Origin of the sequence: Nocardia sp. CWNU-33 (assembly GCF_046764895.1) — a bacterium.
Taxonomy (GTDB): domain Bacteria; phylum Actinomycetota; class Actinomycetes; order Mycobacteriales; family Mycobacteriaceae; genus Nocardia.
Genome location: NZ_JBKOQN010000007.1, coordinates 1 through 57192, shown reverse-complemented (window position 1 = coordinate 57192; position 57192 = coordinate 1). Strand labels below are relative to the sequence as shown.

Annotated in this window: 50 protein-coding genes and 1 pseudogene; 25 read left to right on the top strand and 26 right to left on the bottom strand. The window is 65.3% G+C overall.

All coding sequences use genetic code 11. The annotated features are described in order from the left end of the window. From ACLMAL_RS11475 to ACLMAL_RS11465, 3 genes and pseudogenes are all read right to left on the bottom strand, one after another. Window positions 1-1018, bottom strand: a pseudogene (locus ACLMAL_RS11475) (hypothetical protein); the annotation flags it as partial. Further along, window positions 1015-1305, bottom strand: coding sequence for a hypothetical protein (locus tag ACLMAL_RS11470; protein ID WP_411999042.1), 291 nt, complete (start codon window positions 1303-1305; stop codon window positions 1015-1017). The pseudogene ACLMAL_RS11475 and the gene ACLMAL_RS11470, both read right to left, overlap by 4 nt. Next, window positions 1302-2012 (bottom strand): hypothetical protein, encoded by a 711-nt coding sequence (locus tag ACLMAL_RS11465; RefSeq protein WP_411999041.1) that lies wholly within the window; start codon window positions 2010-2012, stop codon window positions 1302-1304. The genes ACLMAL_RS11470 and ACLMAL_RS11465 overlap by 4 nt, the downstream gene beginning before the upstream one ends. Window positions 2013-2112: 100 nt before the next feature. On the opposite strand from ACLMAL_RS11465, the gene ACLMAL_RS11460 reads away from it, so the two are divergent. From ACLMAL_RS11460 to ACLMAL_RS11440, 5 genes are all read left to right on the top strand, one after another. Continuing rightward, window positions 2113-2553 (top strand): hypothetical protein, encoded by a 441-nt coding sequence (locus tag ACLMAL_RS11460; RefSeq protein WP_411999040.1) that lies wholly within the window; start codon window positions 2113-2115, stop codon window positions 2551-2553. Between the two features lie 149 nt (window positions 2554-2702). Then, the gene (locus tag ACLMAL_RS11455) at window positions 2703-3134 is read left to right on the top strand and encodes a hypothetical protein (protein WP_411999039.1); all 432 of its coding nucleotides are present in this window, start codon (window positions 2703-2705) and stop codon (window positions 3132-3134) included. 475 nt (window positions 3135-3609) lie between these two features. Further along, window positions 3610-4263, top strand: coding sequence for a hypothetical protein (locus ACLMAL_RS11450; RefSeq protein ID WP_411999038.1), 654 nt, complete (start codon window positions 3610-3612; stop codon window positions 4261-4263). Continuing rightward, window positions 4260-5243, top strand: a complete 984-nt coding sequence (locus tag ACLMAL_RS11445; protein WP_411999037.1) for a nucleotidyl transferase AbiEii/AbiGii toxin family protein — start codon at window positions 4260-4262, stop codon at window positions 5241-5243. Before ACLMAL_RS11450 ends, ACLMAL_RS11445 begins: the two co-directional genes overlap by 4 nt. Window positions 5244-5252: 9 nt before the next feature. After that, window positions 5253-5522, top strand: a complete 270-nt coding sequence (locus ACLMAL_RS11440) for a DUF2277 domain-containing protein (protein WP_328399491.1) — start codon at window positions 5253-5255, stop codon at window positions 5520-5522. 26 nt (window positions 5523-5548) lie between these two features. On the opposite strand, the gene ACLMAL_RS11435 is transcribed toward ACLMAL_RS11440, so the two are convergent. Continuing rightward, window positions 5549-5941 (bottom strand): RskA family anti-sigma factor, encoded by a 393-nt coding sequence (locus ACLMAL_RS11435; RefSeq protein WP_411999036.1) that lies wholly within the window; start codon window positions 5939-5941, stop codon window positions 5549-5551. Window positions 5942-6316: 375 nt separating this feature from the next. On the opposite strand from ACLMAL_RS11435, the gene ACLMAL_RS11430 reads away from it, so the two are divergent. From ACLMAL_RS11430 to ACLMAL_RS11415, 4 genes are all read left to right on the top strand, one after another. Further along, on the top strand, window positions 6317-7138 hold the full coding sequence (locus ACLMAL_RS11430) for an alpha/beta fold hydrolase (RefSeq protein WP_411999035.1): 822 nt from the start codon (window positions 6317-6319) through the stop codon (window positions 7136-7138). 80 nt (window positions 7139-7218) lie between these two features. After that, the gene (locus ACLMAL_RS11425) at window positions 7219-8991 is read left to right on the top strand and encodes a non-ribosomal peptide synthetase (RefSeq protein WP_411999034.1); all 1773 of its coding nucleotides are present in this window, start codon (window positions 7219-7221) and stop codon (window positions 8989-8991) included. Further along, window positions 8988-10208: a cytochrome P450 gene (locus tag ACLMAL_RS11420; protein WP_411999033.1), complete on the top strand. Its 1221-nt coding sequence runs from the start codon at window positions 8988-8990 to the stop codon at window positions 10206-10208. The genes ACLMAL_RS11425 and ACLMAL_RS11420 overlap by 4 nt, the downstream gene beginning before the upstream one ends. A 23-nt stretch (window positions 10209-10231) precedes the next feature. After that, window positions 10232-11383, top strand: coding sequence for an aminotransferase class I/II-fold pyridoxal phosphate-dependent enzyme (locus tag ACLMAL_RS11415; RefSeq protein ID WP_411999032.1), 1152 nt, complete (start codon window positions 10232-10234; stop codon window positions 11381-11383). Window positions 11384-11399: 16 nt separating this feature from the next. Here ACLMAL_RS11415 and ACLMAL_RS11410 read toward each other — a convergent pair whose 3' ends face one another. Further along, the gene (locus tag ACLMAL_RS11410; protein ID WP_411999031.1) at window positions 11400-12941 is read right to left on the bottom strand and encodes a flavin-containing monooxygenase; all 1542 of its coding nucleotides are present in this window, start codon (window positions 12939-12941) and stop codon (window positions 11400-11402) included. Between the two features lie 416 nt (window positions 12942-13357). Between ACLMAL_RS11410 and gndA the strand changes: the two genes are divergently transcribed. The 3 genes from gndA (at window position 13358) to ACLMAL_RS11395 (ending at window position 16950) form a co-directional block, all read left to right on the top strand. Next, the gene (gene gndA / locus ACLMAL_RS11405; protein ID WP_328399477.1) at window positions 13358-14803 is read left to right on the top strand and encodes an NADP-dependent phosphogluconate dehydrogenase; all 1446 of its coding nucleotides are present in this window, start codon (window positions 13358-13360) and stop codon (window positions 14801-14803) included. Between the two features lie 229 nt (window positions 14804-15032). Next, entirely contained in the window at window positions 15033-16346 is a 1314-nt protein-coding gene (locus ACLMAL_RS11400) for a hypothetical protein (protein ID WP_411999030.1), read from the top strand. A gap of 217 nt (window positions 16347-16563) precedes the next feature. After that, entirely contained in the window at window positions 16564-16950 is a 387-nt protein-coding gene (locus tag ACLMAL_RS11395; RefSeq protein ID WP_411999029.1) for a helix-turn-helix domain-containing protein, read from the top strand. 46 nt (window positions 16951-16996) lie between these two features. Here ACLMAL_RS11395 and ACLMAL_RS11390 read toward each other — a convergent pair whose 3' ends face one another. Both ACLMAL_RS11390 and ACLMAL_RS11385 read right to left on the bottom strand, forming a co-directional pair. Continuing rightward, on the bottom strand, window positions 16997-17590 hold the full coding sequence (locus ACLMAL_RS11390; RefSeq protein ID WP_328399471.1) for a ClpP family protease: 594 nt from the start codon (window positions 17588-17590) through the stop codon (window positions 16997-16999). Then, complete coding sequence (locus ACLMAL_RS11385; protein WP_411999028.1) at window positions 17587-18195, bottom strand: ClpP family protease; 609 nt, start codon at window positions 18193-18195, stop codon at window positions 17587-17589. Before ACLMAL_RS11385 ends, ACLMAL_RS11390 begins: the two co-directional genes overlap by 4 nt. A gap of 250 nt (window positions 18196-18445) precedes the next feature. Between ACLMAL_RS11385 and ACLMAL_RS11380 the strand changes: the two genes are divergently transcribed. The 4 genes from ACLMAL_RS11380 (at window position 18446) to ACLMAL_RS11365 (ending at window position 23688) form a co-directional block, all read left to right on the top strand. Further along, window positions 18446-19447: an NAD(P)/FAD-dependent oxidoreductase gene (locus ACLMAL_RS11380; RefSeq protein ID WP_411999027.1), complete on the top strand. Its 1002-nt coding sequence runs from the start codon at window positions 18446-18448 to the stop codon at window positions 19445-19447. Then, window positions 19447-20664 carry an MFS transporter gene (locus ACLMAL_RS11375; RefSeq protein WP_411999026.1) on the top strand — a complete coding sequence of 406 codons (1218 nt, stop codon included), beginning with the start codon at window positions 19447-19449 and terminating at the stop codon, window positions 20662-20664. Before ACLMAL_RS11380 ends, ACLMAL_RS11375 begins: the two co-directional genes overlap by 1 nt. Before the next feature lie 589 nt (window positions 20665-21253). Continuing rightward, complete coding sequence (locus ACLMAL_RS11370; protein ID WP_411999025.1) at window positions 21254-22627, top strand: FAD-binding oxidoreductase; 1374 nt, start codon at window positions 21254-21256, stop codon at window positions 22625-22627. After that, window positions 22624-23688: a sulfite oxidase gene (locus ACLMAL_RS11365; protein WP_411999024.1), complete on the top strand. Its 1065-nt coding sequence runs from the start codon at window positions 22624-22626 to the stop codon at window positions 23686-23688. The genes ACLMAL_RS11370 and ACLMAL_RS11365 overlap by 4 nt, the downstream gene beginning before the upstream one ends. On the opposite strand, the gene ACLMAL_RS11360 is transcribed toward ACLMAL_RS11365, so the two are convergent. Continuing rightward, a complete protein-coding gene (locus tag ACLMAL_RS11360; RefSeq protein ID WP_411999023.1) occupies window positions 23675-23872 on the bottom strand; it encodes a hypothetical protein in 198 nt (65 codons plus the stop codon). The genes ACLMAL_RS11365 and ACLMAL_RS11360 overlap by 14 nt on opposite strands. A 79-nt stretch (window positions 23873-23951) precedes the next feature. On the opposite strand from ACLMAL_RS11360, the gene ACLMAL_RS11355 reads away from it, so the two are divergent. Beyond that, a complete protein-coding gene (locus ACLMAL_RS11355) occupies window positions 23952-24671 on the top strand; it encodes a DsbA family oxidoreductase (RefSeq protein WP_411999022.1) in 720 nt (239 codons plus the stop codon). Window positions 24672-24745: 74 nt separating this feature from the next. Here ACLMAL_RS11355 and ACLMAL_RS11350 read toward each other — a convergent pair whose 3' ends face one another. Further along, entirely contained in the window at window positions 24746-25390 is a 645-nt protein-coding gene (locus ACLMAL_RS11350; protein WP_411999021.1) for a class I SAM-dependent methyltransferase, read from the bottom strand. A gap of 259 nt (window positions 25391-25649) precedes the next feature. Here ACLMAL_RS11350 and ACLMAL_RS11345 point away from each other — a divergent pair, with 259 nt between their 5' ends. Next, a complete protein-coding gene (locus ACLMAL_RS11345; protein WP_411999020.1) occupies window positions 25650-26960 on the top strand; it encodes a class I SAM-dependent methyltransferase in 1311 nt (436 codons plus the stop codon). 298 nt (window positions 26961-27258) lie between these two features. Here ACLMAL_RS11345 and ACLMAL_RS11340 read toward each other — a convergent pair whose 3' ends face one another. The 9 genes from ACLMAL_RS11340 to ACLMAL_RS11300 all read right to left on the bottom strand — a co-directional run bounded on the left by ACLMAL_RS11340 (window position 27259) and on the right by ACLMAL_RS11300 (window position 38103). Beyond that, window positions 27259-28515, bottom strand: a complete 1257-nt coding sequence (locus ACLMAL_RS11340; RefSeq protein WP_411999019.1) for a cytochrome P450 — start codon at window positions 28513-28515, stop codon at window positions 27259-27261. Window positions 28516-28599: 84 nt separating this feature from the next. Continuing rightward, a complete protein-coding gene (locus ACLMAL_RS11335) occupies window positions 28600-29892 on the bottom strand; it encodes a dihydrolipoamide acetyltransferase family protein (RefSeq protein WP_411999018.1) in 1293 nt (430 codons plus the stop codon). An 18-nt stretch (window positions 29893-29910) separates the two neighbouring features. Continuing rightward, a complete protein-coding gene (locus tag ACLMAL_RS11330) occupies window positions 29911-30894 on the bottom strand; it encodes an alpha-ketoacid dehydrogenase subunit beta (RefSeq protein ID WP_328412947.1) in 984 nt (327 codons plus the stop codon). A gap of 41 nt (window positions 30895-30935) precedes the next feature. Further along, window positions 30936-31982, bottom strand: coding sequence for a pyruvate dehydrogenase (acetyl-transferring) E1 component subunit alpha (gene pdhA / locus ACLMAL_RS11325; protein ID WP_411999017.1), 1047 nt, complete (start codon window positions 31980-31982; stop codon window positions 30936-30938). An 11-nt stretch (window positions 31983-31993) separates the two neighbouring features. Then, the gene (lpdA, locus tag ACLMAL_RS11320) at window positions 31994-33442 is read right to left on the bottom strand and encodes a dihydrolipoyl dehydrogenase (RefSeq protein WP_411999016.1); all 1449 of its coding nucleotides are present in this window, start codon (window positions 33440-33442) and stop codon (window positions 31994-31996) included. 177 nt (window positions 33443-33619) lie between these two features. Further along, entirely contained in the window at window positions 33620-34795 is a 1176-nt protein-coding gene (locus ACLMAL_RS11315; RefSeq protein WP_411999015.1) for a PucR family transcriptional regulator, read from the bottom strand. A 41-nt stretch (window positions 34796-34836) separates the two neighbouring features. Beyond that, on the bottom strand, window positions 34837-35463 hold the full coding sequence (locus ACLMAL_RS11310) for a biliverdin-producing heme oxygenase (RefSeq protein WP_411999239.1): 627 nt from the start codon (window positions 35461-35463) through the stop codon (window positions 34837-34839). 15 nt (window positions 35464-35478) lie between these two features. After that, complete coding sequence (locus ACLMAL_RS11305) at window positions 35479-36621, bottom strand: polyprenyl synthetase family protein (protein WP_411999014.1); 1143 nt, start codon at window positions 36619-36621, stop codon at window positions 35479-35481. Window positions 36622-36795: 174 nt separating this feature from the next. After that, window positions 36796-38103 carry a cytochrome P450 gene (locus ACLMAL_RS11300; RefSeq protein ID WP_411999013.1) on the bottom strand — a complete coding sequence of 436 codons (1308 nt, stop codon included), beginning with the start codon at window positions 38101-38103 and terminating at the stop codon, window positions 36796-36798. Window positions 38104-38319: 216 nt separating this feature from the next. On the opposite strand from ACLMAL_RS11300, the gene ACLMAL_RS11295 reads away from it, so the two are divergent. Then, entirely contained in the window at window positions 38320-38541 is a 222-nt protein-coding gene (locus ACLMAL_RS11295) for a hypothetical protein (RefSeq protein ID WP_328399440.1), read from the top strand. A 410-nt stretch (window positions 38542-38951) separates the two neighbouring features. On the opposite strand, the gene ACLMAL_RS11290 is transcribed toward ACLMAL_RS11295, so the two are convergent. The 5 genes from ACLMAL_RS11290 to ACLMAL_RS11270 all read right to left on the bottom strand — a co-directional run bounded on the left by ACLMAL_RS11290 (window position 38952) and on the right by ACLMAL_RS11270 (window position 47545). After that, a complete protein-coding gene (locus ACLMAL_RS11290) occupies window positions 38952-43346 on the bottom strand; it encodes a type I polyketide synthase (protein ID WP_411999012.1) in 4395 nt (1464 codons plus the stop codon). After that, window positions 43343-43609 carry an acyl carrier protein gene (locus ACLMAL_RS11285; RefSeq protein ID WP_411999011.1) on the bottom strand — a complete coding sequence of 89 codons (267 nt, stop codon included), beginning with the start codon at window positions 43607-43609 and terminating at the stop codon, window positions 43343-43345. Before ACLMAL_RS11285 ends, ACLMAL_RS11290 begins: the two co-directional genes overlap by 4 nt. Before the next feature lie 28 nt (window positions 43610-43637). After that, complete coding sequence (locus tag ACLMAL_RS11280) at window positions 43638-45263, bottom strand: fatty acyl-AMP ligase (protein WP_411999010.1); 1626 nt, start codon at window positions 45261-45263, stop codon at window positions 43638-43640. A gap of 415 nt (window positions 45264-45678) precedes the next feature. Beyond that, complete coding sequence (locus tag ACLMAL_RS11275; RefSeq protein WP_411999009.1) at window positions 45679-46350, bottom strand: hypothetical protein; 672 nt, start codon at window positions 46348-46350, stop codon at window positions 45679-45681. Window positions 46351-46621: 271 nt separating this feature from the next. Next, entirely contained in the window at window positions 46622-47545 is a 924-nt protein-coding gene (locus ACLMAL_RS11270) for a DMT family transporter (RefSeq protein ID WP_411999008.1), read from the bottom strand. 286 nt (window positions 47546-47831) lie between these two features. On the opposite strand from ACLMAL_RS11270, the gene ACLMAL_RS11265 reads away from it, so the two are divergent. Continuing rightward, window positions 47832-47987 carry a hypothetical protein gene (locus ACLMAL_RS11265; protein ID WP_411999007.1) on the top strand — a complete coding sequence of 52 codons (156 nt, stop codon included), beginning with the start codon at window positions 47832-47834 and terminating at the stop codon, window positions 47985-47987. Between the two features lie 43 nt (window positions 47988-48030). Here ACLMAL_RS11265 and ACLMAL_RS11260 read toward each other — a convergent pair whose 3' ends face one another. After that, window positions 48031-48672, bottom strand: coding sequence for a DedA family protein (locus ACLMAL_RS11260; RefSeq protein WP_411999006.1), 642 nt, complete (start codon window positions 48670-48672; stop codon window positions 48031-48033). Between the two features lie 89 nt (window positions 48673-48761). Between ACLMAL_RS11260 and ACLMAL_RS11255 the strand changes: the two genes are divergently transcribed. Together ACLMAL_RS11255 and ACLMAL_RS11250 are read left to right on the top strand one after the other, a co-directional pair. Continuing rightward, on the top strand, window positions 48762-49610 hold the full coding sequence (locus tag ACLMAL_RS11255; RefSeq protein WP_411999005.1) for an enoyl-CoA hydratase/isomerase family protein: 849 nt from the start codon (window positions 48762-48764) through the stop codon (window positions 49608-49610). Beyond that, complete coding sequence (locus ACLMAL_RS11250; protein WP_411999004.1) at window positions 49607-50233, top strand: TetR family transcriptional regulator; 627 nt, start codon at window positions 49607-49609, stop codon at window positions 50231-50233. Before ACLMAL_RS11255 ends, ACLMAL_RS11250 begins: the two co-directional genes overlap by 4 nt. Here ACLMAL_RS11250 and ACLMAL_RS11245 read toward each other — a convergent pair. Next, on the bottom strand, window positions 50230-52077 hold the full coding sequence (locus tag ACLMAL_RS11245; RefSeq protein WP_411999003.1) for a lipase family protein: 1848 nt from the start codon (window positions 52075-52077) through the stop codon (window positions 50230-50232). The genes ACLMAL_RS11250 and ACLMAL_RS11245 overlap by 4 nt on opposite strands. Before the next feature lie 287 nt (window positions 52078-52364). Between ACLMAL_RS11245 and ACLMAL_RS11240 the strand changes: the two genes are divergently transcribed. After that, entirely contained in the window at window positions 52365-52988 is a 624-nt protein-coding gene (locus ACLMAL_RS11240) for a sigma-70 family RNA polymerase sigma factor (protein ID WP_328399414.1), read from the top strand. A gap of 1241 nt (window positions 52989-54229) precedes the next feature. On the opposite strand, the gene ACLMAL_RS11235 is transcribed toward ACLMAL_RS11240, so the two are convergent. Beyond that, a complete protein-coding gene (locus tag ACLMAL_RS11235; protein ID WP_411999002.1) occupies window positions 54230-54886 on the bottom strand; it encodes a vancomycin high temperature exclusion protein in 657 nt (218 codons plus the stop codon). 162 nt (window positions 54887-55048) lie between these two features. Here ACLMAL_RS11235 and ACLMAL_RS11230 point away from each other — a divergent pair, with 162 nt between their 5' ends. Together ACLMAL_RS11230 and ACLMAL_RS11225 are read left to right on the top strand one after the other, a co-directional pair. After that, the gene (locus tag ACLMAL_RS11230; RefSeq protein ID WP_411999001.1) at window positions 55049-56890 is read left to right on the top strand and encodes a hypothetical protein; all 1842 of its coding nucleotides are present in this window, start codon (window positions 55049-55051) and stop codon (window positions 56888-56890) included. 14 nt (window positions 56891-56904) lie between these two features. After that, complete coding sequence (locus tag ACLMAL_RS11225) at window positions 56905-57078, top strand: hypothetical protein (RefSeq protein ID WP_411999000.1); 174 nt, start codon at window positions 56905-56907, stop codon at window positions 57076-57078. The last annotated feature ends 114 nt before the right edge of the window (window positions 57079-57192 follow it).

Below are 57192 nucleotides of genomic sequence, written 5' to 3'. Positions count from 1 at the left end.
CAGCACCCGGAGCACCCGGAGCAGCCGGAGCAGCCGGAGCAGCCGGAGCACCCTGAGCACGAGGCGGCATCGGGCGTACGAAGACCACGGCGGACCCGACGAAGCCGCCGGCGAAGCCCATGATCATCGCTTGTTTGAATTCGGCGCCGGTCGGGGTGTGACCGGTTACCGGGATTTGGGTGAGGGCGCCGGCGACACCGCCGGCGAGACCGCCTACGCCACCGATGAGCAAGCCTCGCGCGACGTGGTTGCCGAATCGTAGAGCCGTGGATGCCGTGTTCTTGCCGATTGTATCGAAAAATTGGTTGATTTTGGGTGCGAAACGCGAGCTGACACGTACGCCCACAAAACCCGCGACACCGCCGATGATGGCGGCGTCACGTACCATGTCGACCTTGATTTCTTCGCGGTGATGTAGAACATATTTCTGCCAAGCCTGCGCACCGAAGTTGCTTGTAGCAGCGGCACCGGCGCCGAATACTGCTCCAGCCGCAGAAACCTTCGCCAGCGGTATCCCTTTGCGCGTGACCATCGCGGCCTCACCTGCCGCCTTGACCCTGCTGAAGAATGTCTTGCTGCCCGCGCGTATGGTCGCGTCCGCACCTGCTTTTTGCTCGGCGGCCGCTAATAGGCCAGGCCCCGCAAGCATGAAATCTACGGTTAATTGCGCGAGCAGCGTGAGCCCGGTGGAAATCACCAGCAACTTTTGGAATTCGGCGTCGTAGGCCTTCTGGCGGCATTGTGCGGCCAAATTTCTGCAGTAGTCGCGCTGGCTGTAAAGATCGCCGTCGAGCTGCCAGCCTCGGTCTCCTTTCACCTCGCCGGTGATGCCGTCGATACAGGCCTGCTCATCTTTCGTCGCTTTTGTATGTTGCCTCGCAAGCGCGTTGCAGGTTTCGGCGGCGTCATCATAAGCGCGACTGAGTCGAAGCATCGCGTCCTCGTCGCACTCCGGGAAGTGTCCCGCGCAACTCTCGACCAACCAATCGGGAAACACCGCTGGCATCTCCAGTGTCATGCCGACCCGCCCGGCGCCGGAAGCTCGTTCTCGGTGGCGTTCGGTTCATCCACCGGATCTGCTCCTGCAGCGGAGGCAGCAACTTCCTCGGCAAATGCCTGCCGCGCCGCTGCGACCAGCGTGTGTGTGACGTGCGGCTGAGCGAGGGCGATCGCGATCAATGACTTGTCGGTATCCGGTCCGAATCCCACATGTGCCCGCAACGACCCCCCTGCGACCGCCGCAGCAAGTTCGACCTCGAATATGTGGTGCAGCCCCTCGACGGCCCGGCCGCCGCCGAGTCTCACGACCGTTCCGCCAGCGTTGTCCGCGCGGTCTCGACAAGCAACCGGTGCAAGACTTTCGCGGGTTGCCCGGCAGCCGGCCCGTTCACCTGGACCTCGGCGAAGGCGTCGGCCATTGCCATACCGGGGTCGAAGCGGCCGCTATGGAATCCATATCCGCTGATCTGAGCTCGCCATTGCCGATAGTCGGCCCGCAGCCCTGCCTCGAATCCGTTTCCGCTGTCATCGCCGTGAGTTCGCACATATTCGGCGATCAGCACCTTCTGCGCCACCCGGCGTGCCCGAAAGCCGCCCGCAACATCTAGTGCGTGACCGAGCTCGCGAGCAATAGTCGAATAGACCGGACGCTTATCAGATCCGGGCGCAAGATCTCCCGATCGTGTTGCGGCACGGATGAATTCGGCGAACTTGTCCGGATTTCCCGCGACTGCCGTATCGAGAACGATGCGGCGGGTGTACAGTGCGGGACCAGTGTCGCCCGCGACCCAGTCCCATTCGAAAAGTGTGGGATGGTCTGGGCATTCGGCTATCGCGAACTGACGCAGGTCGATGTACGGGTACCGGGCCAACACATCATCCAGTACCGCGGCGATTTCGCGGACCGTGTGCTCATCGACACCGGGGGCGTCGAATCCGAGCAATTCCACATCATGCCGCTCGGCCAACTCGCGTGCGATGCGGGCATTCGCCTCCGCATCTATGTTCTCCACAACCCATGGGTTGCGCACTCCGGGTTTTTTCTCGGCGCCACGAGATTTCCTCCTCGGTTTCGCCGCGAGCCTGGCACCATTCTGTTTGGGGATGTTGGGTGTGGATATTCTCGGAGGAGCGTCGCTGGTCGCGGCGACTCGCGGCGGCGCGCTGTTGGGCGCGGACACCCGTGGCGGGGTGCTGTTGGGCGCAGCGGGATTCGCCGAGGAAGCCCCCGACTGCGGGCCGGTTCCGACTGCGCTCCGCGACCACGGAGTATTGGCTTGTCCACGATCGGCTGCCCGACTGTTGCTCTTCGCCGCCTCGGTGCTCGACCTAGCCGCAGCGGACGGTCCGGAACCCGAGGCTGCGCCCGCCGGAGGCGTTCCCATCGCGGGGTTGGACGAACCCGCACCCGACCCGTCCGCTAGCGGCCGGGCGGTGTCACCGGGTGAACCACCATCGAATCCCCCGGGAGCGCCGCTGCCCGCCGGGGGGTTCCAACTGCCTACCGCGGCAGGTGAATTAGACCCACCCGCAGCTTCGGTGGCGCCCGGCTGATACGAGTCGGCGGAGCTTCCCGAGCTAGGGTTCGACCCGAGCGATGTCGGTGCAGACTCCGACGCGGTCACCTGCGGAATGCCCGGATACTGCACACCACCGGTTGCGGGCCATCCCATGCCATCCCCAGGTAGGACTTCCCCAGCATCATGGACCAGGCGCCCGGCCTCCTGATCTTGCTGTTCGAAGTGGTCGGCGAGCCCGAGGGCCAGCTTTCCTTCTTCGCGCAGGTTTCTGACCACCTTCGCCATCCCCGCCATGGCCGCCTCCGCGTCCGGCAAATATGTCTGCTCGAACATGCGGCCGGGAGCGTCGGTCCCCCAGGCTTTGCCCTCGCGAGCGATGGCCGCCTCGAGCCGCTCGAGAGCCTCCTGCGCCTCGAAGCCGATGCGCTCGAATTCCGACGCCACCGCTTGAAGCCCGTCCCGATCGATTCTCAGCGACTGCGCCACCCGGGCCTCCTCCACTCCTCACCTTCACCAATTCTCGCGCCCGGCCATGCCAATTCCCAGGAATGGGAAAGATGTTTAGTCGATGGCCGACCGACCCGGCTTTACGCCGTCTATGCAGTGACCGAATGAGACCGACATCCGCTCGGGTGGTCCGCCTGTCGTAACCAGCCGACGGGGCCAGCTCCGATGCGGCAACGCGGCGAATCCGACCCGAAATCTGTGTACCGAACCGACCTCCGGTCCACAATGATCATCGGCTCCGAACTGCCGCCCATGAGCACTCACCCCGACAGCCGCCTCGGCCTACCTCACCTGAGACCGACGCGCCGCACACCGCCGCGGGCGTCGGACTCATCGTCGCGGGCGCAGCCATCGGTTGCGCGATCGGCATCTTCATCGGAAATCCGGCGCTTCCCTGCCGGGGCGATCATCGGCTGCGCCGCCGGCGCTGCCATCGCCTCCGCACATGAAATAGCAACTGAGCGAACAGAATTGATGCACCGACCCCGAGCTGTGGCGGTCAAGGTGGCCACCGAGCTCGAGTACGCGATGGCGACGGTCCTGACAGCTGGGCACCCCGGCACGATTTTGCTACCGTGACGCGATGGATGTCGAACATACGTTCGCCGGGGATTTCGAGTCGCACCTGACTGTCCTGCTCGCCGCAGCGGAGGAATCCCGGCTGATCGATTGGGCCGCAGCCAACGGGATGCGCTACACGCGCATCGAGCTCGATCGTGGCGCGGTAGCCGATCAGCCGATGCTCACGTTCACCCGTTCCGGGGTAATCGACGAGCTGGCTCAGGCGGTGCGCGAATACTCGAAAGCATTACAGGCGGTTGGTTTTCCGGTGACGCGCGCCAAAATCGAGGCGAGCCCGTTCAACGAGGGCGTGCCGCAGACGACAGGCGAGGCCGCCGCCCTGCCCGCAGGCTGCTATTTCGAGCACCACATCAAACTCATCCTGCACGACGAGACCGACCTGTCCCGCGTGCGCGAACTCGCCGAACCCCATGCCGCACATCTCTCACGCAACGCCCGCCGAGCCGTGGACAACGGGCGCCACGAACGGTTCGTGACCCAGCGCTGCCGAGACATCGGCCTGCCGGAGGCAGGCCGGCGGCTCCAGATCCTGCTCGAAGTCCTGCGAGCCGCCGGATTTCCGGCCATCGAGGTGGAACGCGAGTTCGTCGTCTACGACGACCATCCGGACCTTGACGCGGGCTGGATCATCGAACCTGCCGCAGCAGCGCGATGACTCCGGACGAAGCCCACCGCATCGCGCTGGACCACATGCTGGCGCTGATCGCCGGTTCGGGGGTCGGTGCCGGGCTAGTGCTGCGCGGCAGTATGACGCTGCAGGCATGGGTGGGCGAGCTGGCGCGGCCACCAGGGGATTTGGACTGGATCGTGCCCAAACCGGCCGAAACCACCTTTCCGGATCCGCTGCATCCATTCCCCTACGTCGATGACATCGCGGCGGTGCAGCAGTGGCCGGAAGCCACGGATGGGGCCGCGCGGTACCGGATGTGGGCAGACGAAGAGTTCGCAACGTTCGGGTTCCGCCCGATGCTGCCCCCGGAAGGCTTGCGCTGGATGCGATCCGAGGAATTCACACCGATCTCGCTGTACGACGCAGTGGTCGAGGCGATACGCGACGAACCGCATACGGCAGGCGGCGTGTGGCTCAGCGCATACGGCGTAGACCCGGATGAGCAATGGACCTACGACTACAAAGTCAGCTACGACACTCCCGGCGAGCGACTCACTGTGCCGTGGTACACCGACGACCCCAAAGTGTCGGGCAAGATACAGCTGGACTTCGCCTCGGACGAAACGCTGCCCGACGCACCGGTCTGGACGGCCGTCCCGCGCGCCGACGGCGGCCCACCGACACCGGTCGTCACGGCAAGCCGGGAACTGTCACTGGCATGGAAGCTGTTGTGGCTGCACCTCGACGCGACCGATACCGGGCAGGCCGCAGGCAAGGATCTCTACGACGCCGTGCTCCTCGCCGAATCCCCACAGACTCACCTGACACCCCGACTTCTGCGCAAAGTGCTGGGTACGCACCGCCACGGATTCGGCCCCGATGCGATCCGCCACTGGCAGGTGGACTGGACGGAATTCCGGCGCGGGCACCCCCAAGTTCACGGCGAGATGGACCACTGGCTGGACCGACTGGCCCGAGCCCTGCCGATCCCGCACGGACGGGAACCCCTGGAGGCTGACGGCTAACCTCGAAGCATGTGCCGAAACATCACCGGTCTTCGTGGGCTGGAGCCCGCGGCGACGCCCGAGGAAATACATGCGGCGGCCCTGCAGTACGTCCGCAAGGTCGGCGGCTTGTCCAGCATCTCCGCATCGACCCGCCCTGCGGTCGATGCCGCCGTCGCCGATATAGCGGCGGCCACCACTCGATTGCTCGACCAGCTGCCGGACCGCAAGGTTCCGCCTAAAAGCCTGCCGCCATTGCGACGCCCGGAAGTACAGGCCCGGCTGCACGCACACGACTGAACCGCTGTCATTGCGACGAGCTCCCGCTACGCTGCGCGCCGGCGGCGCCTCCCGATGAGCACCGCGACACCCACTCCGACGATCAAGCCGCCCACCGCGGCCGACCGCCGCAGTCGCTGCGACCGCCGCCTGCCGAACAACTCGGCCCGACGCCTCGCGATCTCCGCGGTCTGCTTCGCGACCGCGCGCAATACGCGCACCGCCAGCTCGGGCGGCGGTGTCGACTCGTCCAGAATTGTGATAACGGCAAGCGTCTCGTGGATAGCGCGTACCGAGGTTGCGAACGCCGCTGCCGTCACCGCATCGGCGTTGGCAACACGTTGTTCGATATACCGTCGCCCAGGCTCGTCGACCGCATCCAACGCATAGGGATAGGCAAGATCGAGCAGGTCTTCGACAGGCTGCTCGGTATCGGTCATCGGAGCTCACTTCCGGTCAGACAAGTCTGGCCCCGGTTCGGTCCATTGCGGATACGGCACCCGTCATGCTGCGTCGCTGCCTGCATATAAGGGCTTCGGCGCGTCGGCAACGTCGGATGGGTCTGCGAACAGCACCGACCAGTCCGTGACCGATCAGCCGAGGTCGATGCGCACCATCGGACTGCCGGTGGCCGCGCCGATCCACCTGCCAGGTCCACCGTAAGTGCGGGGCTCGACGAGTTCTTGGACCGATCACCCCTCCCATCATTGGGAAGCAGCGGCCGTAGAAGCACGGCCACGCTTGCTATTTTCGGCCCGGAAGTCGGGCTCGACGCGGCTCGCCGAGCCCGCAGACCAGGTGGTATTCACAAGCTCATGTCGATAGCGATCGTCAATGGAATCCGATTGAGCCACCACGTGGTCGGCGAGGGGCCATTGGTCCTGCTGATCATGGGAAGCGGCAGTCCTGGTCGAGTGTGGCGGACCTACCAGGTGCCCGCCCTGGTAGCGGCCGGATTCCGGGTGGCGACGGTGGACAACCGAGGGATCGCTCCGTCCGAGGAGAGCGCAGACGGCATCACCCTCGGCGATATGGTGGCCGATTCGGCCGCGTTGATCGAATACTTGGGTGCGCCTGCGCATGTCGTGGGCACCTCACTCGGGGCACTCGTAGTGCAAAACCTGGCGCTCGAACACCCCGAACTGGTCGATCACGCGGTCATGATGGCGACCGCGGGTCGCCCACATCCGATGCTGCTCGCACTCAATGCCGGCGAGGCGGCGCTCCACGATCAGGACGTTCGATTGCCCCCCCAGTACGCGGCGGCGATCAAGGCGACCCTCAATCTGTCACCCCGCACGCTCGAAGATCCGGCAGCAGCCGAGCACTGGCTCGACATGTTCGAATTCTCTGCCTCGGCGACAACAGCGCCCGGGGTGCGTGCGCAACTCGACATCGACTACTCCCGCAATCGACTCCACGACTACACCCGAATCACCACGCCCAGCTTGATCATCGGCTTCACCGACGATCAACTTGCGCCGCCGATGTACTGCCGGGAAGTTGCCGCCGCGATACCCGGCGCCCGTTATGCCGAAATCGATCGATGCGGCCATCTCGGATACCTCGAGCGTCCCGAGGAAGTCAATCGCGTGGTGATCGACTTCCTGTCCAGCCGGGGTAACAAAGATCACTGAGTGTTTGTAAACTCAAGGCTATTCCCATTGTTGGTGGTGCCGTAACGCGTCGGACCGGTCGGTCGCTTACAGTCACGACCGTGCAAACACCTGATGAGGTGCCGCTCCAACCACCGAATCGGTCCTGGTTGCAACGGTTAGACGAACAAACTTTCGGTGTCGCGCACGAGGTTGCGCTGATAGGTAGCCAGTTAACGCTGACCTACCGGGATCTGGATCATTGGGTCGGTCGAATCTGCCGGGAATTGACCGAAGCCGGTGTTGCCGAGTCGGATTCGGTCGCCGTGGTGGTGCCACAGCGACGCAATCCCTACACGACCGCGGCAATGTTGGCGATCTGGCGTCTCGGCGCGGTGTATGTACCACTCGCCGCCGATCACCCCCCGGAACGAACGCGATCCATGCTCGCAGCGTGCGCGATTCGATTCGCCCTGCTGGAGCCGGGAAATCCACCGCCGACGCTACCCGAAGAGATTGTCACAGTGACGATCCCGTCGCCCGACACCGTGGATGCCGCCGGACAGGATCCATCGACCTACCCGGCCATCGACCCGGACGACCTCGCGTACGTCATCTTCACCTCTGGCTCCTCGGGCGCACCGAAGGGCGTAGCAGTGCCGCATCGAGGCATCGCGGCCATGGCGGACGCTACCGCGGCAGCACTCGAACTCCGGCCCGGCGCACGCATGCTGCAATTCGCCCCGGCTTCCTTCGATGCCTCGATCGCGGAAATCACCTCGACACTGGGCGCGGGAGCGACGGCAGTGTTCGCCGCACATGATGCGCTGACCGACGGTGTCGGCATCGCCGAAGTCATTGTCGCGCATCGCATCAGCCACGCGATCATGGTGCCTTCCGTGCTCGCGGCGATACCGGAGCACAAGATGCCGCCCGGCTTGCGACTCATCATCGCGGGCGAGGCGGCGAACTCGGCCGTGGTCGAGGAGTGGACCGTCCGGCACCATCTCATCAATTCCTACGGGCCCACCGAAACCACCGTGTGTGCCACCATCAGCGATCCGCTGGTCGGTGCGGCACTACCCATCCCGATCGGCCGCGCCATCGAGGGCACTACCTTGCGGATCGTCGGTGACGACGGCACGGACACAGAGCCGGGTGCCGCGGGCGAGCTCTGGATCGGCGGACTCGGAGTCGCACACGGATATCTGGGATTGCCACAGGAGACCGCGGCGGCGTTCATCGACGACCTGGTGACCGGCCGAAGGTTCTATCGGTCGGGCGATCTCGTCCGGCAGCTCCCCGATGGCCAGCTCGAATTCCTCGGACGCATGGACCGACGCATCAAGTTGCGCGGTCGGCGCATCGAGCCCGGTGAAATCGAAACCATCGCACTGCGGTGCCCCGGTGTGCGCCAAGCGGCCGTGGTGTCGACCGACACGCAGCTGGTCTGCTGCATCGTGGTCGACGATGCGATCGGTGCGAGCGAGGTCAAGGGTTTCCTCACCGAACACCTCCCCGGCTATCTACTGCCCGATCGCGTCGAGATCCGCCCCGAATTGCCGCGCACACCGCACGGAAAGACCGACTACGCCGCTGTGACGGAATCGGTCCGCCAAACCGGCCCGCACCGCACTGCGCCGGAGACGATGACACCGGCGGAACGGGTGCTGTGCGAACTGTTCGCGGAAACGTTGAGCCTGCCCGAGTTCCATCCCGCGGACAGCTTCTTCGATCTCGGCGGTGAATCAATGGAAGCCGCCAAGCTCACCCGACGGATCCGGACAGTCCTCGGCGTGCACATGACGATGCGGATGCTGCTCGATGCCCCGTCGCCCGCGCAACTGGCTGCGCTGCTGTCGATTTCGGAATCGGAGTTGGTGATCGGGAGATGACCGGAGCAGTCCGGTCGACGAGCCCGGATGACACGCACGTCTGGGATCTCACCGAACCGACGACACATTTGCGCGCCGACATGTCGGAATTCTGGCGCGACCGACGTCGCCGGCATCCGATCTTCTGGCACGAGGGTGCATCCGGCCACCCCGGATTCTGGGTGGTCTGCGGCTACGACCCGGCGGTGACCGTATACCGCGACAGCAAGCGATTCACCTCGCAACGGGGCAACGTCCTGCTCACCCTGCTGGCGGGTCGGGACAACGCGGCGGGCGCCATGCTGGCAGTGACCGACCCACCCCGGCACACCCGCCTGCGTCGGCTGATGACAGCGGCGCTGACACGAGATGCGGTGCGCGCGTTGGCACCCCGCATTCAGGAACGCACCAGGCGATTGCTGGCCGAATGGTCGGGTTCGGGCACTTTCGATTTCGCGGAGGAGATCGCCTCTCGGATCCCGATCTGGACCATCTGCGACCTACTCGGCATTCCGGACAGTGATCACGACCTGCTGGTGTCGTTGACCAAGCAGGCCCTGAGCTCCGAAGACGCCACGCAGTCGAATGTCTCGGCCTTGGCCGCGCGCCAGGAGATACTGCTGTGCCTGCTCGACCATGTGGAGGACCAGCGCCGGCACCCGGCCGAAGGCCTGATCACCGCGCTGATCGGCGAGGAATTCGAGGACGCGCCACTGTCGGACGAGCAGATCGTCACCAATTGCTACAGCATCATTCTGGGCGGCGACGAGACCAGCCGGTTGACCATGATCAACGCGGTACACGCCTTCGCCGAGGATGCGCGCCTATGGGACCGCTTCGAGGCAGCGGGCGATCTCGGCACGGCGGTCGAAGAGGTCATCCGATGCTTCGCTCCCACCATGCATTTCGGACGTGTCGCGAACATCGACGTAGAAATACACGGCACGCACATCACGGCGGGAGAAATCGTCACGATGTGGAATGTCTCCGCGAACCGGGACGAGACTCGATTCTCCGACCCTGATGCGGTGCAGTTCGATCGAAAGCCCAATCCCCATCTGGCATTCGGGTACGGTCCGCACTTCTGCGTCGGTGCGCATCTGGCCCGCTTGGAGCTTGCGATCGTGCTGGACGAGATGCGGCGCACGGCCCGAACCATCATCCCCACCGGCAGACCACGACCGCTGTATTCGAACTTTCTGCACGGCTATGCCACCTTGCCGATCGAGCTCGTATAGCTCTCCCCCATCAGGCGGTACACATGAATCTCTCGAACTCCGACCGGTACCGGATCGGCCACTCCCCTCGACCGGCGCAGGAATCGTGCGCGCCGCTGGACGCCTTCATTGCCGAGATGCGGGCCGAAGCGCCCTACATCGTGGGGTTCCCCGCCAATCTCGACTTCGGCTTCAGCAGGTTCGCCGGACTGCTCGACATCTTCGCCACCAATGTCGGCGACCCGGACAGCGAGGACAAAGCGCGCGTCGGCGTAAAGGACATGGAGCTGGCCGTCGTCGACTTCGTCGCCCGGCTCGCCAATGGAGATCCGAGCCGGACTTACGGATACGTAACCGGCGGCGGCACCGAGGCCAATCAGTTCGGCCTCGACCGCGGGTGTGATCTGCTACCGGAAGCCAGAATCTATTGCAGTCGGGCAACCCACTATTCGGTCCGTAAGAGCGCCAAACTGATGCGCAAGGAATTGGTCGTCGTCGACTGTGACGAGCAGGGCCGGATCGACATCGACGCGCTGGCCCGCGCGTGCGCCGCAGACACCGGCCGCGGCGCCGTCGTCGTCGCGAACATCGGCACCACCATGACGGGCGCGATCGACGACGTGGACGCCATCATCACGGCGGCATCGGCGGCGGGCCGGGTGTATGTGCACCTGGATGCGGCACTGAGCGGGCTCATCCTGCCGTTCACCCCGGAGCGGGCGTCGTGGGGTTTCGTGCGCGAGGAAGTCGGCAGCGTCACGGTGTGCATGCACAAGGCGCTCGGCATGCCGATGCCGAGCGCACTCGCGCTGTGCCGGTCCGAACTGGTCAGCTCGGAAGTGGCAGGCGAGTACATCGGCGCGACCGATGCCACCCTTGCCGGATGTCGCAGCGGGCTGGCTGTCGCACTGATCTGGCAGTCATTGGCCGCACAGGGGATGGCAGGGCTGGAGCTGACCGCACAGACCTCCCTCGAGATGGCCGAGCGGGCTGTCGAGAAACTCGCCGACGCCGGGCTGCGTCCTTCCCGAAATCCCCTGTCGATCATGGTCACTTTCGACCGGCCCGCCGAATGGATCTGTCGGAAATACCATTTGGCCACCGTCGGCGACCGCGCTCGCATCGTCACCGTGTCCCATGTGCGCAAGCAGGTGATCGACGAGCTGTGCCACGATGTCGCGACCGATGGTCGATAGCCACCGACCGTCCTGGTCACGATGCCGTCGGTGTGGCCTCGTCGTGGGTCGGGGGGTGCTGGCGGATCGGTAGTGGCGTCACCGTCGCATCGAGGTTCGTTGCGACAGCTACGAATGCCTCCGCGGGGTGGTGGTGCAGCATGCGTGCGAAGGTTCGTGCCGAGGCCGGCCATGGGTTGGTGACGCGCCCGTTCTCGTGCTTGTACCAACTCCTGCCGGTCGCGGGCCACACGGTTTTGGCGATGGCCTGTGCCAGCCATTGCCGGTACTGCTGCATCGCGTCGCCGCTCACCTCGATCGCCGGGGCGCCGATTGCGTCGCGCCACCGCAGACAGGCCATGATGTAGGCGATCTGGTGTTCCTTCATGCCGGGGTTGCTGCCCGCCGGATTGAACGAGTTCGGTCCGGCGATGAGGAATGCGTTGGGGTATCCGGACACGGCCAACCCCAGAAACGCCTCCGCCCCATCCGACCATTGCTCGTGCAGGAGTCGACCGCCCCGTCCGCGGACCGTCATCGGCGTCAGGAACTCCGGCGCCCGAAAACCGGTGGCCCACACGATGACATCCGCGCGCCGATGCGTGCCGTCGCCGGTTTCGATCCCGTTCCGGGTGACGCGCGCGATGGGATCGGTGACCAGCTCGACATTCTCCCGGCCCAGGGTGGAATAGAACCAACTGTCGAAAACGATCCGCTTGCTGCCGATCGGATAGCCGGGAGTGAGGGCCGCGCGTAGTGCCGGATCACTGACGTGTCGTCGCAAGTGGGTGCGTGCCACCCATTGGGCCGGCCGGGCGGACCAGCCGCGGTGCATGATCGGGGCCAACGCGATGTCGGCGCCGTAGTACAGGGCCCGCCGGTAGAGCCGGTGAGCGCCCGGCGTCCGCAACACCCAGCGGCTGATCGAGCCGAACTCGGCCGACGGTTTCGGCAACACCCAGTGCGGAGTGCGCTGATACACGGTCACCGTGCGGGCATCGGCCGCGATCTTCGGCAGCAGTTGCGCGGCGCTGGATCCGGTGCCGACCACCGCCACATCCCGGCCGCGCAGGTCCTGGCAATGATCCCAGTGCGCCGAGTGGAAGGCTGCGCCGGTGAAGTCCGCGCGGCCCGGGATGTCGGGGATATAGCGGCGATGCAACTGGCCTACGGCGAAGACGAGGAGGTCGGCCACGATGCGCTGTCCGGTCCCGGTGGTCAATTCCCACCGAGCGATGTCCTCGCGATAGGACGCTTCGGCGACGGTGGTGTGCAGGCGCAGGTGCGGCAGCAGGTCGTAGTTGTCGGCCACTCCGCGAAGATAAGCCAGGATCTCTTCTTGGCCCGGGTACCGCGTCCTCGCGCTGCGGTACGGCGCGAACGAGAACGAGTACAGGTGCGACGGAATGTCGCACGAGCAGCCGGGATAGGTGTTCTCCCGCCACACCCCGCCGACATCGCCGCCCTTCTCCAGTATCGCGAAGCTGTCGATTCCCGCCTGCTTCAGCGCGACCCCCATGCCGAGTCCGCCGAACCCACCGCCGACGATCACCACCTTCAGATCCAGATGCTCGTCCATGACGTTCCTCGATTCTACGGCCGCACCGGTGGACATCACTTGCGTCAGCAAACTATCCGCTGCAGCGTTGACAACAGGTTACTGGTTATGAAATCGAAAACCAGTAACAGTTCGGCAGTGTGTTGTCTCATAGGTGTGAGCGGGTAGTGGCCGCGCTGGTACATTGCACGAACTAAGCCTGACAAGAGATAGCTACAGATCTACTACTCCACCTACGAACGTAGATAATCAGGTACAGCACACATACAGCTACCAGTCAGGAGAATCGACTCCGGCGCGACCACCTGGAATAAGCCCGACCCATCGACTCGGCGGGTGTGTTCGTCATCGAGGCGACCGAAGGGGTAGAAAGGTCGAGGCCGAACAGCTTCGCGCGGTCACGCACATTGCACCTGTCGAACGAAGAGAGCGGATTCATGGCGACCTCTACAGCGCGCGCACAGATCGGGGTTACCGGCCTGGCAGTCATGGGCAGCAACATCGCCCGAAACTTCGCCAAGCACGGCTATACAGTGGCGCTGCACAACCGCAGCGTAGCCAAGACCGACGCCCTGCTCGAGGCGCACGGCGACGACGGCGACTTCGTGCGCACCGAGACCATCGAGGAATTCGTCGCGGCGCTGGAGAAGCCGCGCCGGGTGCTGATCATGGTCAAGGCGGGCGATCCGACGGACGCCGTCATCGAGGAGCTCGCGGCGGCCATGGAGCCGGGCGACATCATCATCGACGGCGGCAATGCGCTCTACACCGACACCATTCGCCGTGAAGCGGCCATGAAGGAACGTGGACTGAACTTCGTCGGCGCGGGCATCTCCGGCGGCGAAGAGGGCGCGCTCAACGGTCCCTCGATCATGCCCGGCGGCCCGAAGGAGTCCTACGACTCGCTCGGCCCGCTGCTGGAATCGATTGCGGCGCAGGTCGACGGCACGCCCTGCTGCACCCACATCGGGCCCGACGGCTCGGGGCACTTCGTCAAGATGGTCCACAACGGCATTGAGTACGCCGACATGCAGCTGATCGGCGAGGCCTACCACCTGTTCCGCGATGCGCTCGGCTTCGGCGCCAAGCAGATCGCCGAGGTGTTCACCCAATGGAACTCCGGCGATCTGGAGAGCTATCTCGTCGAGATCACCGCCGAGGTGCTCGAACAGGTCGACGCGAAGACGGGCAAGCCGCTGGTCGATGTCATCGTCGACGCCGCCGAGCAGAAGGGCACCGGCCGCTGGACGGTGAAGGCTGCGCTCGATCTCGGGATTCCGGTGACCGGTATCGCTGAAGCGGTGTTCGCGCGGGCGCTGTCCGGGTCCAGGGCCCAGCGCAAAGCCGCGGTCGGCCTCGCCTCCGGCAAGCTGGCCGATAAGCCGACCGACGTAGCGCAATTCACCGAAGACATCCGGCAGGCGCTCTATGCGTCGAAGGTCGTCGCCTATGCGCAGGGCTTCGATCAGATCGCCGCAGGCAGTGTGGAATACAACTGGGACCTGCACCCCGGCGACCTGGCCACGATCTGGCGTGGCGGCTGCATCATCCGGGCCCGCTTCCTGAACCGGATCAAGGAGGCCTACGACGAGAACCCCGCCCTGCCGAGCCTGATCCTCGCTCCGTACTTCCGCGAAGCGATCGAAACGGCCATCGACAGCTGGCGGCGCGTGGTCTCCACCGCAACCCTGCTCGGCATTCCGGTGCCTGCATTCGCCTCGTCGCTGTCGTACTACGACGCCCTGCGGGCCGAGCGTCTCCCGGCCGCACTCACCCAGGGCCAGCGCGACTTCTTCGGTGCACACACCTACGAGCGCATCGACGCCGAAGGCAAGTTCCACACCCTCTGGAGCGGTGACCGCAGCGAAGTCTCGGCCGACTGACACCAAGCCGATATCGACAGCCACGACCGGCGTGCGGTAGCCGCCCACGCCGGTCATGCTGCGGCGCAAGACTTCAGCCGAGAGCGTCGGCACCTGCCTCGCGTCGAACCAGCCGGCTGCTGCGGATCCCAGCCTTGGCAAGCCCGACGGTTGCTCAGCTCGCGCCGAGGCTGTAGAAAACGGTGCGGCGCGCGGGATCTCGTGTTGCCTTGCCTAGCGGAGTGGTGATGTGAGCTTCTGGATCGACGTACCTGCCGAGACCGATGAAGAGCGGGTGGCGGCCTGGCGGCGGCAGCTCGCGCCGTTGGTTGCAGATGTGTTCGCCACCTATTCGGCTGGGTTCTTCGCCGACTACTCGCCGGAGTCGTTGGCCGAATTGGAACAGTTCGTCCTTGCGGCACTACCGGATCCGGCCATCATGAAGGAACCCTCTGCCCTACCCGTCGTCAAGGCCGCCGTCGGGTACCTCGGCGAGACGCTATTGCGAGCAGGTGGCGGCGAGTGGCTCTGGGGGCAGGGAAAATACGCGGGCATGCCGTGTGTCGCGCTCGAAGCGGACGCTGCGCAGCTGGCTCCCATGGAATACGTCACCAAAGCCGTCCGCGTTCGCGACGGCAACCAGTTCACCCGGCTGTGGTCGCGCGTCGAGGCCGGGCATGGCGCCGACTCCGCAGATCTGCTGCTCACGTTGGTCGAGACGATCGTGCAGAACCACGGCTATTCCTACACAATCGAATCCGACGAATTGCTGTTGTCGGGAAACGGGGCGTCCGACTCGGTGCTGCCGTTGGACAATCTGCGCCGCAAGGTCGCCGCGGAGCCGCAGGACCAGTGGCCCGCCTTGGTGGCGGATCATCTGAGCACGATGTTCGCCGAGCTGGACGTCACGGCGACGGACCCGCTCGACCTGGACGACTTCGAACGGATACGGCCACTACTGCGGGCACGGATGTACCCGGAGGATATGGCGGACGTCGGTATCCCGGTCGTGACACGAACCCTTGCTCCTGGACTCGCGCAGCGGGTGGTGATCGATCAGGTCAATACGATCGTCGCGGTCACCTATGACCGCCTGTCCCACTGGCAGATTCCGGAACAGGACCTGTTCGAGCTCGCGGAGGACAATACCCACGACGACGGACTTCTCACAGTCGAAGATCTCGAAGACGAAGACGGCGAGCGGATCTTCGGCCTCTATGGCTCAGGCGACTATGCCAGCGCACATGTGCGCTGGCTCGGCGCGTATCCAGTGGTCGGACACTGGGGTGCGGCATTCGTGGTCCCGTGCGAGGGCACGGTCTTTATTCACCCGCTCAATGGCACGGACGCCTATGTCACCGTGGGCACGCTGGCGAAAATGGCGATGGTGACGCACGCCGAGCGGCCTTCCCCCGTGAGCCCGTCGGTCTATTGGTGGAACGACGGCATCATCGAACTCGCTGCCGAGGTTCGCGAGTCCGGTGACGAGCTCGAACTGCACGTCTCGGCGGAATTTCAGGAAGTGATGGAGCAGATCGCCGAATATGCCGACGGCCCGGGCTGATACGTAGCCGAACGATGTCATCGCCCCAGCCTGCTCAATTCCCGGCCGAGGTGGATCAGCCGAGCTGGATGGATCGGCGGGGCCTCGGCACCGTGGCCGACCGATTGACCTGACCCGACAGCGGTCGCGGCAGTGGGCCGAACATCGTCGACAGAGTTCGTACGCCCAGAGCGTAATAACTAGGCACACTGGGCCGAGGTGGCCTTACGCTCTGACTATGACCGAGCATCCGAGACTGCACTCGATCCCCGGTGGACGCGACGAGCAGCGTCGACAACCGGAGCAGCAGTCCGAACGGGAGCCGCTGTGGCGTGAAGTGCTCGGACAACAGTTACGCACGCTTCGACAGGACCAGCGCGACACCATCGCCGAAACGGCAGGACGTGCCGGCGTCTCACCGCAATACCTGTCCGAGGTGGAGCGTGGTCGCAAGGAACCCTCGAGCGAGATGATCGCCGCGCTGGCCGGGGCTCTCGGCACCACCCTCGGGGGACTGACCGAGCAGGTGGCCGACGAACTGCGCGCTCATCGCCGGCTCACCCTTCTCCCCCGGTCCACACCGCGGTCGGGCACCGGGCCGACAATGCTGGCGCTCGCGGCCTAGCCACTCCTGATCATCTGGTGTCGCAGGGCAATTCAGCGCCGCCGAGTCAGGAGCGCGCTTCCAGCAGGCGGTCGACGAGACCGTAGTCGACGGCGGCCTGCGCGGTGAAAACTCGATCGCGGTCCGTGTCGTGCCGCAGCCGTTCCGGCGGCTGTCCGGTGTGCTTGGACAGGATGGACTCGATCTCCGCGCGCATCCGCACGAGCTCGTCGGCCTGCAATATCAGGTCGGGAATCGCACCCTGTCCGCGTGAGGCGGGCTGGTGTAATACCACTCGGGCATGCGGAAGCATGGCGCGGCGGCCGGGCGCCCCGCCCGCCAGCAACACCGCACCGACGGCGATGGCCTGACCGACGCAGGTGGTCTGCACCGGTGCGCCGATGTGCTGCATGGTGTCGTACACCGCGAGCATCGCAGACAGGTCGCCGCCCTCGCAGTTGATGTACAGGTTGATCTCCTGCTCAGGTGCCTCCGAATCCAGATGCAGCAGCTGTGCGATCAGCGCATTCGCCACACCCGAGTCGATCGGCGTGCCGAGGTAGACGATCCGCTCGGCGAGCAGGTGCGAGTAGATGTCGGTGATCCGCTCACCGCCGCGCGGATGCTGCGCGATGACATTGGGAATCGTGTAGCTGGTCATGCCGAAATTCCGATCCGCTGGCGTTGGGGCACGATCTGCCCGAACGAGTCGACAATGTGGTCGATGAAGCCGTACTCCTTGGCCTGTGTCGCGGTGAACCAGCGGTCGTGCAGCGAATCCTCGTAGATCCGATCGAAGGGCTGCCCGGTGTCCTCGGCGATGATGCCGAGCACGGTGTCCACCGTGTACCGCAGGTCTTCGGCCTGGACCTCGACGTCGACCGCGCTGCCACCGATGCCGGCCGAGCCCTGATGCATGAGCACCCTGGCGCGCGGCAAGGCGAAACGACGCCCTCTGCTGCCGGAGGACAACAGGAATTGCCCTGCACTGCATGCCAATCCGAGTGCGAGCGTGGACACCTCGCACGGCACGAGCCGCATGACGTCACGGATCGCGAGCATCGTGGGCACCGAGCCGCCGGGAGAATGAATCCACAGCGAAATACCTGCCTCCGGGTCCTCCGCGGCGAGCGTGAGCAGCTGCGTCATCAGCAACGTCCCGTTGTCATCGTCGAGCGGACCGTCGAGCACGAGTATGCGGCGGCTGAGCAGTTGCTCGCGAGCTCGCCAGCTGAACATTCGAGTGTTGTTGTCGTCGTGAGCCATACGTCCACCGTGCCGCACCGACAGCCCGAAAAGCGGCTCGCGCTGCCGTGAGCAGATCTGCCCACAGCAGCGACGACGAGCTCGCCCCGCGGAGCAATCTGCTCGATCACGGCATCGACACTCGGTTGCTCTTCCATGAGATCCAGTCAATCAATGTGTCCCGGATTTCGATCAATGTGTCCCGGATTCAGCAACAGTTTTTGTTGGTTTCGGGTGGCATCCCTGATGCTCCGGTTCGGAGGTGATCCGAATGGACGCAACAACGGATACAACGAACAACTCAGTGTCAGAGGTGTTTTGGGACACAATCATTATCGGTGATGGGGCTGCTGGGCTATCAGCCGGCGTCGTACTCGCGAGAGCACAGTTCGCGACCTTGGTCGTTGATGGTGGTCCGCCCCGGAACGCATCTGCCGACCACATGCACGGGTACCTGACACGCGATGGCATGTCGCCGAGCGAGTACATCACGGCGGGAAAAGCCGAGTTCACGGCGTACGGCGGGTCGCTCGTGCGGGCTTCAGTGGTCGACGCGCAGCGCAAGCAGGACGGCACGCTCGAGATGCGGCCGGCCGACGGGGACGCATTGCGGGCTCGGTCGGTGCTGGTCGCAACCGGGATGACCGACGATCTCCCTGACATCCCGGGGCTATCCGAGCGATGGGCATCCGAGGTGCACCACTGCCCGCACTGCCACGGCTACGAAGTGCGGGGCAAGACGATCGTCGTGATCGGCAGCACTATGGCGACGGTATCGACGCATCTGGCAGCACTGATGCGCCGCTACAGCTCATCGGTAACGTTCTGCCTCAACGGCATAGAACTCAGCGATGCGCAGCGGCAGCGCCTCACGGCATACGGCGTGCGGTTGATCGACGGATGGGTAACCCAGGTCGTGACAAGTACCGGCACCGCGACCCGAAACCTCGTCGGGATCGAACTCGACAACGGCGAAATCGTCCCGTGCGAAGCCATCTTCGTCGCTCCTCGCCCAAAACCGCATGACGCGATCTTGACCGCACTAGGCGTGGCCCCGGACCCGGTCAGTGGATTTCTTGCCGTCGACGCCCAGGGTGCCACCGAGATCCCCGGGGTCTGGGCAGCCGGGAACGTGGTCAACCCCCGAGCCCAGGTCATCGCCGCCGCTGGCGCGGGCTCGACTGCCGCCATCAGCATGACCGGTTGGCTGTTGGAACAAGACCTGTCCGCTGCGGTCGCTCGAGACGGGCTCGAAGTTGGGGGTGTTTGCTGATGGCCACCACCGTAGAGTCGTCCCGGACCAGTCGCTCCGACAGGCTGCCTGCCGGGGTGTATCTGCTGGGTTTCAGCCTGTTCGCGATGGGCAGTGCTGAATTCCTGATGGCTGGAGTCCTGCCCGCGGTCGCCACCGATCTCGACGTCGCGCTCTCCTCAGCCGGAATGCTCATCACCGCGTTCGCGTTAGGCGTTGTCTTCGGCGGGCCGCTTTTCGCCGTGTTCAGCCTCCGCTGGCCACGTCGCACCGCCCTGGTTGCCACCCAGGTGGTCTTTGCCGTCAGCATCATCGTCGGCCTGCTGGGCAACTACCAAGTCATGCTGCTCTCCAGGGTCGTTTCCGGACTCGCCTACGCCGGCTTCTTCGCTGTGGCGTCGGTGACCGCGATCAGCTTGGTAACCCCGGACCGCAACGCTCGCGCGTCCGGCGTCGTGGTCAGCGGCCTCAGCGTAGCCATGGTCGCCGGTGGTCCCGCCGGGACGCTGCTCAGCCACTTCACCGAATGGCGCGGAGGATTCTGGGCCGTCGTGGTCCTGACCCTCGCTGGAGCCATTGCCTGCGTAGTCGGACTCCCCGCCGGCACATCGGCCACCGACCCGGCCACCGGGTCGAGCCTGTCGCGGGAACTCGCCACGATGCGGAACCCATCGCTGTGGGGCGTATACGGGATCACCATCCTGACCACCGCGGCGCACATGATCTCGTTCAACTATCTCGCGGCCATGCTCGCCGACATCACTGGTATCCCTGAGGTCTGGATCCCGGCCATCCTGACGCTCTTTGGGGTGGGCGCCTTCATCGGTCTTTCCATCGGTGGCAGGATCTCCGATCAGCGCCCTCACTTCGCACTGATCACCGGCGCGGTCGGCGTTGTGATTCTGTCGGTCGTCATGGTTGTCGTGATCGAGCAGATCTGGGCAGTGGCGCCTGCGGTGTTCCTGACAGGTATCGCCGCATTCGTGCTCAACCCCGCCCTCTACGGGCGCGTATTCGCCATCGCGGCCGATGCCCCCACCATCGCGGGCGCCACAACCGTGTCGGCTTTCCAGCTGGGCATCAGCATCACACCCGTGCTAGCCGCCGCGACACTCACACACGGTGCCGCTCTCACCTCGGTGTACTTGATCGGAACCGCTCTCGCCGCAGCCGCTGTCCCGCTCATCCTCCTTGACCGAGCACGACAGGCACGATCAACGGCAACGGGCAACAGCTGACATCACCCACCGCCTGAACAACCAACTGTCCAGCGCGTGACAAGGTCGCCACAGCCGGTTGGGACTCGATAGGAGACAGCAGTGACGCACCGCAAACGCCCCGCTCGGTATTGAAGGCCGCCGACGCCTGGTCCAGCGATGCAAGACCCGACCGATCGCCCACGTCGTCGCAGAGATAGAAACTCCTGTACGTGTGCATCGAAACCTTGCGTAGGTGAATTGCCCGAACGGGCTGCATGAAATACAACTAGGCCCCAGCTGGACACAGATGAGCTGGGGCCTAGCCTTGTCGCGGTCATCTGCCCACAGCAGGCGTCGGCACATCGAACGCAAGAGGAAGCGGGCTTTCAACTCCTCGCGCCGCTCGAGTCCTATACTTAGCTACCTCCGTCACTATCGATGGACGCAAACGCGGGTCGGGAGATCGGCGAGATTCTTATTCGATAAATGCAACCAGCGGCGAGACCCCGGAACGCAGACGAGCGCTTCGACCTTTCACCGAATTCCGAATCGCGACAAGCGATTTCGGCCGAATTTTCGAGCAGTGCCGAAGCTTACGCGCCATTCGCCGCACGATAGGGGAATATCGATGGGCACGACATTGCAAGAATTGCGCGAACTGGTGCGCGCACCTGTCATTACCGCCGACGATCCGGGTTACCACGAGGCACGCACGGTCCACAATGGAATGTTCGATCGCCGTCCGCTGGTCATCATCCGACCGGAGCAAGTCGCCGACGTCGTCGCGGCAGTGAACTTCGCGCGCGACGCAGGACATGATCTCTCGATCAAGGGCGGCGGGCACAGCGCGCCCGGATTCGGTACCAACGACGGCGGCGTCGTCATCGACTTGTCACTGATGCGCTGGGTGCACGTCGACCCGAGGTTTCGCACCGCACGAGCCGGGGCCGGGGCAACCTGGGGCGACTTCAATTACGCGACACACACCTATGGGCTCGCGACGACCGGCGGGATCGTGTCGACCACCGGCATTGCCGGGCTCACCCTCGGTGGTGGTATCGGATATCTTTCCCGCGCATACGGATTGACGATCGACAACTTGCTGTCGGCCGATGTGGTCACGGCCGACGGGCAGGCACTGACCGCGAGCCCGACCGAGAACGAAGACCTCTTCTGGGCGCTGCGCGGCGGCGGTGGCAACTTCGGCGTCGTCACGTCGTTCGAGTACCGGCTACACCCCGTCGACGAGGTCTACGTCGGCCTGTTCTTCTACGAACTCGAGCAAGCAGGGGCACTGCTGCGCTTTTTCCGAGACTTCATCCCCGTCGCGTCCGAAGCCTACGGCGCATTTCCCGCCTTCCAGATCGCTCCGCCGCTGGAGTTCATCCCCGCCGACCGGCACGGCGACACGCTCTGCGCCGCGATCGTGCATTGGGCCGGACCGCTCGACAAGGGTGAAGAAGCGATGCAGCCGTTCCGAGACCTGGCGCCCAGAGTCGGCGAAATGGTCGGGCCGATGCCCTATCCAGCCCTGAACACCGCGTTCGACGCGATCTTCCCCAAGGGCATCCGCAGCTACTGGAAAGGCAGCTTCGTCACCGAATTGACCGACGCTGCCATCGAACAACACCTGATCTACGGCCCGAAAGTGCCCGAGGTGAGCGCGACGATGCATATGTACCCGATCAACGGCGCCTGCCACCGAGTCGCGGCAGCGGACAGCGCATTCCCCTATCGCAACGCGACGTTCGCGACCGTGATTCTGGCCTCCTGGCAAGATCCCGCCGACGACGCAGAGCGCATTCAATGGGTTCGCGATTACTACAACGCGACCGCACCACACTCCGAGCCCGGCGGCTACATCAATTTCATGGACGACGACGACCGGTCCCGCGTACCCGAGAATTACGGCGGGAATTACCAACGGCTTACCGAGGCCAAACGAACCTATGACCCGCACAACCTGTTCCACCTCAATCAGAACATCGGCCCGGGCACATGACCGAGCTCATCTCGCGTGCAGAGGGCGTGCGGTTCGACGAGCTCGCCCTTGCCACGCGCAACCATGGCATGCCGCTGGAAGGCATGCGCTACGACATCACGCCGATCGGCCTGCACTACTTGCTGATTCATTTCGATATACCCGAGGTCGACGCATCGACCTGGCGGTTGCGCGTCACCGGAAGCATCGAGCGAGAACTCGACCTGTCTGTCGAAGACATCAGATCCCGGCCCGCGACGACGACGACGGTCACCCTGGAATGCGCCGGCAATGGACGCACCGCGATGGACCCGCGCAACGTCAGCCAGCCCTGCGGACTGGAGGCGATCGGCACCGCATCGTGGACGGGCACACCGCTGAGCGGCGTCCTCGACGAATGTGGTGTGCGAGACGGGGCGGTCGAGGTGGTCTTCACCGGCGCCGATCGCGGTTTCCAGGACAACGTCGAGCACAACTACCAGCGCTCGCTCGGCATCGGCGAATGCGGTCGACCCGAAACGCTGCTCGCGTACGAGATGAACGGCGCGGCGTTGCCGCCGCAGCACGGCTTTCCGCTGCGGCTGCTCGTGCCCGGGTGGTATGGCATGACGAGCGTCAAATGGCTGCGAGAGATAGAGGTCGTCGACCAGCCGTTCACCGGGTTCCAGCAAACGTCGGCCTACCGCTATCAACAGCACAATCACGATCCCGGGGAGCCCGTATCTCGAATTAGAGTGCGTGCGTTGATGATTCCACCAGGAATTCCGGACTTCCAGACCCGGCGGCGCACGGTCGAAGCGAGCGCCGTCACGATTCGCGGTCGTGCGTGGTGCGGCACGGCCCCCGTGGCAGGCGTCGAGGTCGGCATCGATGGCGTGTGGCAGGAAGCTCTACTGGGTCCCGCGCCCGCCGAATTCGCCTGGCGCGGGTGGAGTTACGTGTGGGACGCCAGCCCTGGTGAGTATCTGCTGAGCTGCCGCGCCACCGATGCCGATGGCGGTATCCAGCCGACCGCATCGGTGTGGAACCTCCAGGGCATGGGAAACAATCTGATTCAGAGCGTCGCCGTCACGGTCCGCTGATCAGCGGCAAGAAAGCAGCAGCTTCTTCCGCGCCTTGCCCATCGCCTTTCGCGCGATACCTCGACGACGTGCATCCGGCGCGGGCGTTGCGGAATGCCAGGGGGTCTTCTACGAAGGCGGTGATCGACTCGGTGTCGGCGATGTCACCGACGACGTAGACGACCACCCGCGGCGCACCGATCACGGCCGCGTCACGGATGGCGGGAACAGATGCGGTCGCCGAGATGTTGCCAGATGGTGGCCGGGGGCGACGACGAGAGAGGATGACCGTGCAGGTCGAGATCTGGACCGATATCAACTGCCCCTTCTGCTACCTGGGGAAAGCGCGCTTCGAGCGGGCGTTGTCGGAGTTCGCGCACCACGACGACGTCGAGGTGGTGCATCGTTCGTTCGAATTGGATCCGACGCTGTCGGCCGACGAATCAGGTCCGGTGATCGCGAAGATCGCGCGCAAATACGGGATCAGCGAGGCGCAAGCGGCGGCCAATGAACGCGGCATCGGCGCCCAGGCCGCCGAGCTCGGTCTGCCGTACCTGACCGAGGGGCGCGACTACGGCAGCTCCTTCGATATGCACCGGCTGTTGCACCACGCGCTGGCGCAGAGCAAGCAGGACGAGCTGCTCGACGCCCTCTACCGCGCGAACTTCGCGGAGCAGCAGTCCTTGTTCGGCGACCACCAGCGGTTGGCCGAGATCGCAATCGGCGCCGGCCTCGACGAAACGGGCGTCCGCGCGGTGCTCGCCGACCCCGATGCCTACGCCGACGCGGTGCGCGCCGACGAACAGGAGGCAGCGCAGCTCGGCGCCACCGGTGTCCCCTTCTTCGTCATCGACCGGAAGTACGGCGTCTCCGGCGCCCAGCCATCCACGGTGTTCGCCCAAGCTCTCGATCAGGCATGGGGCGATCGTGAACCCCTCGTGCAGATGGCCGGCGGTGCGGACGTCTGTGGTCCCGATGGATGCGAGCTGCCCGCTCACGATTGAACTGCGCGACAGCCGAATCCGGATCGCGACGCAACAGCGCACCCGGGCGGCTTCCACCGCGGAATAGTTCGCCGCTAGCCGGCCGGGGGCTTGCGCCAGACCAAAATATAGCGCCAGAAGAGCAAGCGGCGGACGTCTGCGCCGGGCAGGACCGCAGTCGCCTCGTCGCGGACTTCGCGCGTCGTCAGGGACGGGTCGAGCACGACGGGCATCTCCCCATGCGTGGGTTCTCGTGCGTACCAATCGCCTCCGCTCGTGGCCCTGGCCGTAGCAAATACCGCGGCGAATACTCGCTGCGCGGCGAATGCGGCGAGCTCGATGGGGAGTTCGCGGGGCAGGTCGGTCCTGGGCAGTGCGATCGCGGCGAGCACCCCGCCGGGGCGCAGCGCTGCCGCCATACGGGGCAACGCTTCCGCAAGCGGCATGTGGTGCAGCGCGGCCACCGAGAAGACCGCGTCGTAACGCCCTTCGGGGACGATGTCATCGCGCAGGAAGTCGGCGCGCACACATGTGACATTGTCGGGCACCGTGCGTTCGGCCGCCGCGATCATCTCCAGCGAGCGGTCGAGCGCATCGACGTGGTGCACTCGGGCAGCGAGCGCAGTGGCGAAAGCGCCTGCGCCGCAACCCACATCCAGCACATCCGCACACGGCGTCGGGAGGTGACGAAGCAAGGCCCGGTGGTAGTACGCGTTGTGGTCCCAGGCGAATCGGCTCACCCCGGCAAGCCTAGTGTGCGTGCGAGCCGGCCTCCAGGCCGATCAGGACACCGCGCGGCGGAAACACGTTCTCGGCGACGAATGGCGATGCACCCCCCGCTACTGCGTGCCGTTCCGGTCGTCGACATTCCGCTGGGCGGCGGCGGTCGCCGCTGCTCGGCACCACCTGTGTAGTTGCGTCCATGAATTGACATATCTGTGCGGCTCTTCTGCCGAGTCGGTGTTCACCTGAGCGGACTGCGCGGGCCATAGTGTTCATATGGGCCACCAGGCAACAGTCGCCGACGTGTTTCGACCTTTGCTGCGCGCCGCACTCGGGCCCCGACCGGCGATCGGGTTCGAGTTCTGGGACGGAAGCACAATCCATCCCGCGGGCGAGTATCCGGGCACGATGCGCGTGCGATCCAAGGACGCGCTCAGCCACCTGGTGTGGGCGCCGGGCGAACTCGGTCTCGGCCGCGCTTTCGTCTCCGGCACCGTCGATCTCGACGGCGACCTTTTCAAGATCCTTCGATCACTGCAGTCGACGGCGCCCCGCGACGCCCGCCTCGGTCTCGACGCCGCGTGGAAAGCGATCGGCGCGGCGCGGCAACTCGGCGCGCTCGGTCGACCGCCGCAACCGCCCCCCGAGGAGGCACGACCGCGGCGCGGGAAACTGCACACCACACACCGCGATGCGGCGGCGATCAGCCATCACTACGACGTCGGCAATGACTTCTACCGGTTGGTGCTCGGGCCGAGCATGACCTACTCCTGCGCACGGTTCGCCGCAGCAGGCGACGACGGTCGCGGCGGCGCGGATGCTGCGCTGTCGCTCGAAGATGCCCAGCGCGCCAAGCACGACTTGATCTGCCGCAAACTCGGTCTGGCCGAGCAGCGGGGGATGCGGCTGCTCGATGTCGGCTGCGGCTGGGGCTCCATGGCGATGCACGCAGCCTCGATGTACGGCGCGCAGGTGGTCGGTGTCACGATCAGCAAGGCGCAGGCCGATCTCGCGCGCGAGCGCGTCGCCGAGGCGGGAATGTCCGCGAGCGTCGAGATCAGACTCGCCGACTATCGCGAACTCCGTGGCGAGACATTCGATGCCATCTCCTCGATCGGCATGTTCGAGCACGTCGGAACCGAGCGCGCCGCGGCGTACTTCGACACCCTGCGCACCTTGCTTCGTCCTGAAGGACGGCTGCTCAACCACGCGATCTCCTCGGCCGGCGGGTCCACCATGCGTAGCCGCTCCTTCATCGGACGCTACGTCTTCCCGGACGGCGAACTCCTCGATGTCGGCGAGGTCGTGCTGGCCATGGAGCGCGCGGGCTTCGAAGTGCGCGATGTGGAGTCGCTGCGCGAGCACTATGCGCTGACCCTGCGCGCCTGGGTGGCCAATCTGGAAGAGGCTTGGGATCAGGCGGTTTCACTGGTCGGCGAGGGCCGCGCACGGGTGTGGCGGCTCTACATGGCGGCCTCGGCCCTCGGCTTCGAGGACGGCGGCCTCGGCATCCATCAGGTGCTCGCCGTCGTGCCCGATGCACAAGGACATGCCGGTATGCCTGCGACCCGACGCGCCTGGGGCTGACCCCACCGCTCGAGGCGATCGTCCGACCGATCGGTGATTCGGGTCCGAACCGATCGAGGTGGATGCCGCAGTCGGCAATGCCTGCGCTCCCGCGCCGGACATCACCGCCGAGCGCAGGGTGGCCGGTGGGGCATCCTTCCTCCAGTAGGCCCAATTCCGGATGGGCGCGGTCGCGGTATCGATCAACCGTGCCACTTCTGCACCCCACGCGCTCATCCCTCCCCCAGTACGGCCGCTCCCGCCGCTTCGGGTGATTCGACGCTCGGCAGACCGAACCACCACCTGTCGCGGTGGCGCGCTACACCTCCGGTAGCGGCGGTGCCGGCGGGAAGACGACCGGTAGCGCGGTCAATGCCCGGTGGAACGGGCCAGGGCGCCAGGTCAAGTCGGACAGCGATCCGGCTAGTCGGATCTCTGGCAACGCGTCGAGGAGTTGGTCGATGGCGTCCTGGGCGATCATGTAGGCCATCGAGCTGGCGGGACACACGTGCGGACCTGCGCCCCACGCTAGGTGAGACCGGTTGCCGGAGTGCTGGTCGACGCTGATCTCGGGATCGTTGTTGCAGGCGGCCATGCTGATGACGACCGGTTGATGGGCAGGCAGCCAGATGTCGTCGATCAGGATCGGTTGTCGCGGAAAGCTGATACAGAAGTTCGCCATCGGCGGATCGGTGAACAGCACTTCATCGAGGGCGTCCCTGGTCGAGAGGCTACCGCCGAGCACTTCGCTGCCGAATCGCTCGTCGGTGAGGATCAGCAGCAGGGTGTTGACGATCAGATTCTGCTGCGGTTCGATGCCCGCGCCGTAGAGCGTGGCCAACTGGTGCACCATCTCTGTATCGCTCAGACCGGAAGAGTGCTGCACCATCCGCGTGGTGACATCGTCGCCGGGTTCGGCGCGTTTGAGCTGCGTGAGCTCCAGCAGCGCACCGACGAGCATCTTGTTGCCACGGTCCGCGTCGACACCTTCGAAGATTGCCGCCATACCGGTCGCGGCCTGCTGTGCGATCTCGGCCGGACAGCCGAGCATGGCGTTGAGGACCGCGAAGGCGAGTGGAAACGCATACCCGCGAACCAGATCCGCGGACCCCGCCGTACAGAACGAATTGATCAGCGGGGTCGCGATCTGGGCCACGGTGTCGTGCAGCCAGTAGGGATCGACCTTGTCCAGACCCGCGGTGTTGGTTTGCCGATAGCGGATGTGCTCGTTGCCGGCATTCCGCAAGGCGTTCGGCCGCCACTGCATCATCGGCAACACCGGGCAGCCGGTGGGAATGTCCTGCTGCCAGATGCGCGGGTCGGCCGGGAAATGGTCCTCGTCGTTGAAGATCCGAAGCGCCGTGTAGTACCCGACTACCAGGGTGGCGGGCACACCCGGCGCCAAATCCACCGGCACCAAAGACCCATATCTCTTCCGCATCTCGCGATAAGCGCCATGCGGGTCTGCCGCGAACTCCGGCGAATACAGCGACGCCCGTGGGCCATCGGTATCGATCGGCGAACCGAGCTGCGCGCGACCAGAGGGGCCGGGCGCGGAGGACGGGGGCATTGTCATCGGAGGAACTCCAGGCGGTTGAACAACAAAGCCCAGTGAGCCTAGGCAGCTACCGACGGGTATGCACCCGGAATCATTCCCCGTTCAGGTAACGATGCGGAGTGGATGTTCGAGTAGACCTTTCAGTTGCTGGAGGAAGGTGGCGGCCGTGGCGCCGTCGACCGCGCGATGGTCGGCCGACAGTGTTACTCGCAGAATCTTGCGACCGACGACCTGACCGTCGAGCATTTGCACCTCGTCCGCGGCGGCGCCGACGGCAAGGATGGCCGCTTGGGGTGGGTTGATCACGGCGGTGAATTGTTCGATGCCGAACATGCCGAGGTTGGAGATCGTGAAAGTGCCGCCGCTCATTTCGTCCGCGCGCAGCTTGCGGGCGCGGGCTCGTTCTGCCTTGTCCCGGCTCTCTGCGGCGATCTCGGAGATGCTCTTGCGGTCGGCATCCCGGATGACGGGCACGACAAGCCCGGCCGGGATCGCGACGGCCACCCCGATATGAACGCCGTTGTGCCGCAGCAGCTTGTCCCCCGCGTAGGAGACGTTCACCGACGAGTCGGCACGCAGTGTCGCGGCCACTGCCTTGACGATCAGGTCGTTGACACTGACCTTTCCGGCGCCGGCGATCCGCAGTGTCTCGTTGATGTCGGCGCGGAAGGCCAGCAGGTCGGTGACGTCGATGGCGCTGGTCAGGTAGATGTGCGGCGCCTGTTGCATGCTCTCGGTGAGGCGTTTGGCCGACACCTGCTGGACGGTGGTGAGCGACACTTCCTCGAAATCGTCGTATCCGGCCGGAATCGCTTGTGCAGGAGACGATTCGCTTGCAATCACACCCGCGGCCGCGACAGCCGTCGCCGCGGTGCCGGCGGACACAGCGATACGCTGCGCGGCGGAATCCACATCCTGTCGAGTGATCCGACCGGCGGGGCCGGTCCCGGTCACGGCGGCCAGGTCGACGCCCAGTTCGCGTGCGATCTTGCGAGCGAGTGGCGAGGACTTCGGGCGGCCACCCTGACCGGCCGCCATCGAAGTCTCCTGTGTACGAACGACTTCGGCCGTCGATGCTGCCGCAGCAGCGCCGTCGGTTGCCGATTCGGTCGGCACGGGCGGAGCGGACACCGGCGGAACGGATTTCGCGATCGACCCGGTACCGTCCCCGATCAGCGCGATCGGGTTCCCGATGGAGACACGGGTTCCCGGCTCGGCCAGGATCTGTTCGAGCACCCCGTCGTCGTAGGCCTCCAACTCCATGAGGGCCTTGTCGGTCTCGATCTCGGCGAGGACGTCACCGCGGGTGACCTTGTCGCCGACCTGTTTGAGCCAGGCGACGACGACGCCCTCCTCCATCGTGTCGGAGAGCCGCGGCATGGTGATTTCTGGCATGTTGTCGTCCTCGGGTTCTCAGCGGCGGCGGCCGACGGCGGCGAGCGTTTCCAGCGCCGCCGTGTGCAGGGATTCGGCCGACGGCAGCGCCGCCTGCTCGAGCGATTTGGCATACGGCAGTGGCACTTCCGCTGCGGCAACCCGCCGGACCGGTGCATCGAGGTAATCGAAGGCGCCATCGGAGATGGTCGCCGCGACCTCGGCGCCGATCCCGTAGGTCAGCCAGTCGTCTTCCGCCACCACGGCACAGCCGGTCTTGCGCACCGAGGCCACGATGGTCTCGCGATCGAGCGGACGCAGACTGCGCAGATCGACAACCTCTGCGGAGATGCCGGATTCGGCCAGCCGCTCGGCGACCTGGGTGGCGATCGTCGCCATCCGCGAGTAGCCGATGAGCGTGATGTCGGCGCCCTCGCGGGTGACCGCCGCCTTGCCGATCTCCGCAGGCGGAAGGTCGTCCGGCACTTCACCTTTGGTGTTGTAGAGCGCGAGGTTTTCCAGGAAGAGCACCGGGTCGTCGTCCTCGATCGCGGCCCGCAGCAGGGCGCGGGCGTCGGCCGGGGTGCTCGGGGCGACCACTTTGAGACCGGGCACGAAGGCGTAGTAGAGCTCGATGTTCTGCGAATGTGTCGCGCCGAGTTGCTGACCGCCGCCGCCAGGGGTGCGGATGACCATCGGCACGCTGGTCTGCCCGCCGAACATGCCGTAGATCTTGGCGGCATGATTGACGATCTGGTCCAGCGCCAGCAGCGAGAAGTTGATCGTCATGATCTCCACGACCGGGCGCAGCCCCAGCATCGCGGCGCCGACCGCGGCGCCGACGAAACCCTCCTCGGCGATCGGAGTGTCGCGCACGCGCTTCTCGCCGAATTCGGCGAGCAGGCCCGCGGTGATCTTGTAGGAGCCTTCGAAGACGCCGATCTCCTCCCCGATCAGGAAGACGTCCTCGTCGCGTTGCATTTCCTGGCGCAGGGTTTCGCGCAGCGCTTCGCGATAGGTGATGACAGGCACGGTTGTCCTTTGCGTTTCAGAAGAGCGTGCGGTCAGAAGAGCGGATCGGCGGGCAGCCTGCGCGACTCTCCCCCCACCACCGGCGTGGCGTAGGTGTAGTCGAACAGGGTCGACGGGTCCGGGTGCGGGCTCGCGTCAGCGAAAGCCACCGCCGCGTCGACCTCGGCCTCGACGGCCGACTCGATAGCCGCAACATCGGATTCGTCCAGAACGCCTGCGTCGATCAGTTCCCCGCGCAACCGCACCACCGGGTCGGATTCGCGGGCGGCCGCAGTGTCCTCGCCGCTGCGGTACTTCGCCGGATCGACCACCGAGTGCCCCTTGAGCCGGTAGCTCACCGTCTCCAGCAGCGCCGGTTTTCCCTCGCGCCGAGCGGTTTCCAGCAGGTCCCTGGCAATATCGCGGACGGCGAGCACATCGGTGCCGTCGACCTGTTCCCCGCGCATCCGGTAGGCGGCGGCACGCTTGTACAGGTCGGGTTCGGCGGAGGATTTCTCGACCGTGGTGCCCATCCCCAACTGGTTGTTGATCACCACGAACACGACCGGCAGATTCCACAGCGCCGCGATATTGAGGGATTCGTGGAATGCTCCGATATTCGTTGTGCCCTCACCCATTTGGCACACCACCACGTCGTCCTCGCCGCGGTAGTCGATGGCGAGTGCGGCGCCGACCGCGAGCGGAAGCTGACCACCGACGATGCCGTAGCCACCGAGCAGGCGGGTAGCGGTGTCGAACATGTGCATCGAACCGCCCCAGCCTTTGGACGTGCCGGTAGTGCGACCGTACAGTTCGGCCATCACCCGGCCGGGCTCGATGCCTTTCGCGAGGGCGTAGCCGTGTTCGCGATAGTTGGTGAACAGGTAGTCGGTGGGCCGCATTGCCGCGCCGAGGCCGACGACGGTGGCTTCCTCACCGAGATTGAGATGGCAGTAGCCGCCGATCTTGGCCTGGGAGTAGCCCTGGGCGGCGCGTTCTTCGAAGCGCCGGATGAACATCATGTCGCGCAGGTAACCGCGCAGGGTGTCGGGCTCCTCGACGGCGAAAGCGTTGGGAGCGCGGTCGATTGTTTCGGTCACGGTGATCCTCCTCAGCGCTGCCGCGGCGCGATGTGCACGGGCAGGCCCAGCGCGGTCAGCGCGGCCTCCATCCCGATCTCGCCGAGGGTGGGGTGGGCGTGGATGGTGTCGGCAAGTTCGTCGAGCGTCGCCTCGAGACTGATCGCGAGAGCGCCCTCGGTGATCAGGTCGCTGGCCGACGGTCCGATGATGTGGACGCCGAGCACTTCCTGATACTGCTTTCCGGCAATGATTTTGACGAAGCCTTCGGTGTCGCCGAAGGTCTTGGCGCGACCCAGCGCCGCGAAGGGGAACCGCGCGGTGACGATCTCGTGTCCGGCCGCGCGCGCCGCGGCCTCCGTCAGGCCGACACTGGCGATCTCGGGGTGGGTGAACGTCGCGGCGGGGATGGCGGTGTAGTCGATGTGGCTGGCGTGTCCGGCAATGACATCGGCCACGGTGAGGCCCTGGTGCGAGGCGACGTGCGCGAGCAACGCCCGGCCGGTGACGTCGCCGATCGCGTAGACGTGCTCGACGCCGGTGCGCAACCGATCGTCCACCGGAATGAATCCTCTTTCGTCGGTGGCGATTCCGGCGCGGTCGAGTCCTAGGTCGGCAGTGTTGGGGCGACGTCCGACACCGACGAGCACGACATCGGCGTCGAGTTCACGCGCGTGCTTGCCTGTCACCGTGACCCGCAGCGCCTCGCCCTGCGCGATCGAGGCGACCGTTGTTCCGGTCAGCACCGAGATGCCGTGCTTCGTGAAGGACCGGCCCAGGGCAGCGCCGATGTCGCTGTCTTCGGCGGGAACCAGGCGGTCCTGCATTTCCACGATGGTGACGTCGCTGCCGAAAGTGGCGAACAGGCTTGCCCATTCGGCGCCGACGGCGCTGCCGCCGACGATCACCAGCCGGTCCGGAACGGTCGTCAGACCGAACGCGCCGTCGGAGGCGATCACCCCGGGCAGGTCGGCTCCTGGCACAGGCAGGCGCGCGGGCACGGATCCGGTGGCGACGATGATGTCGCGTGCGGTGAGCTGCCGGATCGCCGCGGTGGGCGCGGCCGCGTAGCGTGGGCCGCCGGGACCGATCGGGGACGGACCGACCTCGTGCACGTCGACGGTGGTCGGTCCGGTGAAACGAGCGTGTCCCTCGATGACGGTGACACCGTTGGCCGCGAGCAGACCGGCGACCCCGTCGGTGAGCTCCTTGACGATGCCGTCCTTGCGCTGCCGCACGGCAGGAAAGTCGAACCGCACGTTGTCGGCGTACACGCCGTAATCTGCTGCGTCCTTGACTGTTTGGAACACCTCGGCCGATCGCAGCATTGCCTTCGTCGGAATGCAGCCCCAGTTCAGGCACACTCCCCCTGGTCGCTCCTTCTCCACCAGGCCCACCGACAGGCCACGCTGGGCCGCACGGATGGCGGCGACATAGCCGCCGGGCCCGCCTCCGATCACCAGCAGGTCGAACTCCGGCACTCGTGGTGCTCCTCAATCTCGAATGATTCGACTACACCGAGGTTGTGGCATAGGTCGTTTCGATCGAGTCTTACCGGACCGGAATGCACATACAATGCCTTCGAAGCCCAGCAATCGGGCCGCGAAATTGGGCGCTGCGCCCAATCCACCTGCTCCCGGATCGGTGTGTAGGCGGGGTCAGTCAGTACGTCCCGTCAGCTCGAGCGCCGACAATGCGAGCGAAAGCTCGAGATAGGCGCGCTGCCCGTCGACCGGGCGACCGATCAGGCCGGAGACGCGCTGCAGGCGGTTGAGCACGGTGTTGCGGTGGCAGTGCAGACGGATCGATGCATTGGCCGCCGAACAGTTTTCGGCCAGCCAGGCCGCGAGGGTCTGCAGCAACACGTCGCGTTCTCGCGGCGGCAACTCCAGCACCGGGCCGAGCGTGCGGGCAACCAGCAGTCCGGTCAGATCCGGGGAGTTCACCAGCAGGGCCTCGGGATAGCGCTCCTCGAGCGACACCAGCTCGACCGCACCCTTGGGCAGCGTGTCCATGGCGATTCGAGCCAGCGCGTGGCCGCTGTCCACCTGGGCAAGCCCGGGCACCGCGGGCGACGACGCGGCCCGGCCGCGGATGAGGGGACGCAACGGGTCGAGCACGGCGGCGATGTCCCGCTGTTCCAGCGACACCAGCCCGATCATGCTGTCGACACGGGTGTGCCACACCGAGCGGATGCCCAGTGCCGCCAGGACGGTCTCGGGCCCGACCAGCGCGGGCCGGCCGTCTGCCCTGACATCCGCTGCCAGCACCAGATAAGCGCCGTGCACGGGCAGCTCGAGCTCACGGGCCGCCCGCGCGGCGAAGGTGGCATCCTGGGCGCGCCCGGCCAGCAGATCCTCGATCAGCGCATGCCTGCGTCGCTCATCCCTGCGCACCTGCTCGAGCTCGGTGTTCCGATACGACGTGGACAACGCCGAGGACAACCCGTCGATCACCGTCCACATGGCGGTGCCGGCTTCGCGGATCTCGTGCGGCTGCGAGCCGGCGCTTTCGGCGTTGTCCAGCAACGCTTCCCACACGATCCGTCCGCCGAGCCGGAAGGTGCGCAGCATCGCTTCCAGCGGCACACCCTGTTCGGCGCGATGTCGGCCGATCGAGGCGGCGACGTCGTCACGTTCGGGATCGGTCGCAGCACCGCTGAGCAGTTCCAGGATGCGCGTCAGGTAGCGGCGGCAACCGTCACGCAGGTCCGCGCGCGGCACCGAGGTGTAGTCGGTCCATTCCGGGTTGTCGGTGAAGATCGCCGCCAGCAGGCGACGGGTGAGCACCGGAATGTCGGCGATGCATTCCGCGGCGAGCTTCCGTGTGCCCACCGTGGATAAAGCGGATCGAGGCGCTCCCATATCGATCGACGCTACTCACCGGGCATCGATTCTTCGCGATCCGGCCGCGACAGCGCGGCCAGCGTGTCAGCTATCGCCCGGTAGCCCGTGTCCGCCGCCCCCAGCACCGCCTGCTGCACGGGTGCATCGATGACGACGTCGTTCATCCGTGCAGCGAAAGCGGCCCAGCGTTGCCGGTCGCCGCTGTTGTAGTAGGCGAGGCCGCGACCGTCCACCAATCCGAACGTCGCCCGGACATGTGCGGTCAGCTCCAATCCGCCCATCGTGGACCCTTCCATCACATACAGGAACCCGAGCGCCGCGGCGGGAGCCGCGGTGATCCGGTCGGAGATCAGCGCCGCGAACTGTGCTGCCACGGCGACGGCCGTGACGTCGTCGGACACGGCATCGAAGAACTCCAAATCCTGTTCCAGCAGCGGCACTTTGGCAAGATCGGAGCGCCACACCGCGGTCACTGTCGGGTCATCGCAGCCGGCCAGCCCGGTCTCCAGGGCGCCGAGGATGATTCGGTAGGCCCGCAACTGGCCGACATAGCAGCTCAGCGGCAGTGTCCTGCTCAGGAGTTCGAGGTTGAAGGGTGTCGCCTCTAGCGTGTTGTGCCAGGCGCGGGTTTCGGCACGTAGCCGTTGCATGATCATGGTTGCCACGTCGCGCTACTCGTTCGAGTACTGGGCACGAACGGCGTCGTGCAACCGCTCCATGACATGACCCTTGCGATCGATCGTCATGTCGAAATACGTTGCGCTGTCGGTCGATCGGCACAGTTGATGAATGCGGCTCTTGGCCTTTTCCTTGAGGTCGACCGCCTGTGCTGCAAGCTCGACCAGCGTCGCACCGAACCCGGGGTGGCCGAGGGTGAAGGTCTTCAACCGCTCGCCGACCATGTCGGCGCCGAGCTCGGAGAGCGCGGGTTCGGCGCCGAGCAGTTCGAGGCACACCCTGTTGGTCAGCCCGTCGAAGTCCTCGTGGGTGTTGGCACCGCCGAACTCGGGCACGAAATCGGTGAGGTCGTTGAAGATCTGGCTTGCCAAGCCCAACTGCCGCATGGCGTCGTCGAGCACGGTCAGTTCCTCCTCCGGCACCCGCAGCGCGGTCGCGGCCGCGTTGAGCGGCATCCGGAACAGGGTCGAGGTCTTCAACGTCGCGACCGACTCCCAGAACTTCACCCGATCGCTCACCTGTGCCGCGACGATCTCGCGCCGGACCTCGGCCAGCCGGGTGGACATGTCTATCGACTGACCGATGAAGCCGTTCTCGACGGCCTGCACGAGGTAGCCGACGACGGCAGGGGTTTGCGTGTGACGCAGCGCCGCGAGCACCATCCAGGCTCCGGTGTTGAGGGCGAGCGGCACTCCGTGGGTCGCATGCAACGCGGGCTCGCCGTAGCGCACCGCACTGCCGTCCTCGATATCGTCGAGGACGACCGCGGCCTTCAAAAGAATTCGAACCGCCACCGCTACCCGGCGGATGACCGCCAGATCGGCGGCCGCCTCGCCGGTACTCGCGAAACCCCGGTAGTTGCGGAAGACCCAGTACACGATCGACGGCCGAAAGCCCGGACCGCCTGCCGGACGCAGGGCCTCCTGCCCCACCTTCGACCCCAATGCGTCGGTGATCGGGTCGTGGAATGCTTGCCGCAGCGCGGTGTCCAGTTCCCGTGGCCCGTAGGCAGCGCCTACCACCTTCGATGCCGAGACCGTCAGTTCGGCGAGAAACACTCGGAGATCGGTCTCCAGCAGTTCCGAGTCGCCGCGCACGAAGGCGCCCACCTGCGTGTCATTGTCGACGGCTGTCATCTCTGGCCTCCTATCGTCCGGACCTGCCCGGAAGCCCGAGGTGGTCCGACTCCGGCCCCAGTCCATCTGTGGAGGCCGTGCACCATGGAGGAGCTTATGGACGATGCAAACTGGACGGTTTCCCAACTGCGGGGAGGGTTTTGTCCGCTTCGCCCGATCAGCAATGCCGCTCGGTCAGCGCGCCACGGTGCGCAACCGCAGCGTTCGCGGCGCGAGCACAAACCTGGGTGCGGCCACGGTTCGCCTGTCGGAGACCGCTTCGAAGCGCCAGCGCGCGGCGAGAGTGGCCAGGGCAAGAGTTGTTTCGGCCATGGCGAAGCTCTCGCCGATGCACTTGCGGGCACCGACGCCGAACGGGACGAACGCGCCGCGGGCCAGCCGCTCGTCGTGTCGGTCGGGGTCGAAACGCCCCGGCTCGGAGTGCAGGTCGCCGCGGTGATGGATGAGGTAGGGGCTGCAGACGACCGTGGCGCCCGCCGGAATCCGGTGTCCGCCCAGCTCGGTGGCCGCCGTGGTGACACGGGTGAGAAACCACAGGGGCGGGTACAGCCGCAGGGTCTCCATGACGACCCGGCCGGTGAGCCCGAGTGCGGGCAGATCGGCCAGGGTGGCGGTGCGGCCCGACAGCACCGCATCGGCCTCCTCATGCACGCGGTCCGCGACGTCCGGATGATCCGTCAACAGGTGCAATGCCCAGGCCAACGCGACCGCGGTGGTGTCGACCGAGGCTGCGAAGAACGTCACCACCTGGTCGGCCAGCTCTGCCGCCGACAGCCCGGCACCGTGCTCGTCGCGCGCTGCCATGAGGACCGACAGGATGGCGCCGCGGTCGGCCACCCGATCATCGGCGACGATCTCCTCGCCGAGGCCGCGCAGGCGCGTCACGGCCTGGTCGTAGCGGCGTTTGCCCGACGTGGGAATCCGGTCCAGCAGTGGCGGGAGCAGAACACGCCGGTACACCCCCGACATAAAGGTGTCGAGATCGCTGGTCACCTGGGCGAGACGGTCCGCCGGTATTTCGGTGGCAAACATTGTCGCGCAGCTGATCCGCGTGGTGATCGCATACATGGCCGCGAGCGCATCGATGATCCCGCCGTCTTGCCAAGTCTCGGTCACCGCCGTGACCTGTTCGGCCATCACCGCCGCATAGCCGGGTAGCAGGTCTCGCCCGAAGGCGGGCTGCACCAGCCGCCGCTGGCGGCGATGGTCGGCATGACTGCACGTGACCAGGCCATTGCCGGCGATCTCCCTGGCACGCTCGGCGAGCACGCCGCCTTTGTCATAGATCCGGTCGTCGACAAGGACCTGTTTGGTCAACTCGGGGTCGCAGACCACGAACGCCTGCCACCGCCCCATCCCGATCGGGACGATATCGCCGTATGCGGGCAGCTCGGACAGCGCTCGCAGTGGATCGGTCACCAGGCGGATGGTGCTGCCGAACAGCCGAAATCGCGCCGGTGCGGACGTGGTCGTGGTGGTCACCGGACCGACAGTAGACGGGCGCCGGCAACTACGCAGCGTCGAGAACTCGGTTCGGACAGCGGCGTGGACCACCCCTTCGACGAGCACCGGCATCGCATGGGGTGCCATTGACTACGGGCGGGCCCGAGGCAATCATGAACCATGGGAAACGACCGGGTGTACAGCAGTAGAACTATCGAACACCTTGTGGCGCAGGCTGATTGATACGGATAGCAGATGCTCGACGAGTCCGACATAGAACAGGCCCGCGTGTTCTATGACCTGCTCACCCATGAGGCCGCAACCCTGACCAGCACGATCGAAACATTGACGACCCGTCGCGGAGTTCTCCGATCGACCGCCGAGGCGCAGCTGTTCGGTAGAGAGTTGGACGAGGTTCGCAGGTGCTTGGACCAACTCCGAGCCAGATTCCCGGAGGTCGGCGACCGGACCGACTGACCGCAGGGGCACCGAGCCGGGCTACCCGACCGGTTCGGTGTTACCACTGCACCACGTGATCAGTATCGATCGTCCCGCTGCGGCCAATGGCCGCCTTGACGCTGCACAACTCGCCCGCGCGGACGGCGGCGTTCATCGGGCTCCTCGTCCCAATCATCTTGTTCGCGGCGACTTTTCGGATCCCAGTTCATCGCCGCAGCCACCACGACCAGCAACACAGCGACCAGCAACACAACGAGAACGACTACGAAGAGTCCCCCGTCCAACACAGATTCCCGCTTCCCTCGATTCGACAATGCCCACCCGGCACCGTTGCGCGGATGGCTTACTCGCACAGATCTTTTCACGGCCGTCGGCATGACCCTCACCTGCGCTGAGAAAAGTGCTCGGTACGCGGCAGCGGGCGTCGTCTATTGCTGCGCGAGCAAGCCGAGTTCCTCGGTGAGGATCTTGACGGTGTCGCGAATCTGGTCCTCGCTATGGCAGGCCGTGACGAAGAACCGAAGGCGCGCAAGGTCTTCCGGAACAGCCGGATACAGGATCGGGTTGACGTTGATGCCGCGGGTCAGCAAAGCATTGGACAATTTCAACGTCTTCAGCGAGTCACCGACGATGCACGGGATGACCGGGGTGTCGCTGCTGTCACCAGTGTTGATGCCGGCGTCGCGGGCCAGGCGCAGGAAAAGTCGCGAGTTGTGCCGCAGGCGTTCGAGTGGCTCGCGGTCGGCCCGCAGTTGTCGCATCGCTGCCAGCGAGGCGGCCGCGTTCATCGGTGTCATGCCGACGCTGTAGACGAATCCGGGCGTCGTGTATTTCAGGTAGCGGATCAGCTCCGCGCTGCCCGCCACGTAGCCACCACATCCAGCGAGCGCCTTCGACATGGTGCCGGACCACAATTCGACGTCGCGCCGATCGACATCGAAGTATTCGCCGATCCCGCCGCCGTGCGCGCCGAGCACGCCGATGCTGTGCGCCTCGTCGATCATCAACAGCGCCTTGTGCTTTTTCTTGAGATCGATGATCGCGGGCAGATCGGGGATGTCGCCGTCCTGGCTGTAGACGCCCTCGATGAGGATGAGGACGCGGCGGTACTGGTGGCGAATGTCGTTCAGCAGAGCATCGAGTGCGGCGTGGTCGTTGTGCGGGAACGGCCGCCGGGTGGCGCCCGAGAGTTTGCACCCCTGCAGGATGCTGTCGTGCGCGAGGCTGTCGTGGATCACGAGGTCTTCCGGCCCGACGATATGGCCGATGATCGTGACGTTCGTGGAGTGGCCGCCGACGAGTGCGATCGCATCCTCGGTGCCGAGCAGCGCGGCGAGTTCGGCCTCCAGCTCGCGGTGCACCGGCTTCTCACCGGAGAGTACGCGGCTGGCCGAGACCGAGCTGCCGTAGCGGGCGACCGCGTCCTGAACTGCCTCGACGACCGCTGGATGGCCGGACATGCCCAGATAGTTGTAGCTGGAGAAGTTGACCACCTGCGCGCCGCCGATGATCGAGGTGTCCCTGGTGACTCCATCGTTGATCAGGAAGTACGGGTTGGACAGGCCGAGCGCCTCGCCGCCGGCAAGCCGATCGGCGATGGCCTTCACCTCGGCGAACTCGGAGATCAGGTACTCCGGCGCAACGGCGGTTGGCCGGGATTCCGGTGCGACACCGGGACCGTCTGCGGCGGCGATAGTCGACGCCGGTACTGCGGCATGGACAGCAGGCGGTGCGACATCAGGGGCAGACGGACCGGCGAACTGACCCGTGGCATAGGTAATGACGTCACCCATGGTCGTCGCCGCCGTGAACCAGCTCGGGTCGATGGTGAGTCCAGGAAGTTTGCGGACGAGTCCGGCGAACAGGCCGGTCAGCATGAGGGAGTCGAATCCGAGTCCGTCACTGAGGGTTTGGGTTTCGCGGAGCCGGTCGGCAGGGAATCCGCTGACCCTGGCCAGTTCTGCACGCACGATAGCGGCGACGGCGTCCGGGGTGTTGGCGGTGGGCGCGGTGTTGGACCGTTCGGCAACAGCCTGCGGCGCACGCGCTTCGGTTGGTGCCGCAACCATGCTTGCCAATACGGCGTTCTGCTCACGGAAGAGTGCGATCAGTTGGTCCATGGTAGTGTCCTCGCGACGCGCGAAAGCTATTGGGAGAGTGTGTAGTTCGGCATGCTGCGCGGTCGATGATCCGGGCGGGTCCGCGGCCGCCGAGCTGAAGGCGGGCGGCTCGACCCAGAACCGATGCTCGGTCGCGAATTCATACACCGGCAGGCGATAGCGGACACGCTGTGCCGGTTCGTAGAGTTCGTCCCAGGCGGGGTCCGCACCATCGCGATACAGCGCGGCGACAACCTCGGCGAGTTCGCTGCCGGTCGCACCGGGACCCGGACTCGGCGCCAGGCAGCGCGCAATCAGGTCGGGCCGGATTCGACCGACGAGGGGAACCAGGACTCGACGCGGACCGATCTCGACGACATGCGTGGGCTCGGTGCCAAGTGCGGCTTCGATTGCGGCGCCGAAAAGCACAGTGGCACGGACGTGTTCGGTCCAGTACGCGGCGTCCATCGCCTCGTCTGCAGCAAGTAGGCGGCCGCGCACGGTCGAGTAAACCGGGAGCCCAGGTGCACGGAAGGTGCAGGCGCGCGCAATGACTTCGAATTCGGCCAGCATCGGATCCATCAGCGGGCTGTGGAACGCGTGGGACACCGTGAGCGCCTTCGTGGTCACAGCCCGCGCGTCCAGCGCTGCCCCGATGCGCGTGATCGCCTCCGCAGCACCGGAAATCACTACGTCCTCTCGTCCGTTGACAGCGGCGAGCGTGACCATCTGTTCGTCGGCGAGCACATCCGCAATCTGCGCCTCGGCCGTTCGCGCGGCGAGCATCATGCCGCCCGGCGGCAACTGTTGCATCAGTCGGCCACGCGCGACGACAAGACGGCACGCGTCCTCGAGGTCGAACACCCCAGCCACCGCCGCGGCCGCGAATTCACCGATGCTGTGACCGATCACCCACGCGGGCCGGACCCCCGCATCGGCGAGCGACTTGGCCAGTGCGTATTCCATTGCAAAGATCGCGGGCTGCGCGAGTTCGGTGCGGTCGATGTCGGCGCTCTCGTCGAGCAGCAAATCCCGCACCGAGCGGCCGAGCTGAGCGATCATGGCGTCATCGACCAGTGCCAGGGCACGCCGGAACGAGGGGCTCGCCGCGTGCAGCGCCCCGGCCATTCCGGCGAATTGCGATCCTTGTCCGGTGAACATCCAGCCGGCCGCGATCGGTTGCGCAACACCGGATTCCGCACCTGACCGCAGGCGGGCAATCGCCTCATCGCGGTCGTTCGCGACGATCGCGAGCCGGCTGCGACCCGACGACTTGACCTGATTGCTCGTCCAGCACAGCTGCGCGAACCGATCCTCCGGCACCGACCCCAACGTTTCGGCCAGCCGAAGTGTGTTGCGCCGCAGTCCCTCCTCGTTGTCCGACGACAGCGTCAGCACCGCGCGCCCCGAAGCGGCTGCTGTCCGGCCGGGCATGCCGTCCCCTGACCGCGCCGCCGTCGTGGGCGCACTCGCCAGCACCATGTGCGCGTTCGTGCCGCCGATGCCGAAACTACTGACGCCGCCGTGCGCAGGCCCGTCCAGCGACATCGGTTCGGCGAGCAGGCGCAGACCGTGCTCCGCCATCCGCAGCCGCGGGTTCTCCTGGTCGGCAAACCGCGACGGCGGAACGACACCGTGGTGCAGGCTGAGCGCGACCTTGATGATGCCGGCGACCCCGGCAGCACCCTCGGTGTGGCCGAGATTGCCTTTGATGGAGCCGATTCCACAGGGTCGCGGGCGATCGTTCGCATGCAGCTTGCCGAGCGCCTTGACCTCGATCATGTCGCCGAGCACCGTTCCGGTGCCGTGCGCCTCGATGAAGTCAACGTCCTCGGACCTGACTCCGGCCCGCTGATACGCCTCGCCGATCACCTGCTGCTGCGCCCACCGGTTCGGGGCGGTGATGCCGTTGCTTCGCCCGTCGGAGTTGACCGCGCTGCCTTTGACCACCGCATAGATCGGCAGGCCTGCGGCCTGCGCGTCGGAGAGGCGACGCAGCACCAGCACCGCGACACCCTCGCCGCGCACGATCCCGTCGGCGTTGCCGCTGAACGGTTTACACCGGGCATCCGGAGCGGAGAGACCGGCTTGGGTGTAGAACACTCCGACGGCCGGGGTCAGCACGAGGTTCACCCCGCCCGCGACCGCCTGGTCGCATTCACCGGAAGCCAAAGCGGCGCAGGCGAGATGGACCGCGACCAGGGAGGACGAGCAGGCCGTGTCGACCGCGATGCTCGGACCCTTCAGATCGAACTGGTAGGACAACCGGTTGGCGGTCATGAAGTATCCGTTGCCCGACCCGTGCTGCGGCGTGATCGCGCGGTAGTCGCTCATCTGCAGGTTGGCCCATTCATTGGCCATGACGCCCACGAAAACCCCTGTCCGAGAACCGGACTGGGCGCGCGGATCGAGTGTGGCATCTTCGAACGCGCGCCAGGTGGCCTGTAGCAGCAATCGCTGCTGCGGATCCATCGCCTCCGCCTCACGCGGCGTGATGCCGAAGAAATCATGGTCGAACGCGTCCGCGTCGTCGATGAATCCGCCGCTACGGGTGTTGATCGTGCCCGGCGCTCCGGCCGGGTCGTGGAAGTCTTCGGCATTCCAGCGACTTGCCGGAACCTCCGAAATCACCTCACGCCCTTCGATCAGCAACTGCCACAATGCCGCTGGATCGGCTGCTTGCGGGAACCGGCAGTCGAGACCGACGATGGCGATATCGTTCATGCGGCGACGCTGAACTCGGCGGCGATATACCCGGCGATATCGGCGATGGTGGGGTAATCGAAGACCAGGGTCGTGTCGACGTCCAATGACCACCGGTCCTCGATCTCGCCACACAGGGTCACGGCCGATACGGAGTCCATGCCGAGCTCGGCTAGCGGAACCGCCGGATCCACCTGGTGCGGCGCGCGTTCGGTGTAGTCGGCAATGCGCTCCACGAGCCAACCCTGGATTGTCGACGGGTGGGTGACGGTTGTGCTGAACATATTTCGGCTCCTCGGCGGGGCAGGTCGATCAGACGGTCAGTGCTCGGCTCAGTGCCGGTTCGAGGTCTTCGTGCAGGAGACCTCCGATGCGGTCCTCCAGAAACGCGGCGCGCATCGAGCTGCGCTGGACCTTGCCGCTGGTGGTGTGGTGCACCGATCGGGTTTCTACGAGAACGACATTCGGCGCCGGCACATCGAATCCGCGAGCGACCGCGATTTTGATCGCCGCAGTCAGCTCGGCGAGCGTGGTGTCGCCCAGCTGTCCCTTCTTGACGCCCTGCATCACGACCAGTCGTTCCCGCCCGCCCGCATCGACGGATACGGCGACCCCTGCGGTGAGGGCCGGGTGTAGCTCGCTCACCAGTTCCTCGATGTCCTGGGGATACAGGTTGCGGCCGTTGACGATCAGCAGATCCTTGAGGCGGCCCGCGACGAACAACTCGTCGTCACGCAGCAGACCGAGATCTCCTGTGCGCAGGAACGGCCCCTCGCTGCCGATGTGGGCATCGAAGGTCTCGCGGGTCTCCTCCGGTCGGTTCCAGTACCCGGCGGCGACGCTCTCGCCGCGAATCCAGATCTCGCCGACGTGGCCGTCCGGCACCTGCTGATGGGTATTCGGGTCGACGATGCGGATGTCGAGACCGCGCGCCGCGCTCCCGCAGCCGACCAGCCTGCCGTCATTTCCGTGGTCCATGACCACGGGTGCCGCGTTGACCTGTCCGGCGCTGGCGAGCAGCGTCACCTCGGCCAGGCCATAGGCAGGCAGGAATGCTGTCGATCGCCAGCCCACAGGCCCGAACCGCTCGAGCACCGCCGCCATGGTTCTTTCGCGGACCGGCTCGGCGCCGCACAGGGCGACCTCGAGCGTGGACAGATCGAGATCGGCCAACTGCTCGTCGGTAACTCTTCGGGCGATGAGTTCGTAGGCAAAGTTCGGCGCGCTGGTAAAGGTTGCGCGGTACTTGTCGATGGCCTGCAGCCAGCGCGCCGGGCGCTTGAGGAAGGTCGTCGGCGACATGAACACAAGGTTCGCTCCGGCATACATCGCGCCGAGCAGCATGCCGATCAGTCCCATGTCATGGAACTGCGGGATCCAGCTGACGCCGGTCGCGACATCATTGAGCCCCCCGTTCGCGGCGATCGCGGCCTCGTTGTGCATGAGGTTGCCGTGAGTGACGACGACGCCCTTCGGGGTGCCCGTCGAACCCGATGTGTACTGCAGGAACGCGATGGTTCCCGAGTCGATATCGGGCATCCGCCATGCGTCGGGATCGCCGAGCGGTTCGTTGGTCGCCACGACGATCGCGGTCGTCACCGCCGCGACCATCGGCTGGAAGTTCGTGGTCGTCATGACCATGCGCGCACCGGAATCCGCGATCACGGCCGCCACTCGTTGGGCACTGCGCTCGTCGTGCGGCACAGGCGCGGGCACGGCCACCACACCGGCGTACAGGCAGCCGAGGAAGGCTCGCAGGAACTCCATTCCGTCGAGATAGAGCAGCACGACCGGCTCCGCCGATTCCGGACGATCGGCCAGCCAGGCGGCCACAGCCCTGGCGTCGCGATCGAGTTCGCGATAGGTGACGATCTCCTCGGTGAGTTCGCGTCCGGCCTCACGAAGATAGGTGTACGACCGGGTCTCCCTGTATTTCAAAACTTGCTGCCTGACGTGGTGAACGTAACTTGGCTGCATTCCGTAGTTCCTTCGTAGTGGAGATCGTCATAGGAGATGACTATTACTATCCGCTCTCCACGCCCCTGGAGATAGGGACCACAGGTATCGCCCAGCTAACCCCGGGGGTGAGCATCAAAACCACCCTGGGTGGGGAGATCGACACAAGATTCCGTGCACCGATACGAAGCCCGCGATCGGCAGATCCCGCTTCGAGCGCACCTCGGGTAAATCAGAGGTTCCGATCGACGGATGTCGACCCCTCGCTGTCACATCTTGGGATAATCGGCTGATGAGCCGAGGTCGACGACTTCGAGCGCGGCTGCGCTTCGTATGCGGCCGGGGCCTGGCTCGACGCCTTGGCCAGCCGCGAGTAACGGCCCTGCGGCTCGTCGACTCAGAGAATGCGGTAGCGGCTCGTCGGGACCACGTCGATGTTCTTGTCCGCGCCGAATTTGGCGACGCTCGTCATCAATCGATCGAATCGCCGGGCGAGCTCCGCGTTGTCACCACCGCTGCCGTAGAACGCGTGTGGGTCGGTGAGGGCCTCGATCGGGAACAGCTCCTCGATCACCGCGGCGACCTCTGGTGCTCCGTCCGTCGCAGCGCCGATCACCCGGTTCTGGACGTAGCCGAAAGTCGCTTGGGTCGCGATCGCGATCTCGGTGTGCTGGTTGCGCCAGTAGTCCAGCCACTCGTCGTAGGGCTGATCAGCGGGACGCCGCAGGAAGGCGATGTTCGACAGACCCGCCGCGCGCTCCCCGATCGCAACGGCGGGCAGCTCGATCGGCGACACCGCCTCGACCCGCCACCCGACGACCCGATCGGCGACCGATGCGAGCACTTCGGCCACGGCCTCGACGCCCTGCTCGTCACGCAACCAGACGCTGACCACCGCCTGCACCGGCGCATCGAACGCCGTGAGTCGCACCATGGCCTGCGCGACCGCGCTGTCGGAAATGTTCACTTGAGCCGTCTCGACTCCCGCGGCCCCGAGACGCTCGGCCAGTTCGGCAGCCAGCAGATCCCCAGCACCCCACAGCGCGAAAACGAGCTTCACCTGCGTCACGCCGTCACCACTTTCTGGAACACGTTCCATTTGCTCTGCGCAGCGTAACAGGAGATCCCGGACGCAGTCCGCGAATAGCCAGCGCTCGAACGAGTGGTTCCGCTCCCGAACCTGGACCTCGAGTGGGAGATACCTGCACTGCTGTGATCCAACTCCGCGCATTCCGCCAGGCGTGTTACGACGCCGCCCGCCGAAGCGCTCTTTCAACTACCGGGACCAGATGGACCCGTGCACAGCGGCCGGTGGCCGAGCTCGGCACGCCACGGCGCGGCTACGCCGGAGTCGATACCTGTTCCGGCGCGGCATCTTTCGGGCGTCGAGGACGGGAACGAGTGATCGCCACACCGGACAGGCACAACAGACCGCCGACGACGGCAAGCGGGGCCGGGACTTCGTCGAGCGCGATCCACGCCATCAGCACGACGAGCGCCGGGACCGCGTAGGTCGTCACGCCCATCTTGCCCGCTGTCGTGCGGGCGAGGGCGTAGGCCCACGTCGTGAACGCCAAAGCTGTTGGGAACACACCCAGATACACCAGGCTCAATGTCGAGGACACCGGAGCATCCGCGGCCTCGTGGACCAGCTGACCGGTGAACGGTAGACAGGCGATGGCGCCGATCACGCATCCGCCGGTGGTCACCTGCAGCGCCGACGCATGGGCGAGCGCGGGTTTCTGCGCGACCACCGATATCGCCCAGGTCGCCGCCGCTGTCAGGCACAAGATCACCCCGAGCACCGCGCTGCGGCCGCCACCAGAGTTCGACAGCCCGACCACGATCGCGCCGGCGAACGCGACCGCGATCCCCACCATCAGCCGCGCGGGGAACCCCTCGCCCAGCACCAATCCGCTCAGCACGGCAATCAGCACAGGCCCGATGTTGATCACCATCGCCGCGGTGCCCGCATCGACATACTGCTCACCCCAGTTCAGGGCGACCATATACACCCCGAACCAGAGCACACCGGAGATCAGAATGCCCCGCCACGCAGCTCGGGCAGGCAACCCCTCCCCCGTGACGATCAGGATCGCCACCAAGGCGATGGCTCCGGTCAACAGTCGGCCCAGCGCCAGCGCTCCCGGTGAGAAGTCTTCTCCCGCAGCACGAATGAACACGAATGCCGAAGCCCACAACACCACCGTGACAACGGCCGCGACGACCGCCTTCCGATCGTCGAACCGAACGCCTTGCTCCATTCTCCGAACGTAGAGCACAGCGACGAGAAATCACACGGTTTTCTGATACCGCCCCCGCCGCAGCCTTCAGCCGCTCGACAGCCCCGCGCCAGGCCCTTCGCGTCGAATCGGCAGGTAACTGCGGCAGTGTACCGTTGAGGAAGCCGGAGGCACTTCGTTCACGGACACAGACACCGCGACGTCTCCGCGCAACAGTCGGCCCGCCCACGGCCGAGGCAGGAGCGTCTGGACATGACGCTGCACCGCTTTCGGCTGGCGTGCAACGCAGGCCACGTCCGGGTGTGTGATGCGCCGAACGAGTGAAAAGGACTACCTGGAGCTCATGCGCGACCTCGCGGCGCTGCGCAGATCACGCGCCGGCGGCATCCTTCACCAGGAACTCGAGCGCGAAATCAGCGAACACGAAGAGGAAGTCCGCAGGCGCGACCACCACGGCAGGTAGCCGCCCGAAGGCGTCGGTGCGGGTGCTTCGCCGACGAGCTCCGTCATCGCCGCTGGCCCTGAGTGCATTTCGCGCTGCGCGCGGTCCGGGTGCCCGACGCTTGCAGTCTGCGTCCCACTTCGCCGAGCACGACGACCGTCGTCACGAGGACCAGGGCGAAGGAGAAACCGGCGAGCGGTGAATCCTGGAAGGTGTTGCCGCCGAAGTAGCCGAGCAGCGCACCCGATATACCCCACAGCACAGCTCCGATGGTGTCGAATGCGGTGAAGGTTCGTGGTGGGACGCCGACCGCGCCCGCGGTGAGCGTCATGATCGACCGCATGCCGGGCAGGAACCGGCCGATCACGATGAAGACCGGTCCGCGCCGCTCCAGCACGCTCACGATCCAGCCAACCGCCCGGTGCCGCTTGGTTCCCACCGGAATCTTGCGCAGCAGCGGCCGTCCCGCGTGCCTGCCGATCCGAAAGCTCACGTGGTCGCCGACCGCCGCGCCGGCCGACGCGGCGAGGATGAGTAACCCGATGTTCGGACGACCGGTCGCCGCGAAACCGCCCGAGACGAGCAGCACGACTTCGCTGGGGAATATCGGGAGGACTCCGTCCAGCCCCGCGACGGCGAAAACAACGAGATAGACCAAGGGCGAGCCCATTACGTCGCGCGCCAGATCCAGCAGCTGATCATTCATGCCAAAATGATACTAGTATCATTTGTTACCAGTATCATTTTAGCAATGAGCGGAGGACGCTCAGCCCACGAGCACCGAGAGGATCCACCGTGACCGAGAACCTGTCGCCGTTCGACGGCCGCGCGGCATACACGCCCTTCGAGGAGTACGCCGAGCGGTACCGCGAGTTCTTCGTGATGACCCGCCGCAACGGGATCATCGAGCTGAGGATGCACACCGACGGCGGACCGTTCCAGCACAGCTGGCGCGGCCACAACGCCTGGCATCGGGTGTGGACCGAGGTCGGCAACGACCCGGAGAACGAGGTCGTCATCATCACCGGAACCGGCGATTGGTGGCATACCGGCGACCCGTCGCAGCTGTGGCACACGCCCTTCCCCGACTGGACCATCGACAGTCAGCTGAAGATGTACGACGACATGGTGCTGCTGCTACAGAACCTCTTGTTCGCCATCGACATACCGACGATCGCCGCCGTCAACGGGCCGGGGACCCATTGCGAATTCGCAACCGCCTGCGATATCACACTCTGCGTCGAGGACGCCGATTTCTTCGACCCACACTTCCTCGCCGGTGGCGTCCCCGGCGACGGCATGGCACTGACCTTGCAGCGCACCATCGGGGTCAAGCGCGCTTCCTACTACATGTACACAGGTGAGCCGATAAGTGGCCGCACCGCAATGGAATTAGGATTGGTCAACGAAATCCTCCCCCGGGATCGACTACTGCCGAGGGCGTGGCAGATCGCCGAAATGATCATGGCGCGACCGCGCGGCTCACGCCGGCTGACGCACGCGATCGCCACCCGTCCATGGAAGCGCGCCCTCGTCGAAGACCTTGGGTTCCACGCTGCACACCAACTCTGGGGTATGACAATGGGCGAAGCAGGCGACCTCGATAAACTGCGCACAATGAACAGCCGGTTCGGTACCTCGTGACGTCACCAGATCGTTCGCCCTCGGCAACGGGGTCCCACCGCGAACGGAAGAAGGCGCTGGCCCAGGCCACGCTGCAACGCGAAGCACTACGGCTGTTCCGCGAACAGGGCTACACCGCAACCACCGTCGACCAGATCGCTGCCGCCGCGGGCGTGTCACGCGTGACCTTCTTCCGCTACTTCCCAGCCAAGGCCGACGTAGTGCTGCACGACGTCGCCGACCTCGCGGTGATCGCCGCACTCCCGGACAACCTCGAAGGCATCAATCCCGTTCGGGCACTTCGCGACACAGTGCGCGCACTGACCGACTCGACAACCCCCGCTGACAGGGCCATCAGCGCGGAACGCGAACATCTCCTGCGCACCGTCCCCGAACTCCGCGCTAGGGTGCCCGCACAGATGGCCGCCGCGATCCCGCTGCTCGCGGGTGAGCTGGCCGAACGCCTCGGCCGGCCCGCTCCCGACCTACCGACCACCACCCTCGCCGGCGCCATCATCGGCGTCGCGATCGCAGCATGGACTGCAGCGGCTGACGACCTGTCGGAAGGATTCATGCAGCGCCACCGACAATTGCTCGACGACTGCCTCGCACTGCTGGAGAACGGGATGACAAGCCCGAACTAGCTACCCGGGAGGCCAGGGCTGCCCGGGATCTGGAAGTCCGCCTTGAACCGCGGACCCGGCGCAAGACCACGCAGGACCGCGCTGGTCCACGCCACCGCGGGCGGCCATCCCGCGGCCGCGTTGGTGACGTGCTCCGGCAGCGGCATCGTGTAGAACCGCAGATCGGCGCCACGATTCCAGTACTCGTCGACCACCGGCAGCACCACCGACGGCGGTATCAACTCGTCCCACATCCCGTGCCACCAGAAGAGGGGACTGTCCGGAATCTGCTGACCGAGACTTTGCTCCGTCAGCACCTGCATGACCTCGGGATTGGATTCCAACGTCTCGCCCGGCTGGTAATAGTCGCTGATCGGCCGATACATTCCGGTCAGCGCAATGGTGTAGACGCAGCGGCTCTGCACATCCTGCAGAATGCGTTGCCCCTCCTCGGTCAGCAGCTTCTTCGCGTCGAATACCTCAGGGAATTCACGCGATAGGCCCGCGAAACCGAGCCACATGGTGAAGTTGCTGATTCCGGCGAGTCCGGGTTGCTGCATGGTCGCGTAGCGCGCCTGTAACCGCAGATCACCCGGTGTGCCGCCGATAGCGGTACCCAGCAGTCGCACATCGGGAGCGTATGTTTTGCGCAGCTCGGCCGCCCGGATCGAACCGGAACCGCCGCCGGAGTAGCCGTACAGCGCGATCCCCGAATCGGTAAGCCCCAGCGCCGCATCGTTTTTCATGGCACGAAGACTGTCGAGCACCATCTTGCCTTCGTCGAAGGTATTGAAGGTGTTGAAATTGCCATCGAAATCCGGGACGTTCAGCGCGAAGCCCTGCATCAGCCAATATTGCGCAAGCAGGCTTTCTTTCATGGTGCCCGTTTGCAGCGTGTACGACGGATTGCATGACGAGTCGGTCGAGTCGATCGCTTCCTGGAACGAAACAACCGGGCGGGGGCCACCGAGCCACGGAATGCCGGGAGTGATCACCGAGGTGGCGGTCGCGATGGGGTTGTCGTGCACATCGTTGCTGCGATAGAGCAGGTGCCTGGTGCCGACGGGGAACGGGATTCCCAGGATCCGAGTCTGCACCGTGCGGGTGCGAATGATCTCACCCGGCGCATATGCCGCCAAATCCGCCGGATCCGCGTACCACGGGTCCTCGTCGGGTACCGGGATCGAGAGCAGGTCGTAGAGCGACGGTTCCGCAGGCAACTGCGGCAACTGGTTTTGATCCGGCGGAAAGGCTGGAAAAGGATCGCCTGCGGCGACCCCGGCGGCCACCGAAAGGCACAGCGCCGTCAGTGGCGCCGCGACCCATTTGGATCTACGGGGAACCCCGAACATATAGCCCTCACCTCGATGTGTGTGATCCAGTCGTCCGATCACCGGACTGGTGACAAGTAGACCGCTCGACCGAGCTGTGACGCCATCCGCATTCCGACAGCTTCCGCTGCGACCAGTTGTGCACGTCGCCAACGGACACCGCAGCGCATCGCGTGCTGCCAACGTCTCGGCCGCTGGTTCGCGCCTCGTGGTGGTCGCTGCCGAAGGACGCGGCATGGACCTATCCAGCGCTGACCACGACCCGAGTACGCGGCCACCGCACCGAACCGGTTCCGCAATGCCGATTCCCTGCGAATTCCATTCCAGAACAGGAGTTTCCTCGCATTCCAGAACAGGAGTTGCCGCGATATCAACTAACATGACAACAATTGCAACTAATAATCGACCATTTCGATACCCACTCGTTACAAAAGAAGGATCCTTACTGAAAACAGATACTGCGCTACATTCGTATTTCGCAAGGTAGAGCTCACTGATAGCAATCAGTTCATACTCGGAGTTGGCAATGCTCACAGTTTGCCCCCAGTCTGGATCAAAAAACCCACGACTGTTTACGCTGAAGCAGTAGAGTACGAATCCTCGGTCGACAAGCCCTTTCGAGCGATCACATGCAGAGATGTGATCGCTCGGGCAATCCGCCGAATTCGGGCGCGTGCTTTTATCGCTCCCCTTTCGGATCGGATTGCGGACAGCCTCGAATGCCCAGCGTCGGCGCGCATTACCAAAGGCTGCGCCAACCCCCAATGCCGACACGCCACGAGCTGGACGATAACCGAGCCGTCCGGAATGAGGAGGCAGCGATGGTCGTTATGACACCGAGCACAGCTGTTCGGACAGACGCGACACCTCGACCGTCGGACAACGGCCTTCCGATCGATCCGCGACACCGGCTCGGCGAGCTGCTCGCCGAGATCGCCGCCGGCGATCGGGCCGCCTTCACCGAGTTTTATCACGCAACCAGCCAACGGGTCTTCGGGTTCGCGGTACACATCGTGCGCAGCCGCACGATCGCGGAGGACATCACTCAGGAGGTCTATTTACAGGCCTGGACCACCGCGGATCGCTACGACCACACTCGGTCCGCCCCGCTGACCTGGCTGATGATGCTGACTCATCGGCGCGCCGTCGACCTGGTGCGAGCCGAGCAGGCGATCGTAGCCCGGGAGAACAACTACCGCAATACCGAGACCAGGCGTGGTCACGATGTCGTTGCCGAACAGGTCGACGAGCATTTCGACTACCAATCGATCCGAGACAATCTAGCGAGACTGAATGCACGCGAACGCGAATCAATCGCCCTGGCCTACTACGGCGACCGCACCTACCGCGAAGTCGCCGACCTCCTAGGAATCCCGTTACCGACCGTCAAGAGCCGCATTCGCGTCGGACTCAAGCAGCTGGAGGTATGGCTGAGCAACGAATGACGGGGAGGTGTTGTGCTACGCCCGATGGCGCGACGAATCCAACTTGACCTTCCCGCCCTCCACCAATGCTCTGAGCGCGGCAGCCTTACGATCGCAGATGTCGACGCCACAATTGCGGTGCCGCTGCATTTCGTCATGCGCCTCCGCGATCGTGAACGGTTGCGATGGAGCCTCGTGAGTCCAGGCTGCAGGCCAAATGTCATACCGCACAACCTTTTTCGTCGGTATTCGATTCACGGCCGCTGTGCGCCTTCGCATTCCGACACCGCCGACTCCCGGCGGATGGTGCAGAGCCCGCAAATGAATCGCACTGATGGCGACCGTCACCACGAGAACCATCAAGACGACTAGAATGAAGAAAATACGTGAGTCGAGCATGGGACATCAACTTCCTGCGCACGTGACGACAGGTTGTTCGCACCGCACTGCCGTCGAGGGCGATTGATCAGTACTTCACTGTCGACCCCTTCAATTCTCCTCTCGCCGACCACAAGGGTCTTCCCATCACGGGGAAGAATCTGTCGGACGGATGACCGCCTCCGCGCAGGCCACAGCCCAGGGGCGCATCGACTCCCGCCCGGCAGGATCCGGACATTCACCTGCGGCAGGAGCACGGTCCCGATCGTCCGACACGAAGGCGGTCGACCCGTCAGCTGGTGAATCCGAAGCTACGCCAAGGCTCACCAAGGTACTTGCTGCTGCGTGAGTACAAATAGTCGGAGTTTCCCCGGCAATCAGGTTCGGAGTAGAGCGTGATAGTGGTGCTCGTCCGGTTGTCAACCAAACTATTGCCAATAACTATGTTATATGTCTGATATTCGTCCGGGTTTTCTATCTGCTCGGAGTACCCGTAGTCGTTGTTGAAGGTGGAGGTCCCGGTAGTCATTGCCTTCCTCCATTCTTGCTGTTACTGCAAAAACAGTCCTACCTGCTATTTCCGACCGAGGCGCATGCCCGAATTCACAGCATGCCGCAATCATCGACCTTCGAATCAATAGAGCATCTACACCGCAATCAAGATCATTTACCGAGCCCAACATTTCACACCGCACAGCAAATTAAGTGGGACCCAACAGATTTCACTGTGCAGACTTCGCCGAGCCCGTGCCGAACACCAGCGCACGTGCACGCCCCGATGGCGCAATATCGACTATCCCGAAGCCGGGAAGCCGCTGACCAGGTGTTTCAGTCGAGCACCGCGATCCGGCCGGCCGGTCAACTCGGCCCTGCACCCGACCCGATCAACGCAGGATCAGGCCCGCCACCGCCTTGGGAGCAGCAAGCCACTCGCGGATATTGTTGCGCACCACCGTCATCCGCCTGCACTCGCAGTACGCGGTCACTCCGTCGGCGTCGATCCCTTCCGCACGGCACAACGCAACAGCCCGCGGCACATGTCGATACTGAGTGACGATGATCGCGCGGTCGATATCGAACAACCGTTCGGCTCGTGCACACGTCTCCCGCGTCGACAGGCCCTCCCCATCGGAGCGCACGAGCGCTGGATCGACTCCGTGGTCGACGAGGTACCTCGTCATCGAAGCAATCTCGTCCCCCGAGGTGCCCGCCGCATCGCCGGACACCAGGATCTCGCGGGCTTTCCCGGCCCGCAACAGCTCGATCGCGACATCGAGCCGCCCCCTCAGATACGCCATCGGTGCACCATCGGGCCCCACCTTCGCCCCCGGCACGATCACCACCGGAACCGCCGGCGCCGCCGCAGGCTCGAACCTGTGCCCCGACGACATCATCCGTAGCCGCACATTCGCCCCGACCACGACCAACACCAGCCCCGCCGCGAGCGCGATGCCGAACTCGAGCCCCCTGTGCACCCGCCGCCCCGGCCCGCCGCCGGACTGCCCACCCCGCGCCACTACACCGACAGTTGGTTGCTTCACCAAATGAGCCTACGTGCGCAGCCCGGCGCGCTTGTTGCCGTCAGGGCAGCCATGGACACCCGCAGCTATTGCGAATCTGTGCACGATCGTGCGCATATCTGTCGGATTCGTGGGCACTCGCAAGTTGGGAGAACCGGAAGTTACAGAGAAGAGCGTTGAGCGATGTCAAACTTCGCGGTGCTCGGGCGTGGTTCGGAAGGCGGCGGGGCCGCCCTGGATCAAGTCGCGTTGATGACCGGGGCCGCGATGGTGGTCGCCGTCGCGGCGTTCTGGGTCGCGTACCTCCACCGCACCCGCAGGATCACCTGGTTGAAAACCGCGGCCGATAGCCTGGGGCGGCTCGCCAATCGACCGGGCTGGGTGGCATTGCCGCTTGCGCTGTTCATCGCCACCATCAACACGGCGCTGTTGGGGTTCATCTGGGATGTGAGCCTGCACATCGGCAAGGGCCGCGATCAAGGTCCGCTGGCCAATCCGGCCCACTACTTCATCTTGGTCGGGTTGTTCTTCCTGTTCATCGCGGGTATGTCGGCCGTGGTCCTGCCGCTCGACGAGAAGCCGGGTCCGGCCGCCATCCGAATCACCCGCGACTGGCACGCGCCGGTCGGTGGCGTGCTCATGGCGGGCGCGGGGCTCTACGCCCTGATCGGCTTCCCGCTCGACGACATCTGGCATCGGCTCTTCGGCCAGGATGTCACCCTCTGGGGGCCGACGCATCTGATGCTGATCGGTGGGGCGGGACTGTCGTTGATCGCGGTGCTGCTACTCGAATTCGAAGGCCGCCTCGACCGGCCTGATCCGGAACGCACCGATGGCCCGTTGCTGTGGCTGGTGCGGGCCCTCGTCTTCGGCGGACTGCTGATCGGATTATCGGTGTACCAGGTCGAATTCGACTTCGGTGTCGAGCAGTTCCGCCTCGTCTTCCAGCCGATGCTGATCGCCGCGGCGAGCACGATCGCCCTGGTCGCGGCGCGCTACACCCTCGGGCGCGGTAGCGCACTGGTCGTCGTCGCGTTCGCATTCGTGGTGCGGGGGTCCGTCGCGGTGCTGGTCGGACCGGTACTCGGCGCTCCGCACAATGTGTTCCCGCTGTACCTCGGCGTCGCGCTGGTGGTGGAGTCGATGGGGTTGCTGCCGCTGATCCGCAAGCCTGTGTGGTGGGGTGCGCTGACCGGGCTGGTGGCCGCCACCGCCGGTCTCTGGCTCGAATCCTTGTGGGTGCGAAGAATGTTCGTCGATCCCTGGCCTGCCGCCATGTGGCCGGAGCTGCTCGCGATGGCGGTGCCGGTCGGGATCGCGGGCGGCGCACTCGGGGCGATGCTCGGCCTCGTCTTGCGCGGCGAGCTGTTGCCGGGAGCCTCGATGCGGCGCGTCATCGTCATCGGCGCCGTGGCGATTGCCGCCCTGGCCACCGCCAACGGTCTGCGGATCCAAGTCCCCGAGAACGCCTCCGCGACAGTGCAATTGCGCGATGCCGAACCGGTGGACGGCGGGCGGACGGTGACTGCGGATGTCACGTTGTCCCCGGCCGATCTGGTGAATGCGGATCCGGAGTGGGTGCAGATCCTCGCCTGGCAGGGCGGTATCGGCCCGACGAGCCCCGGTCGCGGACTGGTGGTCGATCGGCTGCAGCAGGTCGGTCCCGGGCACTACGTCAGCACGAAACCGGTTCCGGCCTACGGCAACTGGAAGACAATCCTTCGAGTGCACGACGCTCGCACACTGACCGCACTGCCGATCTACATGCCACATGATCGTGGCATCGACGCGGCCGGGGTTCCTGCGCTGGACCAGTTCACCCGGCCGTTCGTCGCGGAAGTCACCGTGCTGCAACGAGAACGATCTTTCGACCACTCGGCATGGCTGTTCACAACCGCGTCGATGGTCGTGCTGCTCTGCTCGCTCACCCTCATTTGGGCATTGTCATGGGGCGCGGCTCGCATCAACCTCGCCTACCGCCGTGCCGCACACACCGACTCGTCGACGCCGAGGGCACTGCGGTGAGGTACGGGCACGGTGTGGAGATTCTCGCCGATCATACTGTCCTGCTGGCTATCCCCGCGTTCGTGCCGGCGCTGGCGCTGGTGGGTGTCATCGTGGTGATCGCGGTGCGTGATCGCCGCTCCGAGGCCCGCGACGCCGCCGCCGACGACGACATCGAATCCCGCTCGGAAGAGAAGGAGTTTCAATGATGGTGTCAAGCCGCAGCGCTGATCGGGGCTGGTGCCTCGATGGTGAAGGTGCGGTTGTCGCGGATGAGCGCCCAGATGACGTCGATAAGGCGGCGGGCCAGGGCGATGAGTGCT

What these genes read in the sequence shown, in the direction of transcription:
- ACLMAL_RS11455 (WP_411999039.1), top strand. Translation starts at nt 2,703, where the DNA reads ATGGACCAGGCGCCCGGCCTCCTGATCTTGCTGTTCGAAGTGGTCGGC.
- ACLMAL_RS11450 (WP_411999038.1), top strand. Translation starts at nt 3,610, where the DNA reads ATGGATGTCGAACATACGTTCGCCGGGGATTTCGAGTCGCACCTGACT.
- ACLMAL_RS11445 (WP_411999037.1), top strand. Translation starts at nt 4,260, where the DNA reads ATGACTCCGGACGAAGCCCACCGCATCGCGCTGGACCACATGCTGGCG.
- ACLMAL_RS11440 (WP_328399491.1), top strand. Translation starts at nt 5,253, where the DNA reads ATGTGCCGAAACATCACCGGTCTTCGTGGGCTGGAGCCCGCGGCGACG.
- ACLMAL_RS11435 (WP_411999036.1), bottom strand. Translation starts at nt 5,941, where the DNA reads ATGACCGATACCGAGCAGCCTGTCGAAGACCTGCTCGATCTTGCCTAT.
- ACLMAL_RS11430 (WP_411999035.1), top strand. Translation starts at nt 6,317, where the DNA reads ATGTCGATAGCGATCGTCAATGGAATCCGATTGAGCCACCACGTGGTC.
- ACLMAL_RS11420 (WP_411999033.1), top strand. Translation starts at nt 8,988, where the DNA reads ATGACCGGAGCAGTCCGGTCGACGAGCCCGGATGACACGCACGTCTGG.
- ACLMAL_RS11415 (WP_411999032.1), top strand. Translation starts at nt 10,232, where the DNA reads ATGAATCTCTCGAACTCCGACCGGTACCGGATCGGCCACTCCCCTCGA.
- ACLMAL_RS11410 (WP_411999031.1), bottom strand. Translation starts at nt 12,941, where the DNA reads ATGGACGAGCATCTGGATCTGAAGGTGGTGATCGTCGGCGGTGGGTTC.
- gndA (WP_328399477.1), top strand. Translation starts at nt 13,358, where the DNA reads ATGGCGACCTCTACAGCGCGCGCACAGATCGGGGTTACCGGCCTGGCA.
- ACLMAL_RS11395 (WP_411999029.1), top strand. Translation starts at nt 16,564, where the DNA reads ATGACCGAGCATCCGAGACTGCACTCGATCCCCGGTGGACGCGACGAG.
- ACLMAL_RS11390 (WP_328399471.1), bottom strand. Translation starts at nt 17,590, where the DNA reads ATGACCAGCTACACGATTCCCAATGTCATCGCGCAGCATCCGCGCGGC.
- ACLMAL_RS11385 (WP_411999028.1), bottom strand. Translation starts at nt 18,195, where the DNA reads ATGGCTCACGACGACAACAACACTCGAATGTTCAGCTGGCGAGCTCGC.
- ACLMAL_RS11380 (WP_411999027.1), top strand. Translation starts at nt 18,446, where the DNA reads ATGGACGCAACAACGGATACAACGAACAACTCAGTGTCAGAGGTGTTT.
- ACLMAL_RS11375 (WP_411999026.1), top strand. Translation starts at nt 19,447, where the DNA reads ATGGCCACCACCGTAGAGTCGTCCCGGACCAGTCGCTCCGACAGGCTG.
- ACLMAL_RS11370 (WP_411999025.1), top strand. Translation starts at nt 21,254, where the DNA reads ATGGGCACGACATTGCAAGAATTGCGCGAACTGGTGCGCGCACCTGTC.
- ACLMAL_RS11365 (WP_411999024.1), top strand. Translation starts at nt 22,624, where the DNA reads ATGACCGAGCTCATCTCGCGTGCAGAGGGCGTGCGGTTCGACGAGCTC.
- ACLMAL_RS11355 (WP_411999022.1), top strand. Translation starts at nt 23,952, where the DNA reads ATGACCGTGCAGGTCGAGATCTGGACCGATATCAACTGCCCCTTCTGC.
- ACLMAL_RS11345 (WP_411999020.1), top strand. Translation starts at nt 25,650, where the DNA reads ATGGGCCACCAGGCAACAGTCGCCGACGTGTTTCGACCTTTGCTGCGC.
- ACLMAL_RS11340 (WP_411999019.1), bottom strand. Translation starts at nt 28,515, where the DNA reads ATGACAATGCCCCCGTCCTCCGCGCCCGGCCCCTCTGGTCGCGCGCAG.
- ACLMAL_RS11335 (WP_411999018.1), bottom strand. Translation starts at nt 29,892, where the DNA reads ATGCCAGAAATCACCATGCCGCGGCTCTCCGACACGATGGAGGAGGGC.
- ACLMAL_RS11310 (WP_411999239.1), bottom strand. Translation starts at nt 35,463, where the DNA reads ATGATCATGCAACGGCTACGTGCCGAAACCCGCGCCTGGCACAACACG.
- ACLMAL_RS11305 (WP_411999014.1), bottom strand. Translation starts at nt 36,621, where the DNA reads ATGACAGCCGTCGACAATGACACGCAGGTGGGCGCCTTCGTGCGCGGC.
- ACLMAL_RS11295 (WP_328399440.1), top strand. Translation starts at nt 38,320, where the DNA reads ATGCTCGACGAGTCCGACATAGAACAGGCCCGCGTGTTCTATGACCTG.
- ACLMAL_RS11290 (WP_411999012.1), bottom strand. Translation starts at nt 43,346, where the DNA reads ATGAACGATATCGCCATCGTCGGTCTCGACTGCCGGTTCCCGCAAGCA.
- ACLMAL_RS11285 (WP_411999011.1), bottom strand. Translation starts at nt 43,609, where the DNA reads ATGTTCAGCACAACCGTCACCCACCCGTCGACAATCCAGGGTTGGCTC.
- ACLMAL_RS11270 (WP_411999008.1), bottom strand. Translation starts at nt 47,545, where the DNA reads ATGGAGCAAGGCGTTCGGTTCGACGATCGGAAGGCGGTCGTCGCGGCC.
- ACLMAL_RS11265 (WP_411999007.1), top strand. Translation starts at nt 47,832, where the DNA reads ATGCGCCGAACGAGTGAAAAGGACTACCTGGAGCTCATGCGCGACCTC.
- ACLMAL_RS11260 (WP_411999006.1), bottom strand. Translation starts at nt 48,672, where the DNA reads ATGAATGATCAGCTGCTGGATCTGGCGCGCGACGTAATGGGCTCGCCC.
- ACLMAL_RS11240 (WP_328399414.1), top strand. Translation starts at nt 52,365, where the DNA reads ATGGTCGTTATGACACCGAGCACAGCTGTTCGGACAGACGCGACACCT.
- ACLMAL_RS11230 (WP_411999001.1), top strand. Translation starts at nt 55,049, where the DNA reads ATGTCAAACTTCGCGGTGCTCGGGCGTGGTTCGGAAGGCGGCGGGGCC.